Source organism: Actinoallomurus acanthiterrae (genome assembly GCF_054775715.1).
The window spans coordinates 5720606-5776673 of the sequence record NZ_BAAHCO010000001.1; the positions used below are offsets into that span (position 1 = coordinate 5720606).

At 69.2% G+C, this 56068-nt stretch carries 55 protein-coding genes (1 of these 55 only partly in view); 22 read left to right on the forward strand and 33 right to left on the reverse strand.

The genetic code is table 11. The annotated features are described in order from the left end of the window. Positions 1 to 253: 253 nt before the first annotated feature. A complete protein-coding gene (locus ACYVF7_RS27095; RefSeq protein ID WP_460346286.1) occupies positions 254 to 736 on the forward strand; it encodes a hypothetical protein in 483 nt (160 codons plus the stop codon). Positions 737 to 834: 98 nt separating this feature from the next. On the opposite strand, the gene ACYVF7_RS27100 is transcribed toward ACYVF7_RS27095, so the two are convergent. From ACYVF7_RS27100 to ACYVF7_RS27110, 3 genes are all read right to left on the reverse strand, one after another. Further along, positions 835 to 1470, reverse strand: coding sequence for a TetR/AcrR family transcriptional regulator (locus tag ACYVF7_RS27100; protein ID WP_460346288.1), 636 nt, complete (start codon positions 1468 to 1470; stop codon positions 835 to 837). Between the two features lie 4 nt (positions 1471 to 1474). Next, on the reverse strand, positions 1475 to 2032 hold the full coding sequence (locus ACYVF7_RS27105; protein WP_460346290.1) for a D-alanyl-D-alanine carboxypeptidase family protein: 558 nt from the start codon (positions 2030 to 2032) through the stop codon (positions 1475 to 1477). A gap of 216 nt (positions 2033 to 2248) precedes the next feature. Next, positions 2249 to 2506 carry a hypothetical protein gene (locus tag ACYVF7_RS27110; RefSeq protein ID WP_460346292.1) on the reverse strand — a complete coding sequence of 86 codons (258 nt, stop codon included), beginning with the start codon at positions 2504 to 2506 and terminating at the stop codon, positions 2249 to 2251. 346 nt (positions 2507 to 2852) lie between these two features. Here ACYVF7_RS27110 and ACYVF7_RS27115 point away from each other — a divergent pair, with 346 nt between their 5' ends. Next, positions 2853 to 3806, forward strand: coding sequence for an alpha/beta fold hydrolase (locus ACYVF7_RS27115; RefSeq protein WP_460346294.1), 954 nt, complete (start codon positions 2853 to 2855; stop codon positions 3804 to 3806). A 434-nt stretch (positions 3807 to 4240) separates the two neighbouring features. Here ACYVF7_RS27115 and ACYVF7_RS27120 read toward each other — a convergent pair whose 3' ends face one another. Both ACYVF7_RS27120 and ACYVF7_RS27125 read right to left on the reverse strand, forming a co-directional pair. After that, positions 4241 to 5542 carry a sensor histidine kinase gene (locus ACYVF7_RS27120; RefSeq protein ID WP_460346297.1) on the reverse strand — a complete coding sequence of 434 codons (1302 nt, stop codon included), beginning with the start codon at positions 5540 to 5542 and terminating at the stop codon, positions 4241 to 4243. Further along, positions 5539 to 6207 (reverse strand): response regulator transcription factor, encoded by a 669-nt coding sequence (locus tag ACYVF7_RS27125; protein WP_460346299.1) that lies wholly within the window; start codon positions 6205 to 6207, stop codon positions 5539 to 5541. Before ACYVF7_RS27125 ends, ACYVF7_RS27120 begins: the two co-directional genes overlap by 4 nt. Before the next feature lie 91 nt (positions 6208 to 6298). Here ACYVF7_RS27125 and ACYVF7_RS27130 point away from each other — a divergent pair, with 91 nt between their 5' ends. Together ACYVF7_RS27130 and ACYVF7_RS27135 are read left to right on the forward strand one after the other, a co-directional pair. Further along, positions 6299 to 7594 carry a COG4705 family protein gene (locus ACYVF7_RS27130; protein WP_460346301.1) on the forward strand — a complete coding sequence of 432 codons (1296 nt, stop codon included), beginning with the start codon at positions 6299 to 6301 and terminating at the stop codon, positions 7592 to 7594. A gap of 430 nt (positions 7595 to 8024) precedes the next feature. After that, positions 8025 to 8246, forward strand: a complete 222-nt coding sequence (locus ACYVF7_RS27135; protein ID WP_460346303.1) for a transposase — start codon at positions 8025 to 8027, stop codon at positions 8244 to 8246. Here the strand turns inward: ACYVF7_RS27135 and ACYVF7_RS27140 are convergent. Further along, positions 8206 to 9369 (reverse strand): epoxide hydrolase family protein, encoded by a 1164-nt coding sequence (locus tag ACYVF7_RS27140; protein WP_460346305.1) that lies wholly within the window; start codon positions 9367 to 9369, stop codon positions 8206 to 8208. The two genes, ACYVF7_RS27135 and ACYVF7_RS27140, sit on opposite strands and share 41 nt — an antisense overlap. 97 nt (positions 9370 to 9466) lie before the next feature. On the opposite strand from ACYVF7_RS27140, the gene ACYVF7_RS27145 reads away from it, so the two are divergent. Continuing rightward, positions 9467 to 10066, forward strand: coding sequence for a TetR/AcrR family transcriptional regulator (locus tag ACYVF7_RS27145; protein WP_460346307.1), 600 nt, complete (start codon positions 9467 to 9469; stop codon positions 10064 to 10066). Positions 10067 to 10421: 355 nt separating this feature from the next. Here the strand turns inward: ACYVF7_RS27145 and ACYVF7_RS27150 are convergent, their stop codons facing one another. The 3 genes from ACYVF7_RS27150 to ACYVF7_RS27160 all read right to left on the reverse strand — a co-directional run bounded on the left by ACYVF7_RS27150 (position 10422) and on the right by ACYVF7_RS27160 (position 12558). Beyond that, the gene (locus ACYVF7_RS27150) at positions 10422 to 10994 is read right to left on the reverse strand and encodes a dihydrofolate reductase family protein (protein WP_460346309.1); all 573 of its coding nucleotides are present in this window, start codon (positions 10992 to 10994) and stop codon (positions 10422 to 10424) included. Between the two features lie 158 nt (positions 10995 to 11152). Further along, a complete protein-coding gene (locus tag ACYVF7_RS27155) occupies positions 11153 to 11890 on the reverse strand; it encodes an SRPBCC family protein (protein WP_460346311.1) in 738 nt (245 codons plus the stop codon). Next, the gene (locus tag ACYVF7_RS27160; protein WP_460346313.1) at positions 11887 to 12558 is read right to left on the reverse strand and encodes a helix-turn-helix domain-containing protein; all 672 of its coding nucleotides are present in this window, start codon (positions 12556 to 12558) and stop codon (positions 11887 to 11889) included. Before ACYVF7_RS27160 ends, ACYVF7_RS27155 begins: the two co-directional genes overlap by 4 nt. 600 nt (positions 12559 to 13158) lie before the next feature. Between ACYVF7_RS27160 and ACYVF7_RS27165 the strand changes: the two genes are divergently transcribed. Beyond that, complete coding sequence (locus ACYVF7_RS27165) at positions 13159 to 13371, forward strand: UTRA domain-containing protein (RefSeq protein WP_460358136.1); 213 nt, start codon at positions 13159 to 13161, stop codon at positions 13369 to 13371. Between the two features lie 75 nt (positions 13372 to 13446). Here the strand turns inward: ACYVF7_RS27165 and ACYVF7_RS27170 are convergent, their stop codons facing one another. Genes ACYVF7_RS27170 through ACYVF7_RS27180 form a run of 3 tightly spaced genes read right to left on the reverse strand, consistent with a single transcriptional unit; the run spans position 13447 to position 15720 of the window. Next, positions 13447 to 14100, reverse strand: a complete 654-nt coding sequence (locus ACYVF7_RS27170; RefSeq protein ID WP_460346315.1) for a response regulator transcription factor — start codon at positions 14098 to 14100, stop codon at positions 13447 to 13449. Continuing rightward, positions 14100 to 15314, reverse strand: coding sequence for a sensor histidine kinase (locus ACYVF7_RS27175; RefSeq protein WP_460346317.1), 1215 nt, complete (start codon positions 15312 to 15314; stop codon positions 14100 to 14102). Before ACYVF7_RS27175 ends, ACYVF7_RS27170 begins: the two co-directional genes overlap by 1 nt. Then, the gene (locus ACYVF7_RS27180) at positions 15307 to 15720 is read right to left on the reverse strand and encodes a hypothetical protein (RefSeq protein WP_460346319.1); all 414 of its coding nucleotides are present in this window, start codon (positions 15718 to 15720) and stop codon (positions 15307 to 15309) included. Before ACYVF7_RS27180 ends, ACYVF7_RS27175 begins: the two co-directional genes overlap by 8 nt. A gap of 197 nt (positions 15721 to 15917) precedes the next feature. On the opposite strand from ACYVF7_RS27180, the gene ACYVF7_RS27185 reads away from it, so the two are divergent. Then, positions 15918 to 18290: a glycoside hydrolase family 3 C-terminal domain-containing protein gene (locus ACYVF7_RS27185; protein ID WP_460346321.1), complete on the forward strand. Its 2373-nt coding sequence runs from the start codon at positions 15918 to 15920 to the stop codon at positions 18288 to 18290. 136 nt (positions 18291 to 18426) lie between these two features. On the opposite strand, the gene ACYVF7_RS27190 is transcribed toward ACYVF7_RS27185, so the two are convergent. The 3 genes from ACYVF7_RS27190 to ACYVF7_RS27200 all read right to left on the reverse strand — a co-directional run bounded on the left by ACYVF7_RS27190 (position 18427) and on the right by ACYVF7_RS27200 (position 21006). Further along, on the reverse strand, positions 18427 to 19851 hold the full coding sequence (locus tag ACYVF7_RS27190) for a serine/threonine-protein kinase (RefSeq protein WP_460346323.1): 1425 nt from the start codon (positions 19849 to 19851) through the stop codon (positions 18427 to 18429). Between the two features lie 200 nt (positions 19852 to 20051). Beyond that, positions 20052 to 20234 (reverse strand): hypothetical protein, encoded by a 183-nt coding sequence (locus ACYVF7_RS27195; RefSeq protein WP_460346325.1) that lies wholly within the window; start codon positions 20232 to 20234, stop codon positions 20052 to 20054. 205 nt (positions 20235 to 20439) lie between these two features. Beyond that, a complete protein-coding gene (locus ACYVF7_RS27200) occupies positions 20440 to 21006 on the reverse strand; it encodes a nucleoside deaminase (protein WP_460346326.1) in 567 nt (188 codons plus the stop codon). Between the two features lie 22 nt (positions 21007 to 21028). Here ACYVF7_RS27200 and ACYVF7_RS27205 point away from each other — a divergent pair, with 22 nt between their 5' ends. The 7 genes from ACYVF7_RS27205 to ACYVF7_RS27235 all read left to right on the forward strand — a co-directional run bounded on the left by ACYVF7_RS27205 (position 21029) and on the right by ACYVF7_RS27235 (position 28945). Further along, positions 21029 to 22066 carry an antibiotic biosynthesis monooxygenase gene (locus ACYVF7_RS27205; protein ID WP_460346327.1) on the forward strand — a complete coding sequence of 346 codons (1038 nt, stop codon included), beginning with the start codon at positions 21029 to 21031 and terminating at the stop codon, positions 22064 to 22066. A gap of 26 nt (positions 22067 to 22092) precedes the next feature. Then, a complete protein-coding gene (locus ACYVF7_RS27210; protein ID WP_460346329.1) occupies positions 22093 to 23445 on the forward strand; it encodes an FAD-binding oxidoreductase in 1353 nt (450 codons plus the stop codon). A gap of 229 nt (positions 23446 to 23674) precedes the next feature. Next, a complete protein-coding gene (locus tag ACYVF7_RS27215; RefSeq protein WP_460346331.1) occupies positions 23675 to 24034 on the forward strand; it encodes a hypothetical protein in 360 nt (119 codons plus the stop codon). 192 nt (positions 24035 to 24226) lie between these two features. Continuing rightward, positions 24227 to 24652, forward strand: coding sequence for a hypothetical protein (locus ACYVF7_RS27220; RefSeq protein WP_460346333.1), 426 nt, complete (start codon positions 24227 to 24229; stop codon positions 24650 to 24652). A 163-nt stretch (positions 24653 to 24815) separates the two neighbouring features. Further along, positions 24816 to 25529 carry an isochorismatase family protein gene (locus ACYVF7_RS27225; protein WP_460346335.1) on the forward strand — a complete coding sequence of 238 codons (714 nt, stop codon included), beginning with the start codon at positions 24816 to 24818 and terminating at the stop codon, positions 25527 to 25529. A gap of 152 nt (positions 25530 to 25681) precedes the next feature. Further along, positions 25682 to 27304: an N-acyl-D-amino-acid deacylase family protein gene (locus tag ACYVF7_RS27230; protein WP_460346337.1), complete on the forward strand. Its 1623-nt coding sequence runs from the start codon at positions 25682 to 25684 to the stop codon at positions 27302 to 27304. A gap of 30 nt (positions 27305 to 27334) precedes the next feature. After that, on the forward strand, positions 27335 to 28945 hold the full coding sequence (locus ACYVF7_RS27235) for a PucR family transcriptional regulator (RefSeq protein WP_460346339.1): 1611 nt from the start codon (positions 27335 to 27337) through the stop codon (positions 28943 to 28945). Positions 28946 to 28969: 24 nt separating this feature from the next. Here the strand turns inward: ACYVF7_RS27235 and ACYVF7_RS27240 are convergent, their stop codons facing one another. From ACYVF7_RS27240 to ACYVF7_RS27250, 3 genes are read right to left on the reverse strand one after another with little or no spacing between them, the layout of a single operon-like run. After that, a complete protein-coding gene (locus ACYVF7_RS27240; RefSeq protein WP_460346341.1) occupies positions 28970 to 29890 on the reverse strand; it encodes an ABC transporter substrate-binding protein in 921 nt (306 codons plus the stop codon). A 41-nt stretch (positions 29891 to 29931) separates the two neighbouring features. Then, the gene (gene menC, locus ACYVF7_RS27245) at positions 29932 to 31056 is read right to left on the reverse strand and encodes an o-succinylbenzoate synthase (protein ID WP_460346343.1); all 1125 of its coding nucleotides are present in this window, start codon (positions 31054 to 31056) and stop codon (positions 29932 to 29934) included. Between the two features lies 1 nt (position 31057). Continuing rightward, complete coding sequence (locus ACYVF7_RS27250; RefSeq protein ID WP_460346345.1) at positions 31058 to 31849, reverse strand: GNAT family N-acetyltransferase; 792 nt, start codon at positions 31847 to 31849, stop codon at positions 31058 to 31060. A gap of 158 nt (positions 31850 to 32007) precedes the next feature. Here ACYVF7_RS27250 and ACYVF7_RS27255 point away from each other — a divergent pair, with 158 nt between their 5' ends. The 4 genes from ACYVF7_RS27255 (at position 32008) to ACYVF7_RS27270 (ending at position 35220) form a co-directional block, all read left to right on the forward strand. Next, entirely contained in the window at positions 32008 to 32976 is a 969-nt protein-coding gene (locus ACYVF7_RS27255; RefSeq protein ID WP_460346347.1) for an amino acid ABC transporter permease, read from the forward strand. After that, positions 32973 to 33779: an amino acid ABC transporter ATP-binding protein gene (locus ACYVF7_RS27260; RefSeq protein WP_460346349.1), complete on the forward strand. Its 807-nt coding sequence runs from the start codon at positions 32973 to 32975 to the stop codon at positions 33777 to 33779. Before ACYVF7_RS27255 ends, ACYVF7_RS27260 begins: the two co-directional genes overlap by 4 nt. 98 nt (positions 33780 to 33877) lie before the next feature. Then, positions 33878 to 34480 carry a hypothetical protein gene (locus tag ACYVF7_RS27265; RefSeq protein WP_460346351.1) on the forward strand — a complete coding sequence of 201 codons (603 nt, stop codon included), beginning with the start codon at positions 33878 to 33880 and terminating at the stop codon, positions 34478 to 34480. An 89-nt stretch (positions 34481 to 34569) separates the two neighbouring features. Next, a complete protein-coding gene (locus ACYVF7_RS27270) occupies positions 34570 to 35220 on the forward strand; it encodes a sulfotransferase family protein (protein WP_460346353.1) in 651 nt (216 codons plus the stop codon). Between the two features lie 19 nt (positions 35221 to 35239). Here the strand turns inward: ACYVF7_RS27270 and ACYVF7_RS27275 are convergent, their stop codons facing one another. Then, the gene (locus tag ACYVF7_RS27275; RefSeq protein WP_460346355.1) at positions 35240 to 35644 is read right to left on the reverse strand and encodes a VOC family protein; all 405 of its coding nucleotides are present in this window, start codon (positions 35642 to 35644) and stop codon (positions 35240 to 35242) included. A gap of 59 nt (positions 35645 to 35703) precedes the next feature. Here ACYVF7_RS27275 and ACYVF7_RS27280 point away from each other — a divergent pair, with 59 nt between their 5' ends. Continuing rightward, positions 35704 to 36159, forward strand: coding sequence for a MarR family winged helix-turn-helix transcriptional regulator (locus ACYVF7_RS27280; RefSeq protein WP_460346357.1), 456 nt, complete (start codon positions 35704 to 35706; stop codon positions 36157 to 36159). Here the strand turns inward: ACYVF7_RS27280 and ACYVF7_RS27285 are convergent. The 4 genes from ACYVF7_RS27285 to ACYVF7_RS27300 are packed head-to-tail and all read right to left on the reverse strand — an operon-like array spanning position 36146 to position 39497. After that, entirely contained in the window at positions 36146 to 36283 is a 138-nt protein-coding gene (locus ACYVF7_RS27285; RefSeq protein ID WP_460346359.1) for a hypothetical protein, read from the reverse strand. The two genes, ACYVF7_RS27280 and ACYVF7_RS27285, sit on opposite strands and share 14 nt — an antisense overlap. Beyond that, entirely contained in the window at positions 36280 to 37179 is a 900-nt protein-coding gene (locus ACYVF7_RS27290; RefSeq protein ID WP_460346361.1) for an alcohol dehydrogenase catalytic domain-containing protein, read from the reverse strand. Before ACYVF7_RS27290 ends, ACYVF7_RS27285 begins: the two co-directional genes overlap by 4 nt. 40 nt (positions 37180 to 37219) lie before the next feature. Then, positions 37220 to 38362, reverse strand: a complete 1143-nt coding sequence (locus ACYVF7_RS27295; protein WP_460346364.1) for an ArgE/DapE family deacylase — start codon at positions 38360 to 38362, stop codon at positions 37220 to 37222. Then, positions 38343 to 39497 carry a diaminopropionate ammonia-lyase gene (locus ACYVF7_RS27300; protein WP_460346366.1) on the reverse strand — a complete coding sequence of 385 codons (1155 nt, stop codon included), beginning with the start codon at positions 39495 to 39497 and terminating at the stop codon, positions 38343 to 38345. The genes ACYVF7_RS27295 and ACYVF7_RS27300 overlap by 20 nt, the downstream gene beginning before the upstream one ends. Before the next feature lie 101 nt (positions 39498 to 39598). On the opposite strand from ACYVF7_RS27300, the gene ACYVF7_RS27305 reads away from it, so the two are divergent. The 3 genes from ACYVF7_RS27305 (at position 39599) to ACYVF7_RS27315 (ending at position 45350) form a co-directional block, all read left to right on the forward strand. Continuing rightward, positions 39599 to 40531: a LysR substrate-binding domain-containing protein gene (locus ACYVF7_RS27305; protein WP_460346368.1), complete on the forward strand. Its 933-nt coding sequence runs from the start codon at positions 39599 to 39601 to the stop codon at positions 40529 to 40531. 887 nt (positions 40532 to 41418) lie between these two features. Next, complete coding sequence (locus ACYVF7_RS27310) at positions 41419 to 43761, forward strand: ricin-type beta-trefoil lectin domain protein (protein ID WP_460346370.1); 2343 nt, start codon at positions 41419 to 41421, stop codon at positions 43759 to 43761. A 140-nt stretch (positions 43762 to 43901) separates the two neighbouring features. Further along, positions 43902 to 45350 (forward strand): RICIN domain-containing protein, encoded by a 1449-nt coding sequence (locus tag ACYVF7_RS27315; protein WP_460346372.1) that lies wholly within the window; start codon positions 43902 to 43904, stop codon positions 45348 to 45350. A 134-nt stretch (positions 45351 to 45484) separates the two neighbouring features. Here ACYVF7_RS27315 and ACYVF7_RS27320 read toward each other — a convergent pair whose 3' ends face one another. The 10 genes from ACYVF7_RS27320 to ACYVF7_RS27365 all read right to left on the reverse strand — a co-directional run. Next, positions 45485 to 46513, reverse strand: a complete 1029-nt coding sequence (locus ACYVF7_RS27320; RefSeq protein WP_460346374.1) for a Gfo/Idh/MocA family protein — start codon at positions 46511 to 46513, stop codon at positions 45485 to 45487. Positions 46514 to 46536: 23 nt separating this feature from the next. Next, entirely contained in the window at positions 46537 to 47667 is a 1131-nt protein-coding gene (locus tag ACYVF7_RS27325) for an NAD(P)/FAD-dependent oxidoreductase (protein ID WP_460346376.1), read from the reverse strand. A gap of 73 nt (positions 47668 to 47740) precedes the next feature. Continuing rightward, complete coding sequence (locus ACYVF7_RS27330) at positions 47741 to 48841, reverse strand: LacI family DNA-binding transcriptional regulator (protein ID WP_460346378.1); 1101 nt, start codon at positions 48839 to 48841, stop codon at positions 47741 to 47743. Then, positions 48841 to 49608: an amino acid ABC transporter ATP-binding protein gene (locus ACYVF7_RS27335; protein ID WP_460346380.1), complete on the reverse strand. Its 768-nt coding sequence runs from the start codon at positions 49606 to 49608 to the stop codon at positions 48841 to 48843. The genes ACYVF7_RS27330 and ACYVF7_RS27335 overlap by 1 nt, the downstream gene beginning before the upstream one ends. Continuing rightward, complete coding sequence (locus tag ACYVF7_RS27340) at positions 49605 to 50354, reverse strand: amino acid ABC transporter permease (RefSeq protein ID WP_460346381.1); 750 nt, start codon at positions 50352 to 50354, stop codon at positions 49605 to 49607. Before ACYVF7_RS27340 ends, ACYVF7_RS27335 begins: the two co-directional genes overlap by 4 nt. Before the next feature lie 3 nt (positions 50355 to 50357). After that, the gene (locus ACYVF7_RS27345; protein ID WP_460346383.1) at positions 50358 to 51197 is read right to left on the reverse strand and encodes an ABC transporter substrate-binding protein; all 840 of its coding nucleotides are present in this window, start codon (positions 51195 to 51197) and stop codon (positions 50358 to 50360) included. A 273-nt stretch (positions 51198 to 51470) separates the two neighbouring features. Continuing rightward, a complete protein-coding gene (locus ACYVF7_RS27350; RefSeq protein ID WP_460346385.1) occupies positions 51471 to 53477 on the reverse strand; it encodes a beta-galactosidase in 2007 nt (668 codons plus the stop codon). Positions 53478 to 53694: 217 nt separating this feature from the next. Then, complete coding sequence (locus ACYVF7_RS27355) at positions 53695 to 54447, reverse strand: FadR/GntR family transcriptional regulator (RefSeq protein WP_460346387.1); 753 nt, start codon at positions 54445 to 54447, stop codon at positions 53695 to 53697. A gap of 98 nt (positions 54448 to 54545) precedes the next feature. Beyond that, positions 54546 to 55430: an NAD(P)H-binding protein gene (locus ACYVF7_RS27360; protein ID WP_460346389.1), complete on the reverse strand. Its 885-nt coding sequence runs from the start codon at positions 55428 to 55430 to the stop codon at positions 54546 to 54548. A 23-nt stretch (positions 55431 to 55453) separates the two neighbouring features. After that, positions 55454 to 56068, reverse strand: partial view of a hemerythrin domain-containing protein gene (locus tag ACYVF7_RS27365; RefSeq protein WP_460346391.1) — the 3' portion only. Its footprint extends 30 nt past the window's final position; the window shows 615 of its 645 coding nt (coding positions 31–645); its start codon lies beyond the right edge, outside the window; its stop codon occupies positions 55454 to 55456.

A 56068-nucleotide genomic window follows, 5' to 3' on the forward strand; every position in this document is an offset into this window, starting at 1 on the left:
ATCGAACGCTGAACAGCACCAATGACCGCCGTTCCGCGGCAAGAGAGGTATTCGCCGGATCTCTCAGCCGCAAGGCTCATAAGTTGTGCGGGTGAGCAGTTGGATAGAGGACATCGTGACCTGGATCGGCGACATGCGTCGGCGCAGGCCGGTATTCCATTCAGAGGCCGACTTTTAGCATGTCCTGGCGTGGACGGCCCACAAGTCCAACCCGTCCCTGCGTGTCTGCCTGGAGACCAGACCTGCCCCCGGAATGCGCTTGGACCTTCTGCTGTCCAAGCCGGACGTCGGTGAGCACCTGGCCCTCGAACTGAAGTACCTTACAGCCGCGTGGGCCGGGGAGGTGGACCACGAGACCTTCACATTGCTCAACCAGGGCGCGCAGGACATCCGGGCCTACGACGTGGTGAAGGACATCCAGCGCGCTGAGCAGTTCACCGGCAGGTCCGGGTGGAGTGGCGCCGTCCTGGTTCTGACCAACGATCCCGCCTACTGGTCCCGTCCGACGCATAGCCGACCTACAAACGCCGACGCCTTCCGTATCTACGAGCGGCAGCAGATCAATGGCAGGCGGTCCTGGGGTTCCAACACCGGTGTCGGCACCATGAAGGGGCGGGAGGCAGCCATCGAACTCCAGGGCGGCTACACGTGCAGGTGGTCGGATTACGCATCCCTTCCTGGGCCCCGAGGAAGATTCCGACTACTCATCGTCCCGATCACAGGGCAGCTGGGGTAGACGCCGCTCAGGGGCACAAGCCGGCGTCGCAGGCGATCACAGCGACTTCGCGAAATCGACCATGTCCGCGAGAGCATGACGGAGCCTGTGCCGCTGCACTACCGCTCGTTCTTCGGTGTTCTGCGTAGCTTGCCGCGTAGTGTGCGGCGTGCGACAGGCCCAAGCTCGTCCACGACCTCGATGAGCACGGCCAGCCGGTCGAGCGCGTCCAAAGCCGCTTGGGCCCCGGCGGAGTCAACGCCCTCGTACAGTTCCAGCCCGACGAATCCGGCGCTCATCGCACGTGCGAGGCCCGCCGCGTCGATCAGCTCGGCCACCGGCGAGTCGGCCAGCAATCTTGTCAGCGTGTGCTCGATCGGGGTGATCCACAGTTGCAGGGCCGCCGCGGTGGCGCCGGCGATCCTTGGGTCGGCTTGGGCTCCGGCGAGCATCTGGGCGAGCACTGTGACGTTGCCCTGGGCGTGTTCCTCGGCATGCAGGGTGCGGCCGAGCGCGAGAAGCTGCCGCAGGTCGGCGATCTGATCGAGGCGTTCGGTGAACCCGGCGACCCGGGCCTGGGTCACGGCGAGGCATGCGGTCTGCAGCAGGTCGTGGACGCTGCCGAAGTGATAGAAGACCAGGGCCTGATTGACGCCGGCAGTGGCTGCGATGCTCCGCGCTGAGGTACCGGCCAAGCCGTGCGTGCGGATCGTCTCGATCGCACCCTCGATCAGGCGTTGTCGGGTGTCGGTCACGGCATCACGGTAGAGGTTCCGGGGGTTCGGCTTTCGACGCACCTGGATGAGGTAGGCGCTTTGGTGCGCCGTCGGGGCGATATTCGAAATGCCACCACTCGTTGTCGTACACCCGGTACAGACGGTATTGGGCACCGTATCGCTCCAGCCAGTGCGCGCCCTCGGTGGGCCGCACGTCCAGGGCGGTGCCCGCGACATGCCGGGATTCTTCTGACGGCAGCGCCCGCAGCCGGGCCGCCGTTGGTGACCCGGCTCGACGGACCTCCTCTGCGAACAGGCGTTCCTGCTCCCCGGCGTCCCGGTACCCAGACGTGAGGCCGATCAGTACGCCGTCTCGCCATAACGCCTGTGTGCGCGCCGCCGTGAATGCCGCACGGGTCGCCGATGTCAGACCGCTGAGGTCCTCGGCCGGAAAACGCGCCGCCAGGGCCCACTGGCAGGCCGTATGCCGGGCTCGGCACCGCGCGGTCGCGAACGCCGGGGGGAGTAACGCCACCGCCAGCATCCGGGTGATCACCTTGTATACGCGATCGCGGCGGCGATCGGGGAGGACGCCGGTCATGACGTCCCCAGTCTGGTCATATGCCCACCCACATGTTGTTGAGCATCTGCTCAAATCCAGCGTACGCCTGATTTGAGCGATCGCTCAAGAGAGGGCATATCGACCTGGACGTCAAGTCCGTAGAGCAGGATCGGCCCACTCATCCGGTCCGCGATGGCGCGGTCGAGGGCACGCCCGACCGCTGGTGGGAGCGGCACCAGCGTGACCCGGTCCCCTTTACCGACCACGCAGAACGCGGTGGTCGTGTTCTTCGCCAAGGTCGGTGATGTCACTGCCGGTCGCTTCGAAAACGCGCAGCCCCAATAGACCGAGCATGGCGACCAGCGCAAAGTCGTAGATGTTCGGTGACTGCCTCGCGGCAGTCAGCAGCGCTTCGAACTGCAGATGCGACAGGCCCAGCGTCGGCGAGTCCGCCGGTACGTGCGGGCGGCGGACGTGGTCGGCGGGCGAGTGCTCCAGTAGCCCGTCGATCACGCACGTGTGGTAGAACCCGGCACCACGGACAGCCGACGCGAGACAGTGGACGGACGGAGCCGGCGTATCTCCTGAGACCAGCGCACGTACAACTCGACGTCGGCCCTTCGTGCCTCCAGCGGGTTCAGGTCGTGGTTGACACACCAGCTCAGGTAGATAGATCCGAAGGTCGGACTCCGTGTGCATCCGTGAGGTGTCCTTGTAGGGCCAGGTAGGCCGCAGCCGCCAACCGCAGCGGCGCGGCATACGTGACGCCGGCTACTTCCGGCGTCTGCTCCTGGAAACGAGTCATACAACGACGCTGCGCCCAGCCCGCGGCCGTGGCCAGACGTGTAGGACACGCGGCATGAGCGTGCGGGCATCAACGCCGGCCGAGCTGCCGGTCGGGTCCCTCGTGAGTGTCGTGCCCACGGACTACGTTGAAGGGGTGTTCGAGGGTTTTGACGAGTTCGACATTGCGACGTCGCAGACGACGATCCATGGTGTCCAGGGTGGGTCCGGGCCGCCGGTCCTGCTGTTGCACGGCATTCCTGAGTCGCACCTGATGTGGCACCGCATCGCGCCGGCCCTGGCCGAGCGGTTCACCGTCATCGCGACTGACCTACGCGGCTACGGCGCGAGCGGCAAGCCGCCCAGCAGACCCGATCACGGGCCCTACCGGATGCGGGTGATCGCCGCCGACCAGGTCCAGGTGATGGCGGCGCTGGGCTTCGACCGGTTCGCGGTGGTCGGCCACGACCGCGGCGCCCGGTGTGCCTACCGGATGGCACTCGATCACCCGGCTGCGGTCAGCCACTTGGCGGTGCTGGATATCGTGCCCACCGGTGAGGCATACACCCGCGCCGACGCCGACTTCAGCCTCGGCTTTTGGGTCTGGTCGTTCTTGGCGGCTCCAGAGCCAGTACCAGAGACGATGATCGCGGCGGCGCCGCATGTTCTGGTCGACCACATGCTCGACGCCTGGTCTCTGGTGCCCGGCGTGTTCCCCGAGCGGGTCCGAGCTGCCTACGCCGCGGCCTTCACTGATCCAGACACGGTTCATGCCATATGCGAGCAATACCGTGCGGCCGCCACCTTGGACCTGGCCGACGACCAGGCCGATCGGGGCCATCGGAGCATCGGGTGCCCGACGTTGGTGTTGTGGAGTGCCACCGGCCCGGTCGGACAGTGGTACGACCCGCTTAATGTCTGGAAGGTCTGGGCCACCGACGTGCGCGGCGGGCCCGTCCAGGCCGGCCACTTCCTGCCAGAAGAAGCGCCCGAGGAGACCCTTCGCCACCTGCTGGAGCTACTGACATGAGACCGCGCCGGCACCAGAGCCTGTAGATCCTCCACTCGAACGCGGACGCACTCAATTCGGCATGAGCGGACGAGTGCTGGGGACGTCCATACCCGGTCCGGTTCTGCTAAAGGTCGCATCGACGATCTCCCGCATCGCATAGCGACTCTGTGTCGGCGGTCCCGTTATTGATCCACTCGACGATCATGGAAATTGAGCCAGTCGATGCGTGCTGATGTGATCCTGATGGCACAGTAAGTGGCTGTCTGTCTTGAGCTGGAGGTCCTGGTTTGTTTCGTGTTGGTGATGGCTTGATCGTTCTGTGGTCAGAAAGGGATGGCCTGGTCCCACGCACACGAGAGCTCACCCATGGTCATCAGGTTCGAGATGCCTTCCCATGGTTTCGCCCGGTCTCCCCGAGGATCAGCGGAGAGCCCTGACCGGGATCGGGGTGATCAGCCGCGGGGCAGGGAGATGACGAACCGTCCGGCCGCGTCGATGGCGATGTCTCCGTCAGCGGTACGGGCGAGTCGTCGAGCGAGCGCGAGCCCGAGTCCGACGCCGTCGTGACCGTCGTCTGGGTTGGCGCGCCGGCCCGGTTCGAACACTGCGTTGCGGAGTTCCACCGGTACGCCGGGACCGTCATCGGTGATGATGATCTCCACGTCGGCAGTGCACTCTACGGTGATCTGGTTCCGTGCGTAGCGGCGGGCGTTGTTCAGCAGGGGCACGAGGATGCGCTCGACCAGGTTCGCGGGTACCCCAGCCGTCACGTCTTTACCGGTTACCACGATCGGCGGCCCCTCCGTGTTGCGCTCGGCCAGATCACGGGCTAGGTGGAGCAGCTGGCATCGTCCGCGGACCTGATCGGTGGGGATGGTGAGCAGGGACTCACAGATCCGCTGCATGGTGGCCGCGCTCGCCGCGATCGCTTGATGTGAGACGTCTCGTTCGGCAGCGGTGCGGTTTCGCGCGATCAGCCAGTCGATCTCCGCGGTGATCTGGGCCAGCGGGGTCCGTAGTTCGTGTGAGAGTTCAGCGGTGAGTTGTTGTTCGTGGCGCAGGACGGCGGAGAGGCGATCGAGTAGCTGATCAAGGTTTCTCGCCAGCCCGCCGAGTTCGGCAGGACGGTGTTCCGCGCCGAACCGGTGATGGGTTCCGTTCTCTCCCCATTGCGTGGCTTGCTCGCTCATCTGTGTTACCGGCCGGAGGGCACCGTGAACGATCGCGCGAGTCAGTAGGTAGACGCCGAAGAGCAACAGCAGGGCGAGGATGGCGGAACCGGCCAGCACCAGACGGGCCAGGTTACTGTAGGGGTCAAGATCAACCGCGCTGACCACCGTGCCCACCCGGCGGCCTTCGGACAGCACTGGCAGCGAGTAGACCCTCCAGGCGTACGGCGTCTTGGTGTCCATGAAGGTCTTGCGCTGCCCGGCCATGCGGTCCGCACTCGCCTGCAGCCCTTTGGGTGCTCTGGGGCGCTCGATGGCCGTGTAACCCTGGTAGATCCAGACTCCGACATCCAAAGCACGGTCGTCGGAGGGTTCCAGCACTCGGATACGGCCGTCTGGCCAGGTCTGCAGGGTCGCTGCCACGGCCGCCGCCCGAGTCCGCAGCAGGTCATCAGACTGTCTACGCAGCTGCGTGTGAAGCGCCAGGTTGAAGACCATGGTGAGCAGCGTGACCCAGATCGCCGTCGTGGCCAGCGCGAGCAGAGCGAGGCGGCCGCGCAGAGTCGCCGGCGTGAGGGCCCTCATGTGAATCGGTAGCCGACGCCGCGAATGGTGCTGATGCCCCGCTCACACCCGGCTTCACGGAGCTTACGGCGCAGGCGCCTCAGGTACTGGTCGAGGGTGTTGTCATTGACTTGGGCGCCTTCGGGCCAGGCCGAGCGCACCAGGGCATTGCGCCGGACGACCGCGCCGGGGTCTGCCATCAAGGCGGCCAGCAGCCGGAACTCGGTGGGTGTAAGGGGTATCTGTGTGCCGTCCGCGGTCTTCAGCACGTGTGCGACCGGGTCCAGCCGCAGCCCGTCGACCTCGGTGACCGCCTCGCGACCGGCTCTGCGCAGCACCGCGCGGACCCTGGCAGCGAGTTCGGCCAGATGGAACGGTTTGGCGAGATAGTCATCGCCGCCCGCGGAGAAGCCCGAAAGCCGGGAAGTGAGGCCATCACGAGCGGTCAGGAAGATGACCGGCATGTCCAGCCCGGCAGCGCGCATGGCCTGACAGACGTCCCTGCCATCGGAGTCTGGCAACCCGATGTCCAGCACGACTGCGTCGATCTGGTCATCTATCGTCCGCAGCGCGCCTGCTCCGTCCGCGGCTGTCAACACCTCGAAATGCTCCTCGCGCAGGCCCCGGGCGAGAACGTCACGAAGTCCGTGGTCGTCCTCGACGACCAGGACGCGGTGGATGGTCACATCGTCAGGTTACGGACCTCCCGTAACCCGAACCCACCTGCCTGCCGAAGCGTTCAGGTTGTGTTCAGGCACGCCGTGCCAGCCTTCCCCGATGACAACAACTCAGCGGATCCGGATGGGCGAACCGACCGGCCGGCAGATGCTCAACAAGGTGCCTGAGGTCACGGTCTGGTTCTGGATCATCAAGATCCTCTGCACGACTGTCGGCGAGAGTTTCGCCGACTACATCAACGAAACCCTCGGCTTCGGCCTGACCAACACCATGCTGTTGTTCACCGCGGTATTCGCGGTCGTGCTAACGGTCCAGTTCCGTACCAAGCGCTACAGCCCGTTCCCGTACTGGCTGACCGTGGTGGTGGTCAGTGTCACCGGCACGCTGTACACCGACATGCTCACCGATGAGCAACACGTCCCGCTGTGGTTGAGCTCGACGGTGTTTTCGATCCTGCTGGCCATCGTCTTCGGGGTCTGGTGGCTGCGCGAGCGGACCCTGTCGATCCACAGCATCACGACCTTCCCCCGTGAGGCGTTCTACTGGCTGACCGTCCTGGTGACGTTCGCGCTGGGCACCGCTACCGGTGACTGGACGCTGGAGCTGACCAACTGGACGCCCGCGCAGTCGGTGTTCCTGCCGCTGGGCCTCATCGCGTCGATCACCGCCCTGTGGAAGTTCGGCGCCAACCCGGTGCTTTCGTTCTGGCTGGCCTACATCCTCACCCGACCGCTCGGCGCCAACATCGGTGACTGGCTCGCCTCCCCGAAGGTCGCGGCCAACCCCGGCGACCCGGTCGGACTCGGCCTGGGCACCTTCATCACGAGCCTGATCTTCCTCGGCGCCATCCTGGCAACGGTCATCTACCTGTCGATCAGCCGTAGCGACGTCGCCGAGACCTACGAGGCGACGCACGCGCCGTCGGTCACCACCAACGCGCGCCGGGAGCGCATCGCTCTGGGAGCCTTCGGCGTGATCGCCGCCGGCACCGCCGCGCTGATGGTCTGGGCCCACAATCAGCCCCACGTCACCTGCGACCCGACCGGTCAGAGCGAGACGATGCCGGCCTGCCCGAAGCCGGCCCTGACCGGCGACCAGACGACCGCCGCAGTGGCGAAGTACGAGAACCTCGCCCAGACGGCGATCGCCCAGGACCGGGCCGGGAAGGCCGCAGCCTCCCACGCCACCGTGCAGAAGATGCGCGATGACTGGGACGCCGACGCCACCTCGCTGCAGGCGGTCAACAAGAAGACTTGGACCCTGCTCGACAACCAGATGGACGCGGTCCTCAAGACGTACGCCATCGACCACGGCCACATCAAGCCGGCCCCAGCCGCCAAGCAGGAGAAGCAACTCAAGGTCCTGCTGGCCGACTTCAAGAGCCACCGCTTCTGAATGGGCGCGTGAAGTAGGCGGATCACCCTTCCGTCCCGCGCGGTGGCCGGTACGGGCGGCCGACGGTAGAAGCCCATGAAGACGCCGGCCCCCAGCAGCGTGACGAGTCCACCGGCCAGGCGTCCTACTCCCGAACGTGTCCCCGGGCGTCAGGCAGCGGAGCGTGACCGGGCCGGGGCGGCCGGCTTCACATAACGTCTGCCCGACCGGGCTCGGCACCCCGGTCGCCGTAATGCCGGGTCTGACCTGCTGAGACGCTTCTCGGTTCGGCTCGGTGTCCGCGACCGCTGGCCGTTATCCGGGCGGCGCTCCGCCCTCATGTACACCGCGTGACTGATGTTGCCCCGGTTCTGTGGACATGTTGGTCTGCCCCGGGTGTGGTGGAGGCGGGTTGCTGGATTCTTGTGCTACTCGATCATGAAGGAGTGGCGTGGGACGACGTGGCTATCCGCCGGAGTTCCGGCGTAAGGTGCTGGGCCTGATCGAGGCGGGCCGCAAGGTCGCTGATGTGGCCCGGGATCTGGGGATCAGCGATCAGTCGATCTACACCTGGCGGCGGCAGGACCGCATCGACCGCGGCTTGGAGCCGGGTCTGACCAGCGGCGTTGGCGTCAGGAACGAAGGGTGCGCAGGCCGGTGCGGATTTCGCTGACCAGGATCTCGGGCTGTTCCAAGGCCGCGAAGTGCCCGCCCTTGTCGGCCTCGCCGTAGTGGATCAGATTGCTGTAGGTGTCTTCGATCCAGCTTCGTGGCAGGCGTGGGATGTCCCTCGGGAAGACGGTCACCGCGACCGGAAGCGTCAGCTTCGGGCCGGCGAAAGTGGCCGATTTGTTCTCCCAGTAGATGCGGCCGGACGACGCTGCGCTGTTGGTGAACCAGTAGAGGGATATCGCGTCGAGCATGTCGTCCATGCTGAGGGCGTCCTCGGCGAGCCCGTGGTTGTCGGTCTTGGACTGGAACTTCTCGTAGATCCAGGCTGCCTGGCCGGCGGGAGAGTCCGCCAGGGCGAATCCGACAGTCTCCGGCTTCGTGCGCTGAAGGTGGTTCGACCCACCGAGATCGCCGGTGTAGAGGGCGAGGGCTTCCACGGCGTAGCGCTGTTCGGGCGACAAGGTGTCGGGTATCTGTGCGGGAAAGGCGTACTGGGTGTTCAGATGAATTCCGAGAAGCCCCTCAGGTTGCATGGCCCCGAGGACGGTGGTGACGACGGCACCCCAATCGCCGCCTTGCGCGGCCCATCTCGTGTAGCCGAGACGCTTCATCAGCTCCACCCACGCGCTTGCGATGCGCGATACAGTCCACCCGGTCTCCGTGGGCTTCTGGGAGAACCCGAACCCGGGGAGCGACGGGACGACGACGTCGAATGAATCGGCGGCGTCTCCTCCGAACGAAACCGGATCGGTCAGCGGGCCGATCAGCTTCAGGAACTCGACGATCGAGCCCGGCCATCCGTGCGTGAGTATCAGCGGCATCGCGTTGGGATTCTTGGACCTGGCGTGGATGAAGTGGATGTCCAGCCCATCAATCTCGGTCAGGAATTGTGGGAAGCGATTGAGCTCGGACTCGAAGCGCCGCCAGTCGTAGCCGCGCTCCCAGTAGTCGACCAGAGATCTGGCGTTCTCTACGCGAACCCCTTGCGACCAGTCGTCCACCGTTTCCGGATCCGGCCATCGAGTTCTGGCCAGTCGCTGCTTCACGTCGTCGATCTCCGAATCCGGGATCGAGACGGTGAACGGGCGGACGAGGGCCGAGGTCGGCGGCGTCGGTGCGGTCATTGCCTTCTTCTCCTGGGCTTCGAAGCACGGCGCAACTCTCCGTTGCACACCGGTGTGCAATCTACTTCACTGCACACTGGTGTGCAACAATGGTGTCGTGCCCACCGAGTCCACCCGTGTGCGCTCGATGAACGAGACACGCGATCGCATCCTCGATGTCGCCCTCGACGTGCTGGGAGAGAACCCCGACGCCGGAATGGGCGACATCGCCTCCGCTGCCGGCGTCGTCCGTCGCACCGTCTATGGCCATTTCCCCTCGCGCCTCGACCTGGTTCGGACACTCACGGAACGGGCCGTCGCCGAGATGACAGCCGTGCTCACCGAAGTCAACGCCTCCGACGCAGAAGCGGACGCGACGTGGGTCGAATTCGTCGCCCGCCTCTGGCCGGTGGCGCACCGGTACCGAGTGCTGTTGGCGCTGCGCCGTGGCGAGTACGGCGAGGCGATCCACGGCCTGCTCGGGCCAGTCGACGAGCTCCTCGCCGACCTCGTGAAACGGGGCCAGGACAGCGACGTGTTCGCACAGCACCTGCCGGCGGGCATTCTGAGCCAGGTTGCCTACGGCGTCGTGTTCGCCATCGCGGACAGCGACCTGTCGAACGGGACCCTCGGCGCCCGAGCAGCGACGATCACGAGCCTGCTGATGCTGGGAGTTCCCGAGACGCGCGCAATCGCTCTCGTGGGCGACCAGCCCTGACCCGCGGCACTCGAGCGGAGCTGCGGATCGTCCTGCTCCGGATACGACATCGACACCGCACCCCGCCAAGAATCCGGTGAGAACAGTGTGATCGCGACGATGTGAGTCGCACGGCGCGGCTGGAGCGTGTGCTCACGTAGACTGCCTCCCTCTCAGGCCCGTCGCCGACTTCTCACAAATGACCGGTGGTGCGAGGCCACCGCGCCGCGGGTCCGGCTGAGGCATTCCCCCTGGTCGCCGTTCGCAGAACCTCTCTCGCAACCTCGGCGTTCTGAGAGACGGTTCTGAGACGGCTGTGACCTGGGTGAACGCTCTACTTTGCGGCTGGTGACACGGACCCGAGCGGAGGGCCTTGTCAGTGGATCACGTCGAAGATCTGCTTTTGCAGGCCGTTGGCGTAGACGTCGTGCTCGATGAGCTTCAGTTTCTGGGTGTCCTTGTCCGTGGTGCTGAACAGTCGCTTTCCGGCGCCGAGCAGCAGCGGGAAGACGAGCAGGTGGTAGCGGTCGATCAGGCCGGCGTCCGAGAGGCTGTGGTTCAAGGAGGCGCTGCCATGGACGATGATCGGGCCTCCCTCGGTCTGCTTGAGGGCGGCGACCTGGTCGAGTGAGCGCAGGATCGTGGTCTCGCCCCAGTTCGTGACCAGGTTTTCCTCGGTGAGGGTGGTGGAGACGACGTACTTCGGCATCGTGTTGTAGTGGGCGAATTCCTCCATTTTCGGCCAGACCGGGCTGAACACCTCATAGCTGACCCGGCCCATCAGGATCGCGGTGGCTTCCATCTGCTCCCGCCCCTTGATCTCGTAGGCGTCGAGGAGGAACTCGACGTCCTTGAAGGTCCATCCGGAGTTCCGGTAGCCCGGTTCGCCGCCCGGGGACTCGACGACACCGTCGAGCGAGATGAAGGCAGTGCTGATCAGAGTACGCATTGAAGATTCCTTGCTCTGTCGTGTGTGTATTTCGGCTGCTCGGTTCCACGCTTGGGCCGCGTTGGAGCGGAAAGGGGTTGTTTCGGCGGCACCGGGAGTGGTCCAGTCGCCGGTGGCCCGACGGTGCCGGCGGCGTACGGGTGTACCTGTGGGGGCTGTCAGGCGAGGAGCCCGGTCAGCCACTGCTGCCAGGCCACCTCGGCCCCGTCCGTGTTCCGTCCGAAGAGGTGATGGAACATCAGCACCACGCCGGTGAAGTGGAGGAAGGTGTAGATCCCGTCTGTGGTGCGGACCTTGATGCGTTCGTCGTCCGACCAGACCACTTCGCCGTCAAGTGGCGGCAGGTCCGCCGGTTCGGCGTGCGCCCGAGCGCCCACGGCGACCGGCGTGGGCAGTGACAGCCCGCGGGTGAGCGCCGCGTGAACCTCCTGCGCCGAGCGTCCGTCCGACGGCGCGACGGCGAAGACGGGGACACCGGCGCGTCCTGGGAAGTGCGTCAGGTACTCGGCGAGCGTGTGGAGGTGGAAGGGCCAGCCGCGGCGCAGCGCGTCGTACTCGTCCTGCCAGTCGTCGCCGAGCAAGCCGCTGTGAACGACGCGGAGCACGGTGCTGCCGCCATCCCGTCCCTCGATCAGGTACTCGAAGGCCATGAACCGGCCATCCTCGGCGGTGGCCGTGCGGGTGGCGAGGCGTTTGCCGGGTTCGTAGGCGGTGATCACCGCCTCCTCCCGGCGGCCTCCGGTGTCCATGGCGGCGACTCCGCCCTCGCGTGGCTCGACCTCGTTGCGGCCCATGAACCAGGAGTCGATCCCCGGTCCGGTGGCGATCGCCTCCCAGACCCGTTCCGGACTTGCCGACAGGGTCGTCTCCAGCTCGATCTCGAAGGGGTGGGTCATCGTCGGTTCTCCTGTCCTGCTTCGGATTCGTTCTCGTGCGCCCCCGCGCCTGCCTGCTGGGTGCCGGGCGCGCTCGCCTGGGCGCCGGGTTGCGCGGGGATCTGGTGGAGTCCGACGACTACTCGGTGGTTCCTGCCCTGCGGCGCGAACTCGTCGTGGTAGCGGCCGACAAGGGCCGTCACGGCCTGGGCCAGTTCGTCGGCGAAGGCCGACCGGTCGGCCGCAGTGGCGAACCGCACCTCCGCGTCGATGCCGAAGGTGGCGACCTGCCGCCGGGCCCGGGAGGCGCCGGTCAGCAGGGTCCCGACCTCCTGCACCAGCCGGGCCCCCAGCGCCAGCAGCCAGCGGGCGGACAGCTGGTCCGGAGACCGGGAGGGGTCCGGGCTGACGGCGGCCAGGACGCTGGGCGAGATCACATAGGAGGCGGCGGTAGCGCGGTACACCCGTTCGGTGACGCTGCCCTTGCGCCGCTCCTCGGCGAGTTCGACCAGCCCATGACGCTCCAGTTCCTTCAGGTGGTAGTTGACCTTCTGCCGGGGGAGCTCCAGCCGGGCGGCCAGCATGGCGGCCGAGCCGGGCTCGGCCAGGGCGGCGAGGATCCGGGACCTGATCGGGTCCAGGGACGCCTCGGCCGCAGCGGGTTCTTCGATCACAGCGACTTCCAGCACCGCTCCAGGATCCAGCCGACAAAAAAATTTGTCAAGACAGTTTGAGTTGTCGGTGCGCTGAGCGGCCAATGGTGTGCAACGTCATCGTGGACAGAAGCCGGGCAAGGTCATGGCGACGCCGGCTCAGCTCCAGCTCCGCCTCATCCAGCGTCCAGCACTCGATGAGGTCTTCCAGCTCCCACTCGCGCCGCATACTTGGGCCCTTCTCCCGATCTCACAACAGACCGGGAGAACCCTCATCGGCCGCACTCCCGTTACGGACCGGTGCATCCCAGCCGTGATCGCTGCGCAACGAACCCAGGACGTAACGCCGAGTTGCTTTCCCCTGGTGACACGGACCCGAGTGGAGGGCCTTCCCACTCGTCGCCGTAGTCGGGGCACCAGCGGTGGTAACTGGTGTCGAGGTTGCCGCTCGGGACGGCCCGGCCATGCTCCGGATGCCACCCACCCCAATGACCCCATCGCAAGCAAGCGCGGGCCCGCCGGAACTTTCCATATGGATGCGTTCGCGCCGCGACGAAGTCCTCGGCGGCTTGATCAACGAGTACAGGCGCGCGGCGTAGACGGACAGAAAGGCCAGGTCGGCAACCGAGATCGAGTATCCGCACCCGACAGGTCCAGACGCTGCAGGCGAGCGTCACCGATCCCGAACAGGCGGACCTGCTCGACGTGCCTCCGTTCTTCCCGATCGTGCGCATCGAACGCACCACTCAGGACGACACCGGGCGCACCATCGAGTACGTGCAGTCCGTCTACCGCGGCGACCGGTACCGCATCACCACGAAACTCCACTTCGATCACACGTCCGGATAGGTCACGCGCGGCGAAGGAGTGTCGTGGTGTGGACGGTCAGTACGACCCGGGGCGCGCCATCCTGTCGGCGGCTCTTTATTCGGCGTCGTGGATGAGCAGGGCTATCTGGACGCGGTTGTTCAGTCCGAGCTTGCCCATGATTCGGGAGACGTAGGACTTGACAGTCGCCACGGTCATATAGAGCTCGGTCGCGGCCTCGGCGTTGGACAGACCCCGGCCAATCGCGTCCGCCACGCGTCGTTCCGCGCCGGTGAGGGAGGCGAGCCGCTCGCGCGCGGCCACCCGCGGCCCATCGTCGCGGACGTGCGCGATGAGCTTGCGGGTGATCGTCGGGGACAGGATCGGCTCGCCGGATGCGACGCGCCGGATCGCGTCCACGATCAGCGCTGGTGGGGTGTCCTTCAACAAGAACCCGGCCGCTCCGGCTCGCAGCGCCCGCAGGACGAGTTCGTCGGTGTCGAACGTGGTCAGTACGATGACCTCGGGCGCGTCCGGCGCGGCGCGGAGCCGCTCGGTCGCCGCGATGCCGTCGAGTCTCGGCATGCGGATGTCCATGAGCACGACGTCCGCGCCCGTGGCGCCCACCGCCTCCAGGACGGCTGTGCCGTTGGCCGCCTCGCCGGCGATTTCGATGCCGTCCAGCCCGGAGAGCATCGTGGACAGAGCCGCGCGCACCGGCCACTCGTCGTCGGCGAGCAGGACCCTGATCGGCTCGTCCCGGTCCTCCATCACGCCTCCCACGGCAGGCGGGCACGCAGGGCGAACATATCGTCCTCCAGGCCGTGGTCCAGTGTGCCGCCCGCAAGCGTGGCGCGCTCGGCGAGCCCCGCCAGTCCGACGCCCGCCCCGGGGATCTCGGCGTCCCGGCCGGCGAGCGGCTGGCGGACCTCGATGTCCAAGCCCCTGGCTGGTGCTCCGCGGATGGTGACGGTCACGGGCATGCCGGGGGCGTGCTTGCGGGCGTTGGTCAGTCCCTCCTGGACGATCCGGTACGCCGTGCGCGCCACCACCGTGGGGACGGCCTCGGCCTCGGCCACCGTCATGTCCAGGGTCACGTCCGTCCCGGCTCGGCGTGCCTCCTCGGCCAGGTCGGGGAGCATGGTCAGCGGGGGGCGCGGGGCCGTCTCCTCGCCGGGTTCCTCCCGCAGGAGCCCGATGACCTCCCGGAGGTCCTCCAGCATCTGGTGGACGCCGCTGCGGATCACTCCGGCGGCCCGCGCGATCTCGGCCCGTGGGGCGTCCGGCCTGAACTCCAGCGCGCCCGCGTGGACGCTCAGCAGCGACATGCGGTGTGCCAGCACGTCGTGCATCTCGCGGGCGAGCCGGACCCGTTCCATCCTGCGCGCCTCGGCGATCCTCGCCTGCCGGTCCTCCTCGGCGCGGCGTGTTCGTTCGGACAGCGAGACCAGCAGGCCGCGGCGGGCCCGAACGGCACGCCCCCAGCCGACCGTCGCGATGGTCAGGAGCGCGCCGATCGTGACGCTCGCCGCGTAGGGCACGCCTGAGTTGGGGAAGAGGGCGGCATTCACCAGCTCGGTGGCGATGCCGAGGGAGCCGATCCACAAGACGACAGGCAGCGGACGGTGAACGGCGACGGACAGCGTCGCGACGAACGCCGCGCCCCCGGCCGCGGGCGACACCGCTGACAACAGGGTCATGGCGAGCGCCAGCCCCACTGGCCACCGGCGCCGCCACCACAGCGCCAGGCAGGCCGGCGCCCCGACCGCCACGTCGGCGATCACCGCCGGCTGCGTGACGCCCTGGTACCGGGGCCACCCGCTCAGCGCGCCGATCAGGACGGCGACGAGGATCCCGGACACGTCCGCCGCGATGTCACGGGCCGTGCGGGCTCCGGGCGGGTCCTCCTCCAGGTCGGCTCGCAGGGCCCCTGGCAGCAGCCGCCACGAGACGCTCCCCGGACGCCGCCGCTGCTCGTCATGCACCCGTGGACCCGAGCCACTCTCTGATAAGCGCGGTCCATCGCCGATTGTCGGTGGTCTCCATGAAGGTCCGGTGGTCGATCATCAGGTAGATCTCTCCGATCACGGTGGTTCCGAGAATCAGCGGTTTTCCCGCGTTGAGCAGCCCGCCGATGAACCGGCCGTAGAGGTTGGTGAACTCGTTCGCCACAGAGGTCACCTGGTCCGGGCGCAGGACGAGGTCGCCATCGTCGCCCCAGCCGCCGAGCACGAGCCGGTCGTCGTACAGCGTCGCCTGGCCCCTTCGCGGGAACAGCACGCTCTGGTCGACCCCAGCAGCGATCCGGTCGCCTTTCCTGCGGGCCCTCAGCTCCTCCGTTCTCGAGGCGATGTAAGGGGCCTGAGCCAGCGGCGTTTCGATCTGTGTCATGGCCTTAGCCTGCCTTCCGTCGCGCCGAGGCCGCAGCGGACGGAGGATGGAACTTGGAGTCCACTTAAGTCTTGGCGGTGGCCCCTACTTTCGGATAGACCGAAGTCGGCGCGAAGAGCTCCTTTGGCAAGCTGTGGCGCAGGCAGTGCCCTTCCTACCGTTGCGGCATGGAACCGACGGGTACTGATGAGGCCCCTGTGACTTCCGTCCAAGTGGGACGGCGCGGCTTTCTCGGGAGTGGCGCCGCGGCGCTGGCCGGGACGTTGGTCCTCTCCGGCTCGGCGGCCTGCGCGCAGGCGCCGGCGGCCCGGCCCACGCCAGGGGAGCCGACCGATCCGAGGATCGAGGCACTGCTGGCGAAGATGTCACTCGCCGACAAGATCGCCCAGCTGAACATGCCGCAGGTCCTGCCGGACGGGCTGGTCCCGAAGACGTCCCCGGTCACCACGGACGAGCACCGCAAGGCCTATGCGGCAGGCAAGTGGCGCGACCTCGGGCAGGGAGGCGGGTTCTTCGGGTTCTTCAACGAGACGATCGCCGGGGCACTCCCGGTGAAGCAGCCCCGTACGCCCCGGCAGCAGGCGGAGGCCGCCAACGAACTGCAGAAGGTCGCCGAGGGCAGCAAGCTCGGCATCCCGCTGCTGCAGATCGCCGAAGGGACGAACGGTCATTCCGCGCCGTACGCGACGATCTTCCCCGCGGGGCCGTCGATCGCCGCCACCTGGAACACCGGCCTGGTCGGCGCGGTCTACGGCGCGGTCGCGGCCGAGGCACGCGCCTGCGGCACCCACGTGCTCAACACGTTGGTCGCGGAGGTGTTCCGCGACCCCCGCTTCGGGCGCGGCTGCGAGGGGTATGGCGAGGACCCGTACCTGGTCGGTGGCGTCATCGGCGCGATCGTGCGCGCTGTCCAGGGCACCGACGTCAGCAGGTCGGACCGGACTGTCGCATCCCTGTGTCACTTCCCACTGCAGACCCCGAACGTCGGCGGGCTGGAGGGAAGCTCGGTCGAGATCGGCGAGCGCGAACTGCGGGCGATCCACCTGCCGTCATGGCGCGCCGGGTTCGCCGACGCGGGCGCGCTGATGACGCTGGCCTGCCAGTCCACGATCGACGGCGTGCCCACGCACCGGTCGGAGAAACTGCTCACGCAGGTCCTGCGAGGGGAGTTGGGGTTCCGTGGCGTCGTCATCAGTGAGGGTGGCGGCCTCACGACGCTGGTCACCGAGCGTGTCGCGGCCGACCAGAAGCAGGCCGGCGCTCAGGCGATCAAGGCGGGAGTCGACGTGGGCATCACCTGGGAGGATGCTTACCTCGACGGGCTCAAGGACGGGGTGAAGGACGGCTCCGTCCCGATGGAACTGGTGGACCGGGCCGTCCGGCGCGTGCTGATGCTCAAGTTGCGGCTCGGGCTGTTCGACAACCCCTACGTCGACCCCGCGCGAGCCGAGCAGATCGTGGGCGGTGCCGCGCACCGCGCCCTCGCGCTCCAGGCCGCGCGCGAGGGCATCACCCTGCTGAAGAACGACGGCGGCTTGCTACCGATCAAGAGCTCCATCAAGCGAATCGCCGTGATCGGGCCGAACGCCGACGTTCCGGAGAACCTCACCGGCGACTACGCGCCCTGGCCGCCGAAGAACGGGATGCCCACAGTGCTGGCATCCATCAAGGCCGCCGCGCCCGCCGGGACCAGGGTCACCTACGCCAAGGGCTGCGGCGTCAACGACGCTGACCGCACGGGCTTCGCCAAGGCCGTTGCGACCGCGCGCGGCGCCGACCTCGTGGTGCTCGTGCTCGGCGAGCGGTCCAAGGGTTTCCTCTTCGAGGGCGCCACTGGAGGCGAGGGGGTCGACGCCGCCGACCTGAACCTCACCGGCGTGCAGGACGCGCTGGTCCAGGCCGTCCACGCGACCGGAAAGCCCGTCGTGATCGTGCTGGTGGCGGGCCGTCCGCTGGCCATCACCTGGCCCGCCGAGCACGTCCCGGCGATCGTGCAGGCGTGGCTCCCCGGAGAACGCGGCGGTGAGGCGATCGCGGACGTGCTGTTCGGCAAATGTGACCCCGGTGGGCGGCTGCCGGTGACGGTACCGCGGAGCGTGGGCCAGCTCCCGATCTACAACGACGTCAAGCCCATGCGGGCGGCGGCCGACGGGTACGTCGGCCTCAAGGCGTCCCCGCTCTATGAGTTCGGCCACGGTCTGAGCTACACCACGTTCCGCTACGACAACCTCAAGATTTCTCGCCGCCGGATCAAGACGGGCGAGACCACGGAGGTTCGAGTCGATGTCACCAACACCGGGCACCGTACGGGCCAGGAGGTCGTCCAGTTGTACCTGGCCGACCAGCAGTCGAGCGTGTCGCTGCCGGTCAAGCAGTTGCGCGGCTTCGCGAAGGTGGAGCTGAAGCCGGGCCAGAAGCGGACGGTCCGGCTTACGCTCGGGCCGCGGGAGATGGAACTGGTCGACGAGTCGATGCGGCAGGTCGTCGAGCCCGGCGCCTTCGAGGTCCAGGTCGGCAGTTCCTCCGCGCGGATCCACCTGCGCGGCACCTTCGAGGTCGTCGCCAGATAGCGACCGACCCGCACAGGCGAAGGCCCGGCACCTGGGCGGATTCGAGAGGCGTCGCAAGACCGGCCGCCATGCTCCGCGCAACGGCGATGTTGCCGCCCGCGCACGACGACGCCACAAGCGCGTGTGCGGCCCACGGCTAACCGGATTTGGTCGTTGTGGGGGAGGGCGTCGTAGATGGCGTCGGTCTCGGTGATGACGGAGTCGGGGATGCCGATACGGTCGGCGGTCGCGGAGCAGACGTGCCACCTGGCCCACTCGGCGTGTTCGGTCTGTGCGACTTGCTGTGCCCGATGTGCCTGGATGGGCGGTTTGATGTCGGCGAGCCGGGCGTGGCGTGTGTGCCGCCCACGGATGCGGGATGCCGTACGCCCGGCCGGGATGACCGCGGTTCCAGCTCGGCCGGCGAACCGGTCGCTCCATGACCCGACGGTGTGGCAGGGCCGGGGTCGAGCGGCGTGTGCCGCCCGGCGTCCCGGCCGGTCGTGGCGATGACGGTGGCGAGCACGGCTATGAGCGCGGCGGGCACGGACACCATGACCAATGCCTTGGCCCGTCTCGGACGCCTGGCGCCGGCGGTGGTGGGTTCGGCGTTGGGCGTCGGGGCGGGGTCGGTGGCTGCTCTCGCCGCGGGATCGGGCACAGGCCTGGGCGTGGGGAGAATCGCGGTGCCGGGCTCTGGTGGCCGGGCTATGGTGGGGCGGCTTACCGCGTCCAGTCGGGAGGCGAGTTCGTCGGCGGTGGGGCGGTCGGCGGGATCCCTGGCGAGCGCGGCCTCGACCAGGCCGCGGATGGGCTCGTCCCAAGCGTCGAGCCGGGTCGGTTGCGGTATGGATTGTCGCCCGAGTTCGTCAGCTTCGGCGAACGGGCTGCGGCCGGTCGTGGCGTAGCCGACCAGGCAGCCCCAGCCGAAGACGTCCGAAGCGGCGCTGACGGGGCCGCCGATGGCAAGCTCGGGTGCCCTCCACCATCCCGAGCTGTCCGCCACCGTCGCGATCGGGGTGGACCTGCCGGAGGCGGGGATCTCCTGGGCGATACCGAAGTCGATGAGCCGGGGCCCGTCGGCTGCCAGCAGGACATGGGCCGGCTTGAGGTCGCAGTGGACCAGGCCTGCCTGGTGGATGGCGGCGAGTGCCCGGGCGACGGCGACGGCCAGCGCCTTCACCTGCGCGGGCTTCAGCGGTCCCACGTCCTGGATGAACTGATGTAGCGAGGGTCCCTCGACGTACTCGCTGATGAGGTAGGGCCGGGTTTGGTCGGTACCATCGACCAGTAGTTGGGCCGTGCAGAAGGAAGGAAGCCGCCGGGCGCAGGCCGCCTCTGTCCGGAGACCCGTCCGGAGACGACGCAGTTCCTGAGCTTGTTCGGTCTTCTGAGCGCGTGCGGTCTTGACGGCTAGGAGACCTCCGCGGCCGTCACGTGCCAGGTAGACGACGCCCGTCCCGCCTGATGCCAGTCTGCCGGCCAGCCTGTAGCCGCCGATCTCAGCCGGGTCAGCGGGTTCGAGTGGTTGCGCACCCGGGGGCAGGATCGCGCCCCCGAGAGCCTCCGACGTTGTCTCCACGAGTGCGCCTCTTTCAACCCCGTCGATGACGGACGTATCGGCCTAGATAGTGTCAACTCAGTGGAGTCGAGCGCAAGCTGAACGTCACTAACAAGACAAAGCGACCTCGGACGTGCGTCGGTGGTACGGCTTCCTGGTGGTGGCCGCCCGCATGACGCCAGTGGTACCGAGCAGGCGTCCCGCTCCTCAGTGACCACCCGTCACGCCTCCTCGGCCTTGGTCAACGCCTCCAGCGGGCCATTCTCGAGCGCATCCACACTCAACGCGATGGCCCGATTCCGCCGATACTCCCGCCACTCCTCGGCCGTACCGCCACACACAGCGAGCTCCCGGCCGGCCTGCGCGACCTCATGCTGCCGACGGCAGAACGCATCGCCGTTCACTGCTGCTGCCCGTCACCTGGACGTGAACGACACCCGGCGTGGGACGCGAATGCGGCATCCCATGGAACTCCCGCCGTCACCCGCAACGTGGGCCTGTCGGAGATCCAGGTCTGGCCCGTCGTCTACCTTCATGAGCGGTTCCATTCGCACCTCCACCGCATCGGACGGCACGGCACCGATCTGGGCATGACCCGCCGACGCGGCGCTAGTACGGGTGGCGGTCGGGCTTGTCCGTCCAGGCTTCGTATGCCCGGGCGCCGAGTTCGGGGTAGATCTGCTTGACCGAGAGCCTCCGCTGTTCGATGGGCCTCTCGAAGTCCTCGTACTGGAAGGCGTCGTCGAACCCGATCTCCCGGGTGGCCTTGAAGTCGCAGGCGAAGTAGACGGCGTCGATTCGCGACCAGTAGATGGCGCTCATGCACATGGGGCAGGGGGCGCCACTGCTATAGATCGAGCAGCCCTTCAGCATCCGTGCTCGTTCGGGAACGACGTCAGGGGATCCCTCGGGGCGTGGGATGAGCGTCAGCGTCGCCTCGTTGTTGTGCTCCTGCGGGATGGACGGAGCGCGGGGGTTCAGGATCTGCACGGCCTTGCGGATCGCCTCGACCTCGCCATGGGCGGTGGGGTCACCGGTGAGGAGGACGCGGTTCTGCCCGCGAGCGATGATCTCGCCGTCGCGGGTGATGACCGCGCCGAAGGGGCCGCCCCAGCCGTTTTGGACGGACTCGGTCGCCAGCCGCACGGCTTCCGCCATGAAGTCCTCGTGGTTCATCGCATAAACCCCCGATCAGCATATGCCCGTTTCGTTGTCGTTTATTTCCAATCAAGTTACTATTTGTCCCCCCTCTCCGACGCCTAGACTACCTAATGTGGACTCCAGCGCAAGCCACCGTCCCGCCGAAAACAGCGCGACCGTCATCATTTCGTTGAAGATTCACAAAGGCCGCGAAGACGATTATCGGCGCTGGCAGGAACGCGTGAACGCGGTCGCGCGCGCTTTCGAGGGATTTGAGGAGACGGAGGTACATCCGCCCGGGCCCGTAGATCGGGATGTATGGGTGGTGATCTACCGGTTCTCCGACGTCGCCCGGCTGACCACGTGGCTCGACTCCCCGGCGCGCGGAGAACTGCTCGACGAGGGCGGGCCGCTGTTCGACGGCCCGGTGAAACAGGAGGTCCTCGCCGGGGAGGCGCCGGGACGGGACGTCATCACGGCGGTCATCTCACACCAGGTGAGGCCGGGCCGCGAGCAGGACTTCGTGCGCTGGCAGGAGAAGGCGCGGAACGCCCAGGAGCGATTCCCCGGCTTCATGGGCTTCGAGCTCTTCAGGCCGGTTCCAGGTATTCAGGAGAACTGGGTCGCCATATTCAGATTCGACACGCGTGAGCACCTGAATGCCTGGCTCGAGTCGGAAATCCGGCGGAAACTTCTGGAGGAAGGTCGCCGCTATTTCGCCGAATACGAGCTCCGAAAGATCGACTCGGCCTTCAGCGGCTGGTTCCGGTTCGGCGGCGAATCCGAGACCGGGATTCCGCCCAACTGGAAGCAGGCCATGTGCGTGCTGCTCGCCCTGTATCCCACGGTGATGATCCTCACGCTGACGGCCGGCAGGGTCTTCGAGAAGGCGGGGATACCGGGATACGCCGCGATGTTCTTCAGCAACGTGCTGAGCGTCAGCATCCTCACCTGGCTGCTGATGCCACTGGTGAACAGGGTTCTGACCTTCTGGCTGGCGCCCGGAGTGACGCTCTCCCGGCACGTGGCAGGCGTCGCCGTGGTCCTTCTCTGCTACCTGCTGTCCGTCGCGATCTTCGGCGTGATCACGAGTTAGCCGGCCACGGCGCGAGGAGGTGCCCAGTGCCTGATCGGCTCGAGGGCGCGCTGACGTGGCGGGACGACGCGCGCTACCCGGACCTCTGGGCGAGCATGCTGTGGAACGACCTCAAGCCGCAGCGGTTCCCGGACGTGATCGTCCGGGCCGGCTCGGCGGAGATCGTACGGGAGGCGGTCGGCCTCGCCCGTGACCGCGGGCTCCGGATCGCCGTACGCGGGAGCGGACACAGCTGGTGCGGCTCACCGCTGCGCGACGGAGGGATGCTGATCGACCTTTCCGGCCTCCGGCGTCACGCCGTCGATCCCGCCTCCGCGACGGCGGTCGCCGAGCCCGGTGTCACCGGACGCACGCTGTCCCTGGCGCTCGCCGAACACGGTCTGGCCTTTCCCACGGGCCACTGCCCGACCGTCGCGCTGAGCGGATTCCTGCTCAGCGGCGGCCTCGGCTGGAACCCCGGAGTCTGGGGGCCCGCGTGCCACAGCGTCCAGGGGATCGAGGCCGTGACCGCCGACGGCGAACTGCTCAGGTGCGACGAGGAGCAGAACGCGGACCTGTTCTGGGCGGCGCGCGGCGCGGGGCCCGGATTCTTCGCCGCCGTCACCTCCTTCGGGCTCCGCCTGCATCCCCTCCCGAGGGCGATCATGAGGACGCGATACGTCTTTCCGCTGGTGGAGGTCGAGGACATCGCACGCTGGGCCGACGAGATCGCGGCAGAGTTGCCGGCGAGTGTCGAGTTCGGAATGGCCCTCACGCCGGGGGCGGGGCGCCCGCGGCCTCCGATCGCCGCCGTCACGGCCATCGCCTTCGCGGACTCACGCGATGAGGCCGTACGGGCGCTCGGACCACTGCGGGACTGCCCGCTCGCGGGGCGTGCCCTGGTCCGGGAGGTGGACGAGCCGGCGACCTTCGAGTCGCTGTACGCGGACTCCGCGGCGTTCTGGCCCGAACGCCACCGGGCCGCCGTCGACACCCTGTGGTCGCGTGAGGACTTCCGGGTTCTGCTGCCGCGGATCGCCGGTCACGTCGAACGGGCGCCATCGGAGAAGTCCCTCGTCCTCGCGCTTCTGTCGCCGGGCGGCCCCGAGGTGCCCGCGACACCGGACACGGCGTTCGCGGCGCTGGGCCGGACCTACCTCGTCCCGTACGCCATCTGGGCGGACCGGTCGGAGGACGAGGTGAACCTCCGCTGGCTGCGTCGGACGATGCGGGCGGTGGAGCCTCTCGGAGTCGGGCACTACGTCGCGGAGACGGACCTGCCGGCCGCCCCGTCGCGCGCCCGGCGCTCGTTCACGCCTGCCGCCTGGGAGCGGCTGGCGGCGGTACGAGCGGCGTACGACCCGGGTGGTGTGTTCCAGACCTACCTCACGACGACCTGACCCATACGCTGCCCGTACGACCGTGGCATGCTCCGGACCCTCATGTCGGACCCGGAAGGCCTTCCGGTGGTGACGAACGTGGCCTTCCCAGAAATGATCTGTGTCTGTTGAGCGGCGCTGAACGTGCTCGCCTCGCGGGGCTCCGGCGAGAGGATGTGGGCGTGCTGTCGGCGGGCCACACGGCACCATCTTCGCCAGCCCGACACCCCTGCGCAGACGGAGGCAAAGCGTGACCTTCTCTCGGACCCTGCCGGTCATCTGGGTTCTGCCGACGATGCTCCTCCTGGTCTGGCTCACGCTGTGGGCGATCCGCAGACGGGTGCCGCTGTGGTTCTTCGGCGCCGGACTGCTCCTGGCGATCCTCTGTTTCCCGGCCGGGATGCTCGCTGCCCGAGTGGAATTGAACGGCACCTACTGCTCGCCGGACAATCTGTGCTTCTCGATGAACGAGGCTCTCTGGTGGGGCAACGGAATTTTCGGGTTTCTCACCACCGCCGTGCTGGGCCTCGCGACTCCCGTCGTGACTGCGGTCGTCACACTGGTACGTACCCGGAACCGGACAGGCCTCCGCGGTCAAGACGATGGATGAGCTTTGACGGTCGGGCTTGATCGCGTGGGTGTGCCGCCCTGGACCCACGGGGATCGATGCCGGTGTTTGGTCGGTGGGCGCCCACGAGTCTCCCGGTTAAAAGCGCGTAAAAATCGGCTTTCTGTCGAACTTCTATTGACCGTTTCACATCTGACCCGGTCGGAAGATTCGACAACGATTGGAAGTAACGACATGCGTAAGACGCTCACCGTGGCGGGAGTCGCCGCCGTGTCGACCGGAGCCGTCATCCTCGCCGCCGGGGCTGCCCAGGCCAAGACCGGCCTGCACCTTTCGGTCGACCATCACACCGTCCAGCACGGACGGACCGTCACCTTCCGCGCCGACGCTTTCTCCGACAGCAGCGGCGACAAGATCCACGGGCTGAAGCTGTGCCTGCAGCGGGCACTGCCCAAGGGCCCCGGCTACGAGAGGTTGCTTTGCACCACCCACGGTCGCACCGGCAAGAGCGGTGCCGAACGGTTCACCCTGACCCTCAAGCCCGCCGTCCACAAGGGCACCTACACCTTCCGGGCCGTCGCCTACCGGCAGGACCGCAACCACCACTGGCACGCCTGGGGCGCTGGTGCCTCCAACCTGGTCAAGGTCACTGTCCGATGACCTGACCGTTTATGGCCACTGAACGTCCTGGGACGGAAACTCGCCGTCCCGGGACGTTCTCCTGATAGCAGCACCCGGATTCGAAGAGAGGCACCTTGTGAATTCTCCAGATCCGGATTCATCGTATAAACCGGATTCGCCGTACAAAGTGGGCGAAGATTGCATGAGTCCTGCCAGCGACCGTACGCGGATCGGGACGGCCTTGCCGTCGGACGCCGAGGTGCGGCAGCACGAATGGTGGATCGACCCTCGGGAGTACGCCCGGCATGAGGCGCGCCGTGGCCGCCGGTTCGCGTTCGTGAACCTCGTCCCGGCCCGTACCGCGCTCGTGGTGATCGACATGGTGCCGTTCTTCGTGTCCGAGAACCCGTACTGCCGCGGCATCGTGCCGAACATCGGCCGCATCGCCGATGCCCTTCGAGCAGCGGGCGGCACGGTCGCCTGGGTCCTTCCCGCAGCCGGCGAAAGGACGCCGGTGCTCGATGAGTTCTTCGGGCCGGAGACAGCCGAGGCCTACCGCGCGTCCGGCGGGACGGGTCCGCTGCCCGAGCGGCTGTGGCCCGAACTGGTGGTCCGTCCCGGTGATGTGCTGGTGGAGAAATTCGCTCGCAGCGCGTTCTTCCCCGGCCGTTGTGCCCTTCCGGGAGTGCTGGAAGAGCGCGGAGTCGACACCGTTCTGATCAGCGGAACCGTCACCAACGTGTGCTGCGAGTCCTCCGCGCGCGACGCCGCCACCCTCGGACTGCGGGTCATCCTGGTCGCGGACGCGAACGCGGCCCGGCGCGACCAGGACCACAACGCCACGCTGCACACCATCTACCGGTCCTTCGGCGACGTGCGCTCGACATCCGACCTGCTCGACATGATCCAGGCCTGACCGATACCGGCACCGCCGAGGCCGGCCCAACCTTGTGGATCTCGCCAAATCCTGAGCGATCGTTTGGTCCCTGGCCCGAGGGCGGGAGTGGGCACCGGCACGAGAATGGCCGTGTCGGGTTGTCGAGTCGGTCTGCGGGAAGGCGAGGTCTCATGGCCGTGGGGGATTGGGAGGTCGACGGCTCGACGCCGTTCGTGATCCGAGGCGCGACGGTCGTCGACGGTACCGGTGCGCCAGGTGCGGAGGCGGACATCGTCGTCGACGCGGGGCGCATCCGGGGCCTCGGCGCGCCCAGAAGTATCGTGCTGGACTCCGGCGCCGCCCTGGCCGCCCAGGGGCTGGTGGTCTGTCCCGGATTCATCGACGTTCACTCCCACGCCGACAATGCCCCGCTGCTGGCCGAGGACGATCTGACCAAGATCAACCAAGGCGTGACGACCGAGGTCACCGGCAACTGCGGCTTCTCGCTCGTCCCGATCCCGGCGGGGGAGCGGGCGGGTGAGGCCACGTCCGCGCTGCGGAAGCTGTTTCCCATCGACGAGGTGACGTGGGGAAGCGTTCCCGAGTTCTATGAGACGGTCGACGACCGTGGCACCGTGGTGAACGTCTGCCCGCTGGTCGGGCACGGAGCCCTGCGGATGGCCGCGATGGGGTCAGGGGCGCGTGCCGCCGAATCCGCGGACATCCGCCGGATGCGCGTGATGCTTCAGGACGCGCTGGAGGCCGGCGCGTTCGGGATGTCCACCGGGTTGATCTACGCCCCCGGCGTCTACGCCGACGCCGAGGAACTCACGCAGGTGGCACGGGTTCTCGGCCCGGACCGGGTCTACGCGACGCACATGCGCAACGAGAGCTTCGACCTGGCGGCCAGCCTGGCCGAATCGGTCCGGCTCGCCCGCGAGGCCGGTTGCCGGCTCCAGATCTCCCACCTCAAGGCGACCGGCCAGGAAAACCACGGGTTGATCCCACCGGCGATCGCGTATCTCGACGAGGCGCGGGACGGCGGCGCGGCCGTGGCCCAGGACATCTATCCCTACACCGCCGCCTCGACGATCCTGGCGGCCTGCCTGCCGCCGTGGATGCACGACGGCGGTGACACGAAGCTGCTCGCCCGGCTGGAGGATCGGCAGACGCTGGCTCGCGCCCGCCGCTCCATCGAGTCGTCGCAGGCGCAGGACTGGGAGAACCTGATCGGTGGCGCGGGCGGGTACGACGGCATCCTCATCGCCTCGACGGCGTCACACGACCACGAGGGCATGACCCTCCGCCAGGTGGCGGACGAGCTCGGGCTTGAGCCGTTCGACGCCCTGGTGCACGTGCTGGTCGCCGAGCGGCTGCGTGTCACGATGGTCGAGTTCTCGATGGCCGACCAGGACCTCGACGACGCCTTCCGCTCGCCGTTCACCTCGGTGGGGTCGGACGGGACGCCGCCGGGTTCGGGTGGCAAGCCGCACCCGCGGCTCTTCGGGACCTTCCCGACTGTGATCAGCCGGTTCGTCCGGGAGCGGCGGATCGTCGACCTGGCCGAGGCGGTTCGCCGCATGACCTCGTTGCCTGCGGCGGTCTTCGGCGTTCCCGGCCGGGGGGTCATCGCGCCCGGCGCGGTCGCGGACCTGGTGTGCTTCGACCCACTGACGATCAGCCATCCGGGCGACTACGCGACGCCTGACCGGCCTGTCGCCGGTATCGAGTGGGTCATGCAGGAGGGGCGCCTCGTCGTACGGTCCGGGCGGTGGCTCGGGGTCCGGCGCGGTCGGAGACTGCGGCCCCGATGACGAGAACGATCTCCTCGTAGACTGCTGCAAGTGGAAGACTCGCAGCTCATCGGACCCGTTGCCCCCTTGGCCGGGGTCCTCGAGTCGATCGATCGGGAGGCCGTCGTCGCGGCGCCCGGCACGGCGATCACCGACCAGACCGTCTGCGACTGCGTGGTCTGGGACCCTCTCGAAGAGCTTCCTTCCGCTGCGGGCGGAGTGCTGCTGCTCGTCGGGGCGTCCGTGATGCACCCCCAGCTCGGCTCGCTCCTGGCCGACGCGGGCAAGGCCGGTTACGCCGCGGCCGTCATAAAACGACGCGGGCAGGACCTCACCGGGATCGTTGACACGGCACGACGGGCGGGTCTCATCATGCTCGTCGCGCGTGACGCGCTTCCGTGGAGCACCGTGGAGGCGCTGCTGGCAGGCGCGATCGCCTCGTGCGCCACGACGGTGCGGAGCGCCGGTTTCGAAGCGACCGACGACCTGTTCGGCATGGCGAACGCCATCGCGTCGATCGCCGGCGCGGCGGTCACCATCGAGGACCTCGAACGCCGGGTTCTCGCGTATTCGAGCATCGAGGGACAGGCCATCGACGCCGTACGCCAAGACTCGATCCTTGACCGCAAGGTGCAGGCGATCCCGGAGTACGACGCCGAATACCTCGCGGTGGCCCGTGCCGAGGGCCACGTCCGGTTCCCGTCGCAGGCAGATCACGAACTGGCGCGTGTCGTGGTCCCCGTCCGGATCGGCGGCCGCCTTCTCGGCTCGATCTGGGCCATCGACGACGGCGAACCTGGCTCCGCGAGCCGTGCCGTCGCGGCGCTGGAGATGGCCGCTCCCGCTGTCGCGTTGGCGATCATGTCGGCGAGGTTCCACGAGGACGCGGCCCGGCGGCGCCGATCCGAGCAGCTCGCGGCGCAGCTCGGCGCCACCGGCTCGGATCAGACGAGCACGCTGCGCGACCGGCTACCCCTGGCGATCATGGGTTTCGGTCCGCTGACCGACGCTCCGGACCTCGATGAGCAGCGCCTCACCCAGATCATCCGGCTCAACGTCGAGCGTATTTCGCCCGAGGCGGCCTGTGCCCGGGTGGAGGACGCGATCTTCGCTCTGGTGCCCGGGGCGGCCGGGTGCTCATCGGCCCGGCTCAGGCGGCTCGCCGAGGACGTCGGCAGGTCGGCGACTTCGAGCAACGGCGGGAGGCTGGGTTGCGCCTTCGTCGCCGCGATCGACGACACCGATCAGGTGATCAGGGCGCGGCGGGACATCTCCACGGTCCTGAAGGCGATGCAGGGCTCACAACATGCCGTCATCGACGTCGATGAGCAGCGGCACCTGGTCATTCTCGAGGAGATCCGGCGTTCGGGTGTCGCGGATGCCGATCGTCTCGTCCAGCACGTCCGGGACCTTCTCGGGTACGACGAGCGGCACCAGACGGCGTATGCGGCGACATTGCTGGCTCACTTCGATCACTTCGGCGATGCCCGCGCCGCGGCCAAGGAACTGGGGATCCACGAGAACTCCTACCGGTACCGGCTCGCCCGTATCAAGGAGAAGTTCGGCTTTGACGCGAGTGATCCGCGATTGCGGCAGGTGATGTGGCTGCAGCTACGGTTGCTGCTGGATCGGCACCGGCCGACCGGCCAACGGCCGATCTGACCGGTGCCACTCTCCAGCGCTCGATCAGGTACCGCCGTTGATCTTGGCGCTCTTGTTGCTACAGCAGTCCTTGAGACCCCATGTATTCATGATCTGGTCATAGGTGCCGTTCTCAATGAGTTTCTGCAGCGCCGCCTGAACGGCCTTGACGAGTTCGGGGTCGGACTTCTGGACGGCGATGCCGAGCGCACCGGGCTTGGTGGGTGCGTCCGGCGGGCTGCTCGTGACGAAGAGGGAACCGGTCTGCTTGACGATCGCCGCCGTGGAACCACCGGTCGACACCCCGACGTCGGCCCGGCCGCTCTGCACGGCCAGGACCACCTGGTCCTGGGTATGGAAGTTGTTGATCTTGATGGCCCGCTTTCCGGCGGCGGCGCACTTCTTGGTGACGGCTTGGGCGTCGTCGGCCATCGATGTGCCCGTCTGTACCGCTATCGAGAAACCGCAGGTACTCGCCCAGGTCGGGAACTTGCCCTTGTTCTCCGCCTTGGCGAAGAACATCGTGCTGTTCATCGCGTAGTCGACGAAGTCGATGTGCTCCCGGCGTGACGGACGGTCAAGGATCCCGGAGACGGCGACGTCGAACTTTCCGGCGGCTATTCCCGGGACGATCGCGTCGAAGCCGGTGTTCTGCAGCCCGGCCTTCAGGCCGAGCAACGAGGCGATGCCGTTGATGAGATCGATGTCAGCCCCTTCGAGCGTCTTGTTGTCCTTGGCCACCGACTCGAAGGGCGGGTAAGTCGCGTCGGTGGCGACCCGGATCGTGCCGGCCGTCCTGATCTTGGCCGGCACCAGCGCGCTCAGCGTCTTGTCGGCCGCCTGGGCGGAGAGGCCGGGCTTGGCCTTCTCCGCGGAGCCGGTCTGGGATGCGTTGGTGCATCCCGCGCCGAAGGCGAGCGTCACCGCTGCTGCGAGAGCGGCGGTCATCTGCGATGTCCGTTTCATCGGTCTCCCTGGTGTACGTGCACGAGCCACTCGCATGTGGTTCAGAGGTCGAGTGACACGGTGCGCTTGTCGATGGTGAGCTCCTCGACGGTGCCGAGATCCACATCGACCCCCGTGCCCGGCCCGGTGGGCACGGCGAGGCATCCGTCCTCGAGCTCGAACGGGCGGGCGATGTCTTTGGCGTAGTAGCGGCTCGTCGCCGATATGTCGCCGGGAAGGGTGAAGCCGGGCAGGCCGGCCAGGGCGAGGTTGGCCGCGCGCCCCACGGCGGTCTCGAGGGTGCCACCGCAGAAGACGGGTATGCCGTTGGCCTGGCAGACGTCGTGGATCGCCCGCGAGTTCAGGTATCCACCGACCCTGCTCGGCTTGATGTTCACGACATTCACCGCGCCCAGGCGGATCGCGACCATCGTGTCGTCTACCCCGCTGATCGACTCGTCCAGGCAGATGGGCGTCGTCGAGGCGGCGGCGAGGGCCTGGTGCGCGAGGAGACGGTCGCGGTCGAACGGCTGTTCCAGGAGGAGCAGGTTGAACTCGTCGAGGCGGCGCAGGTGAGGGATGTCGCTCGGCTCGTACGCCTGGTTGGCGTCCACCTGCAGTGGCACGTCGTCCCCGAACGTCGCCCGGACGGCGCGGACCGGCTCGAGGTCCCATCCTGGCTCGATCTTGAGTTTGATCCGCGAGTAGCCGTCCTTGAGGTAGCCGCCGACCCAATCGATCAGTTCGTCGATGGAATCGGGGATGCCCACCGAGACGCCGACGGGGATGCGGCCCGCCGTCGCCCCCAGGAAGTCCACCAGCGGCATGCCGTGCCGGCGCAGTTGGGCATCGAGCAGGGCCGACTCGACGAACGCCTTGGCGATCGGGTTGCCGGGCACGTCCTTCAGGACGGATCGGAGCCAGCCGACCGTCGTTCCCGAGGGCGCCGGCGGGCTGCTCTCCATCGCCGGCACGATCACCTCCAGGAGCGCGGTACGGACGCTCGCCATGTACTCGGGGAAGTACGTCGGCTCTGGGTCGGCGGCCGATTCCGACCAGCCGTCGACGCCGTCCTCGGACCAGCGCAACACCATGACGTGCCGTGTGTCGTCCACACCCTTCGACGTCCGGAACGGCCGTACGAGCGGCAGGGCGAGCGTGCGGATCTCGAGCGTCACGCGAGGCATGTCAGTCACCTGTTCTGGTCAGTCGGTAGGCGCCGTCCGAGCCGAGGCGGGTCGGGCGGTATCCCAGCGTGAACGCGTGTTCGAACACCTGGCGGGTCGCGAGTCGCCACTGGAGGGCGAGCTCGGCGTCGGCTCGGCGCATCGCCTCGATGTCCTCGGGGATCCAGACCCGGACCGCGTCCGATGCGGGAAACGCCGGAATCGACGGGGTGCCGTGCGGGCCCTGCTCGAGAGCGGCTGGGACGGCGTCTTCCGTACCAGGAATCTCCTGGGTGGGCGGAGCCTCGTCGAGGCGCCACTCGGCGTAGAAGCGGTCCGGTCGGTCCCCTCGGTTGATCGCGTCGTGCATCGGGGGGTAGTAGTCGGGGATGTATTCGGCGACCCGTGCGCCCAGTTTGTTCAGGTTGAAGTGTGCGTTGCGGCGGATGAGCGGGTCGAACGTCCAGAGGATCCGGTTCGCGCCCCGCTCGAGCGCCCACTCACGCTGCCCGAACTTCAGAGCGCGCCCGACGCCTTTGCCCGCCTCGACGGAGCTGACCGCGGCGATGAGCGAATAGATCGAATCCCTCCCAGGGCCGCCGGCGACGCCGACGGTGACCCCGACGAGGTCGCCGCCCGCCGTGAACGCTCCGAGGACGCAACCGCCGGCATGCGCGATGGACGCCAGCAGGTCGGCCGGGATGGGGGACGACTCCAGGGTGGTCCCCCAGATGTCGGCGAGCAGCCGAGTGGCGGCGAGATGTTGCTCGTGGCCGGCGAGTTCGACGACCTCGGGGCGGACGGAAGGAGGCATGGTGCCAAGGGTTGTGAGCCGATCCCTCCAGGTCATTGAGGTGCAGACCAGAGTTTCCCGCCGAACTTTGGTCAGGCCGACAACGGTCGTACGTGCCGATGTCCACATCATTGGGTGATTGGCCGAGACGGACCGGTGAACAGAGGATGGCGAGAAGCATGGAGAAGGCGGCCGAAACACCGACGGCGGATGCGGCTCGGGACCCGGCCGCCCCGTCCACGGCCGGGACGCTCGCCGACGACGAGCTGCCCGTCGTCCCGCGCAGACATATCGGCCGCCTCATCGTCGCCGTGATTCTCCTCGCTCTGGCGGCGCTGGTGCTGAAGTCGGTCTTCACGAATCCGCGGTTCCAGTGGAACGTCGTCGGCGCCTACCTACGGGACGTGTCCATCGGCGGTGGCCTGTGGATCACGATCAAGTTGACCGTCGTGTGCATGCTGATCGGCGTCGTTCTCGGTCTCGTCCTCGCGGTGCTACGGCTCTCGAACAACCCCGTCGTCAACGGGATCGCCTTCGGCTACATCACGCTGTTCCGCGGTACGCCCCTGCTCGTCCAGCTCCTGTTCTGGTACAACCTCGCCGCGCTCTATCCGAAGATCACCTTCGGGCTGCCCGGGGTCGCGCTCAACGCCAACCAGCTCATCACACCGACCACCGCCGCGATCCTCGGACTGGGCCTCAACGAGGCGGCGTACATGTCCGAGATCGTGCGAGCGGGCATCCTGTCCGTGGAGCAGGGCCAGTCGGAGGCGTCCGCCGCGCTGGGCCTGACGAGAATGCAGACGATGCGGCGCATCATCCTGCCGCAGGCCATGCGCGTCATCGTGCCGCCGACAGGCAACGAGACCATCGGGATGCTCAAGATGACCTCGCTCGTCAGCGTCCTGGCCGTCCCGGACCTGCTCTACTCGGCGCAGCTCATCTACTCGCGGAGTTTCCAGACGATCCCCCTGCTCATCGTCGCGAGCATCTGGTACCTCGTCGTCACGACGATCCTCACGATCATTCAGTTCTACATCGAGCGGCGCTTCGCGCGAGGCAACCGCAACCTGCCGCCGACACCGCTGCAACGGGTACGGACCTTCTTCAGGACACACGCGCCGGGCACCGCGGGGAGGACCGCATGAGCAGCGACACCACCATCCAGGGCACATCGGCGGGAACGTCCGCGTCACCCATGGTCCGGGCCCAACGGGTCCGCAAGTCGTTCGGACGCCTCGAAGTCCTGCGCGATATCACCCTCGATGTGGCGGAAGGCGAAGTCGTCTGTCTCATCGGGCCGTCCGGCTCCGGCAAGAGCACCTTCCTGCGCTGCATCAATCACCTCGAGCGCGTCGACGGCGGACGCATCTGGGTCGACGGCAAGGTCGTCGGGTACGCCCAGCGCGGCGGCAGGCTCCATGAGCTGAGCGACAAGGAGATATGCAAGCGACGGACCGAGATCGGCATGGTCTTTCAGCATTTCAACCTCTTCCCGCACATGACCGCCTTGCAGAACATCATCGAGGCGCCACGCCGGGCGCTGGGAGAGAAGAAGGAGTCGGCCACCGACCGCGCGCTGGAACTGCTCGACCGCGTCGGCCTCGCGGACAAGGCGGGCGCCTATCCGCGCCAGCTGTCCGGCGGCCAGCAGCAGCGCGTCGCGATCGCTCGTGCGCTGTGCATGCGGCCGAAACTGCTCCTGTTCGACGAGCCCACGTCGGCTCTCGACCCGGAACTCGTCGGCGAGGTGCTCACGGTCATGCGCGACCTCGCCGCGTCGGGCATGACGATGATCGTCGTCACCCACGAGATGGGGTTCGCCCGTGAGGTCGCCGACCGCGTCCTGTTCTTCGACAACGGTCAGGTCGTCGAAGAGGGGTCGGCCGACCAGGTCATCAACAACCCGCGACACAGCCGGACGCGAGCGTTCCTCTCCGCCGTTCGTTGAGGCGCCCCGGACGCGACCGGAGACCGAGCTCGCCGCCGGCCGTAGGATGCCCACGGCCGGCGGCGACCCACGACACCGGCCTCCCGGGAAGGACGCCCGTGCCAGGAAGCACCGACAGAGGACCTGATCCCGCCGTCGTCGAGATCGGCTATGCCTGGCCGGGGCTGCGCGAGGTGGTCGCCTTCCCCCTGATCGGGCTCTTCCTGACGGCCTTCCTGGGGCTCAGGGTGGCGAATGCGGGGAGCGTCAACCTCGTCGCTGCGGTCGCGTGCGTCCTCTGCGGGGCGTGGACCGCGTGGCTGGGCGGGGGCGTCGCGCGAGCGATGTGGCGCGCCGCTCGGCGGCGTCCTCTCCTCACTCTGGACTCCGAGCGGGTCGTGTTGCACTCGGCGAGGGTGGTGCTGCAGTGGTCAAACGTCGCCGAGCTCCGGATCGTGAACCGATCGCCGGACGGCCGCACCGCGAAGCTGATGGTCTTCGTGCCCATCGACGCCGACCAGGTCATCGCGGGGCTGAGCGGCATGCCACGCCGCTTCGCGCGGAGCGGGATGAAGCACCTCGGCGGTCCGATCTTCGTTCGCCCGCAGGACATGGCGTTGCCGTTCGACGAGGTCCTGGCCACCGTCCGCACACTGACCACCGTTCCCGTCCGCCCCGCCATCGATCCACGGACGGCCCGTGGGATCCTCGGGCGGCGCTGACCGGCCTCAGCACGAGCTCGTCGCCGGAGAACGCCGAGAGATGATCGGGATCGCCGGGATCGTCGGGATCGAGACGCGGGAGGGCCGGAATGGGGTTGCGAGTCGTGGGGGCGGGATTTCCGCGTACCGGAACGACGTCGCTGAAGGCCGCGCTGGAGCGGCTGCTCGGAGCGCCCTGCTACCACATGACGGAGTTGTTGTTCGGCCGGCTCGAGGACGCCGTGGTCTGGCGGGACGCCTACGCGGGCGTCATGCCGGACTGGCGCAGGTTCCTCGCGGGGTACGCCGCCGGGGTCGACTGGCCGATGTCGCAGTTCTGGCGTGAGCTGTCCGCCGCATTCCCGGACGCGCTGGTGCTGCTGTCCCGGCGGGAGAACGCCGAGCGCTGGTATCAGAGCATGGACCGCACCGTGCTGGCAGGAGCACGCGGCCTGGCGCGGGGGGACTCCGGTGGCGGACAACCGCCCGGCCTGGCCACCGCCACCCCGGAACAGGACCGTGCCCGGACCGAGATGGCCCAGGCGATGTTCGCCGGCGCGTTCGGCGACCCCGATGACCGAGACAGCGTCATCGCGGCCTACGAGCGCCATCTCGCCGAGGTCCGCGCCACGGTACCGGCGCACCGGTTGGTGGAGTGGCAGCCGGCCGACGGCTGGGAGCCCCTGTGCGCCGCACTCGGCCTCCCGATCCCGGACGTGCCCTTCCCCCACGAGAAAGGCGCGAAGCGGTTGAGCAAATGACCACGCCGACCGGCGGGCCTCAGTAGGACTGCAGCTCCAGCAGGGTGCCGTCCGGGTCGCGGACCAGTGCGTTGCGGAGCGTCGGGCCCCACTCCGGCCGGTCGGCCGGTACGGCCACCGTCTCGGCGCCGTGGCGCAGGCAGAGGGCGAACGCGGCGTCGACGTCGGCGACCCGGCTGACGAACATGGCCCGGTCCTGGGCCGGTGCCTCGGCGGGCAGCCCCGCCGTGCCCGCGACGGTCGCCATCGCGGCGCGGTCGAACAGCGCGAGCACGCCCTCCTCTCCGACGTCCCAGCTCGCGTACGGCCCGGTCGCGCCGCCGCGCGCGAGTCGCGCGCCCGCCAGCTCGGGCAGGACCGCGTCATAGAAGGAGAAACACTCGGCGAACCGGCTCACGAGCAGGCGCGGGTGCAGGACGTCCATGTCCACTCCAATTCATAGGTGCAAACCCATTATTGGTGCAGACCCTACACTGTGGTGGCATGCACGAGACCCCGCCCAGCCTGCTGGCGCTCACCACCTACCTGCTGTCCAGGGTGGGCAAGACCGCACGCACGCGCATCACCGAGCGACTCGCGGCGCGCGATGTCCGCCTGTGGCACATGGCCGTCCTCGCGGCGCTGGCCGACTTCGGCCCGCACGCCCAGCGTGACCTCGCCGCCCGGCTGAGCATCGACCCGAGCGACGTGGTGAAGATCCTCGATGAACTGACCGCCGCGGGCCACGTCGAGCGCGCTCGCGACTCGGCTGACCGGCGGCGTGTCGTGGTCACGATCACTTCGGCGGGCCGTACGGCCCTGGCCGACCTGACCGCCGAGGCGTCGGCCGTGCAGGAGGATGTCCTCGCGCCGCTCGACGAGGACGAACGTGCCCGGCTGCACGACCTGCTGCTGCGGCTGTTCGCCCACCTGCACGAAGGAACGGTCAGGGAACGATGACCGTGGCCCCCGCCGACGGTGCGGTGCCCATCGCCGCCAGGGCGGCCGGGGCCTCGGCGAGGTCGATCGTGCGCGTGATGAGCAGGTCGGGCCGCAGGGTCCCGGCCGCGACCATCGCCATCATCGGTCCGTAGGCGTGCGCGGCCATCCCGTGGCTGCCCACGACCTCCAGCTCCAGGGCGATGACCCGGTGCATCGGCACCGCTGCCGGGCCGGCCGCGGCGGCAGCAGGCCCACCTGGACGTGCCGTCCCCGGCGGCGCAGGCTCTCCACGGACGCCGCGCAGGTCGCCGGGCTGCCGAGCGCGTCCAGGGACACGTCAGCACCGCCACCGGTGATCTCGCGCACGGCCTCCGCCACGGCGTCCGGGCCCTCGACGCAGGCGGTGGCGCCGAAGCGCCGGGCCAGCTCCAGCGCGGCGGGGGAGACGTCGACGGCGACGACCCGCGCCCCGCACGCGGCGGCGATCATCACCGCGGACAGGCCGACCCCGCCGCATCCGTGCACCGCCACCCACGCGCCCGGGCCGACGCGCCCCTGCGCGGTCACGGCCCGGAACGCCGTCGCGAACCGGCAGCCCAGCGCCGCCGCGGTGGGAGCCGCCAGATCGTCGGGGAGGGCCACCAGGTTGACGTCGGCGTCGTCGATGACGACGTACTCCGCGAACGACCCCCAGTGGGTGAAGCCGGGCTGGGTCTGCCGCTCGCACACCTGCTGGTCACCGGCCGCGCACGCCGCGCACCGGCCGCACGCGCACACGAACGGCACCGTCACCCGGTCGCCGGGCCGCCACCCGGACACCTCCGGCCCGGCGGCCGCGACGACACCGGCCAGCTCGTGACCCGGCACGTGCGGGAACCGCGTGATGTCGGGGTCGTGGCCCATCCAGCCGTGCCAGTCGCTGCGGCACAGCCCGGTCGCCTCGACCCGGATCACCACGCCGGCGCGCGGCGGCTCCGGATCGGGCACCGCCCGTACCTCCGGCATCAGCCCGAACCCGTCGTACACCACCGCCCGCATGGCCCGCCCCTTCCGTCGGCTCGGCCAACCGTATCGGCGCTCAGGAACAGAAGTCGGCCACGGTGTCGGTGAGGATTCGCGTGAGGTGGTGTAGCGAGGCGACGTCGGCCCATTCGGTGGCCGCGTGGGCGCCCTCGCCGGCGACGCCGAAGAGCAGGCAGGGGATGCCCGCGCGGGCGAAGAGGGCGCAGTCGGTCCAGAACGCTTCGGCGCGGATCACGGGCCCCTGCCCGAGCACCGATTCCGCGTGGCGGGTGAGGGCGCGCACGATGGGAGCGTCCGGGTCGGCCTGGAAGGGCTCCCGGTGCAGGCCGGGGATGAGACGGTAGCGGAAGTCCGCGACGGTGGCGGCGAGGTCCTCGAGGACCGCGGTCAGCTCCGCGCGGACGGTGCCCGCGTCCTCGCCGGGGACCGTGCGGCGCTCCAGCGTGATCCGGCAGCGCGCCGGATAGGTGGAGGGCTCCTCGCCGCCGTGGATGACGCCGGCGTGCACGGTCCCGGTGCCCAGGAGCGGATGCGCCGGGCCTCCGGCCAGACGCCGGCCCAGGTCCTCCAAGGCGACCAGGAAGTGACCGGCCTTGGTGATGGCGTCGACGCCCAGGTCGGGGCGCGAGCCGTGGGCCGCCCGCCCCTCGATCTCCACGTCGAACCAGGCGAACCCCTTGTGGGCGAGAGTCGGCTGCAGGTGGCTCGGCTCGGTGACGATCGCGGCGTCGGCGCCGAAGGACTCCAGGACCTCCTCGGTGCCGAGGCTGCCGTGCTCCTCGTCGGCGACGCAGGCCACGAGCACGTCTCCGCGCAGCGGCCCCCGCCGTACGGCCTGGGCCGCCGCGACCATCATCGCCGCGACGCCGCCCTTCATGTCGAAGGCCCCGCGCCCGAACATCCTGCCGTCGCTGATCCGCGGAGCGAGCGGATCACCGTCGTAGCCGGCGAGGCCGACGGTATCGAGGTGACCGTTGAGCATCAGTGAACGGCCGCCCCCCGTGCCGCGGGCGATCGCGACCAGCGAGGGACGGCCCGGGCGCTTCTCCAGCCGGTGCACCTCGAAGCCACGGGCGGCCAGCCACCGACCGCAGAAGTCGGCGATCGCGGTCTCGCCCGCGCCGCCCGGGATGAGGCCCGGGTTGACGGAGTCGATGCCGATGAGCCGGCCCAGGAGTTCAACCGTTTCGTCGGGCATGGCGACCTTTCTCTGGAGATGTGCTGTCGAGGTCATCAGCGATCGGAGCCGGGTTGGCGTCGGCGCCTTCGGTGCTGAGTAGGACGAGGGTCGACGCGGGGCCGAGTCCCAGGGCGGTGCGCCGCCGGGTGGCGTCGTCGCCGGTGAGGGCGGCGCGGGCCCCCGCCAGCGCCGCGGCGCCGCACGGTCCGCAGGACACGCCCAGGGCGGCGAGGTCACCGGCGGCGCGGGCGCTCTCGGCGTCGGTGATGACGATGGCGGCGTCGAGCCCGTCGCGCAGGAACGGCCACGCGAGGTCGGACGGGGTACCGCAGTTCAGGCCCGCCATGATGGTCTCGCCCGTGGTGACACTGACCGGCTCTCCGCCGAGGAGGCTCTGCAGGACACAGGGCGCGGCCTCCGGCTCGACCGACAGCAGCGCCGGCGCCCGCTCGGTGACGCGGCTCCGGTAGTGGGTGACCGCGGCCTGGGCCAGCGAGCCCACGCCGACCGGCACGGCGACGAGGCCGGGCGGGCCGGTCCCCGCAGCGGTCAGCTGGGCGTCGATCTCGGTGAAGAGGGTGGAGTAGCCCTCGACGATCCAGCCGGGGATCCGTTCGTAGCCGGGCCAGGCGGTGTCCTGGACGAGGACCGCGCCGGGCGCGGCGGCCGCCTCGGCCGCCCGGCGGACGGCGCCGTCGTACGGGCCGGCGACCTCGGTGACCTCGGCCCCTTCGCCCGCGATGGCGGCCACGGCCATGGGGTGAACGCCCTCGGGCACGAAGACGTGGGCGCGTCCGCCGGCCAGGCGTGCCGCGCGGGCCAGGGCGCGGCCGTGGTTGCCGTCGGTGGCGGTCACGAACGTGAGCGGACCGGACGGCGCCCGGCCGTTCGCCGCCCGCTCGGCCAGAACGCGACGCACCGCCCAGAACGCGCCCAGCGCCTTGAACGCCGGCAGTCCCAGACGCGACGACTCGTCCTTGACGAAGACCCGGCCCACGCCCAGCTCGGCGGCGACGGCGGGGACCTCGGTCAGCGGGGTGGGCGCGTAGCCGGGCAGCGCGGTGTGGAAGTCCCGCACGCCGGCGGGCGCGGGCGCGCACGTCCACGACCGGGCCGCGGGCCGGGAGAACCACGAGGAGGCGTGTTCAGGCATGGGAACCAGCGTGCGGCACCGTCATCCCATCGGTCCAGCAAATGTTTTCAACGTATATTCATCGGAAAACCCGACCATTCGCCACTCGAAACGGTCCGCCGATGTTCGACCTTCACCGGCTGCGCCTGCTGCGCGAGCTCAAGCACCGGGGCACACTGGCGGCCGTCGCCGCGGCCCTCTCCTACAGCCCCTCGTCCGTCTCACAACAGCTCTCGCAGCTGGAGACGGAAGCCGGCGTCCCGTTGCTGGAGCCGGTGGGGCGCCGGGTACGGCTCACCCCGCAGGCCGAGATCCTCGTCGCCCACACCGAGGCGGTACTGGAACGCCTGGAACGCGCCGAGGCGGACATCGCCGCCTCACTGACCGACCTGACCGGAACCCTCCGCGTCGCGTCGTTCCAGACCGCGGCTCTCGCCCTGATGCCGACGGCGCTGAACCTGCTGCGCGACACCCACCCCGGCCTGCGCGTCCACCTCACCCAGATGGAGCCGGAAGAGGCGCTTCCGGCCCTGCAGGCGCGTGACTTCGACCTGGTCATCGCCGAGGAGTACCCCGGCAACCCGAACCCTCGAGCCGCCGAACTGGAGCAAGAGGACCTGCTCGAGGACCCACTGCGCCTCGCGCTGCCCGAGCCGGCCGACGGCACGTTGGGACCGACGGCGGCGCTGCGCACGGCGGCGGACCACCCGTGGGCGATGGAACCCGAGGGCACGGCCGCCCGGCGCTGGGCCACGACGTTGTGCCGTGACGTCGGCTTCGAGCCCGACGTACGGTTCGAGTCCGCCGATCTCCTGCTCCACCTGCGCCTCGTCGAACAGGGCCACGCGGTCGCCCTGCTGCCGGACCTCATCTGGAGCGGGCGCGAACCGACCGTCCCCTTGCGGCTCCTTCCCCGGGGCCGGCGGGCGCGCCGGGTCTTCACCGCCGTGCGCCGGGGCCGCGGCCCGCATCCCGCGATCCAGGCCTGCCGCCAGGCGCTCCGCCTGGCGGCAGGCGAGCGGCACCCGGCCGACGACGTGACCCCGATCCGCTGACGGAAATCGGCACGCCCAGGTCACCGAAAGGAGAACGCGCTGGGGGAGCGGCCGTCCGACGTCGCCGCGCGGCTCGGAAACGCCGTTTCATGTCCGTGCGTCGTATCCGTTCACGGTGGTCGGTCCGGTGTGGCGTCACGTCACTGGCCGAACCTGGCCAACAGGCCTGCCCGCGGCGAGCCTGCGAGTGGGTCGGCGTGCCGAGATGTGATGTCGCCGAGGCGTTTTTGACCAGGCCTTTCGTGGGGCGGATGACCTCAGGCCGGCGTCGGCGCGGACGTGTGGAGCCGGACGGACATTCCAACCGGGGCTTCGCACTGGTGATGTCCGTATATCCGCAGAGGGCAGCCAAAACGCGGTCGCCGGGCGGCGATGTCGGATCTTGTTTGATTCGCCGCACCAAAAGATGTTCAAACAAAGGTATTGACGCGTCATCGAACGCTAACCAACATCTGTGAGCTAAGTCACTGCTCCCGAACGAAGGGAGGTAGAGCAGATGCGTGATGACTGCTTCAGGCCTGATGACCTGCGGATATCGCTGAGGCGAGCCAGCGCGGCGCGTCGCAGCGGGACTGCCCGGCCGCGGTACTGGTAGCGCACCCGGACCGCGTGCACTGGCTGCGGCTACAAGACCGCCGCCCTGTTCTCGGTGCTGAACCGGCCCTGCGACACAGGGCTGAACCAGCGCTGGTCCCGCGAATAACCGCCAAACGCCTGCCGCTGGCAGGAAATCCCCAGGACACGATCCTGCTGGCGGCCGGACCAGAACGCTCAGGTGAGCGTTGCGCCATCCCGAGAGCCCCCCTGGAGACGACATGATCTGGGCATCCCGGTGGAGAGCCCCACTCCTGACGGTCCTGACCCTGCTATCGGGCGTATTGGTCGGTGTGTCCACGCCCCATGCCGCGTATGCGGCGACCTCAACGTCGATCACTCTCGACGGCACCAAGTCGGGCCGGGTGTTCGACGGCGTCGGCGCGATCAGCGGCGGCGGCGGAAACTCCCGGCTCCTGGCCGACTACCCCGAACCGCAGCGCAGTCGGCTGCTGGACTACCTGTTCAAACCCGGCTACGGCGCGAATCTGCAGTCCCTGAAGATCGAGATCGGCGGCGACACCAACTCGACCGACGGCGCCGAGGCCAGCCACGAACACACCCGGGGTGCCGTCGACTGTGACCAGGGCTATGAGTGGTGGCTGGCCGAGCAGGCCAAGGCCCGCAATCCGAACCTCAAGCTGTACGGGCTGTCCTGGGGTGCTCCCGGGTGGATCGGCGGCGGCGACTTCTGGTCGCAGGACATGATCGACTACCTGGTGGACTGGCTCGGCTGCGCCAAGAAGCACAATCTGAGCATCGACTACCTCGGTGGCTGGAACGAACGTAACTGGAACGCCGGCTGGTACGAGAAGCTCAAGTCCACGCTGGTCGCGAAGGGCTATGGCTCGATCAAGGTCGTCGCGGCCGACAGCGGCTGGGACGTGGCCAACGCCATGGCCTCCGATGCGGCGTTCAAGAACGCGGTCGACATTGTCGGTGTCCACTACCCGTGCGGCTACAACGGCTCGTTCACTTCCTGCTCGAGCCCCGGCACCGCGCAGAGCCTGGGCAAACCGCTATGGGCGAGTGAGAACGGTTCGGAGGATCTGGACGGCTCCCCGGGGGTCGATAACGGCAGAGGCGCTCCGGCGGTCGCGCGCGCGATCAACCGCGACTACATCGATGGACAGATGACCTCGTACATCAACTGGCCGGTCATCGCGGCGCTGTATCCGAACCTGTACTTCCAGACCGACGGGCTGTCGCTGGCGAACCAGCCGTGGTCCGGTAACTACCGCATCGGCAAGACGACCTGGGCCACCGCGCACACCACCCAGTTCACCCAGCCGGGCTGGCACTACGTCGATTCCGCGAAGGGATACCTCGGCGGGGACCGCGCCAACGGCAGCTACGTGACCTTGAAGCCGGCCAACAACTCCGACTACACCACCGTCATCGAGACGATGGACGCCACCGCCGACCAGACCGCCACGTTCACGGTCACCGGCGGCCTGCCCACCGGCCAGGTCCACGTCTGGGCGACGAACCTGACGTCGAACAACTCCGCCGACTGGTTCGCCCACACCCAGGACGTGACACCGTCCGGCGGCAAGTACACCCTGACGCTCCACCCGGGCTACGTCTACACGGTCACGACCATGGAAGGTGGAGGCAAGGGCACCGCCACACCCCCGTCCTCCAAGTCTCTTGCCCTGCCGTACTCGGATGACTTCGACGGCTCTGCTACGACCACGTCGCCGAAGTACTTCGCCGACATGAACGGCGCCTTCCAGACCGTGCCGTGTGGCGGCGGCCGTACCGGAAAGTGCCTGCGCCAGATGGCACCCACCCGGCCGATCCACTGGACCGATGAGAAGTCACCCAACCCGTACACCATCATGGGCGACCTGACCTGGAGCAACTACACCGTCAGCGTCGACGCGCTGCTGCAGCCCTCCAGCACCGTCGACGTCCTCGGCCGGGTCGGTCAGCAGGGCAGGAACAACAACGGCCTGAACGCCTATCACCTGATCGTCGGCGACACCGGTGCGTGGGCCATCCAGAAGACCGACACCAGCTGGAACTGGACGACGCTGAAGAGCGGGACGGCGAAGGCGCTCGGCACGAGCTCCTGGCACCGGATCGCGCTGACGATGCAGGGCTCGACTCTCTCGGCGAGCATCGACGGCACGAAGGTCGGCGAGACGACCGACTCCTCCCTCACCAACGGCCAGGCGGGCCTGGGCGTGACCGACTACAAGACCCCCCAGTTCGACAACTTCAGAGTCGACCCGGGCACGGCCCCGCAACCGGCCTCCGGCCCGGTCACCTCGGGAATCGCCGGCAAGTGCCTCGACGATCCCAAGAACTCCGGCACCAACGGCACTCACGTGGACCTGTGGGACTGCAACGGCACAGCCGCCCAGGCCTGGACGTGGACGGGCAGCACGCTCACCCACGGCGGCAAGTGCCTGGACGTCTACAACCAGGACACCGCCAACACCACGCCGGTCGAGCTGTGGGACTGCAACGGCGGAGTCAATCAGCAGTGGTTGCCGCAGCCGGACGGAAGCCTCATGAGCGTCCAGTCCGGGCGCTGCCTTGACGACCCGGGGAACAGCACTACGAACGGCACGGAGCTGACGCTCTGGGACTGCAACGGCGGAAACAACCAGAAGTGGAGACTGCCCTAGCCGCCATCCTCCGGGCTGCGGGCCGGGAGGCACTCCCGTCCCGCAGCCGGACCCCGCACGCGCGCCCGGTCCCGCAGAACCGGTTGTCACACCGGCGGCGCGCACCAGGTCGTCCCCGTATTTCTCCGAGGAGTGGATCCATGTTTCGTCGAGCATCCCTGTTCCTGGCGACCGTTGTGATCAGCGGGTCCGCGATCGCCGTCGCCGCGCCCGCCCAGGCGGCCTCCGTGACCGTGACCAACGCGACGCAGTTCACCGACACCTCCGGCCAGGGCGTGCAGGCCCACGGCGGCGGAGTGATCAAGGTCGGGTCTTACTACTACTGGTTCGGCGAGAATCGTGACGCCGCCAACAACTTCAAGTACGTCTCCGCGTACCGGTCGACCGACCTGAAGGCGTGGGAGTTCCGCCGCAACGTCCTCACCCAGTCCAGCGCTCCCGAACTGGCGTCCGCGAACATCGAACGGCCCAAGGTCATCTACAACGACAGCACCCACAAGTTCGTCATGTGGATGCACAAGGAGCTGCCCAACGGCGACTACAGCCAGGCGCGCGTCGCCGTCGCCACCGCCGGCAGCGTCGACGGCGACTACGCCTATCAGGGCAGCTTCCGGCCGGCGAACAACGAGTCACGCGACATGACCCTGTTCAAGGACGATGACGGCACGGCGTACCTGATCTCGGCCGGCAACGGCAACGCCGACCTGGACATCTACCGGCTCAACGCCACCTACACCGGTGTCGACAAGCTGGTCGCCAACCCCTGGCCCGGCAAGTACCGGGAGGCTCCGGCGCTGTTCAAGCGAGGCGGCGTCTACTTCATGCTGACCTCCGGCCAAAGCGGATGGCGGCCCAACCAGCAGCAGTACGCCACCGCCACCAGCATCGCCGGTGACTGGACCGGCATGACCGACGTCGGCAACGACTCCGCCTACGGCTCCCAGACCGCGTGGGTGCTTCCCGTTCAGGGGTCCGCGGGCACCTCGTACCTGTACATGGGCGACCGGTGGGGCAACTCCGGCTGGGTCTCCGGCGGCAAATCGGTCAACGACTCTCAGTACGTCTGGCTCCCGCTGACCTTCCCCACCGGCACCACGATGGACATGCCCTGGTATCCGCAGGTCGCGATCGACACGGGCGCCGGCGCGGTAAGCGGCGTGGGAGGCGGCCCGTACTACAACCTCGTGGCCCGGAACAGCAGCAAGTGCGCCGACGTCTCCGACAACTCCGCCGCCGACAACGCGATCACCGTTCAGTACACCTGTAACGGCGGCCTCAATCAGCAGTGGCGACTGGAGAACGCCGGCGGGGGGTACTACCGCGTCCTCGCCGAACACAGCGGCAAGTGCCTGGACGTCGAGAACGCCTCCACCGCGGACAAGGCCTACGTCAACCAGTACTACTGCGGATCCGGCACCAACCAGCAGTGGCAGTTCCGGGACCTGGGCAACGGCTACTACCAGCTCGTCGCCCGCCACAGCGGCAAGTGCCTGGACGTCGAGAACGCCTCCACCGCCAACGACGCCCGCCTGATCCAGTACACCTGCGGATCCGGCACCAACCAGCAGTTCCAGCGCCGCACGGCCTGACACAGCGAGATCGCCGTCGCGATCGGCGGGGTGATCGCGACGGGACCTCGTACACGCTGGTTCGGCAGATCAGCGGAATCGGGGCGCGGTACCGCGCCCCGATTCCGCGGTCACGTGGCCTGCGAAGCAGGCTGTCACGTCGCTAGGGGGACGACCTCGCCGGTGGTCGCGCTGGTGCGCGCGGCGTCCAGGACCGTCGCCGTCGTGACCGCGTCCCAGGGGTCGACGGGCAGCGGTCCGGTCCCGCGCACCGCCGCGGCGAACGCCGGGTAGAACACGTCCCACCGGCCGCGTTCGGTCGGGGCGGGCTCGGCGTGGTCCCCGCACAGCACTTGGCCCCAGCGCTCCTGCGGCTCCGCGCCCCAGCGCTCGCCCGCCGAGGCGGGGGTGGCGCCGGCGAGCAGCGCAGCCTCCTGCCCATCCACGCCGTCGACGACGTACGCGCCCGCGGTGCCGCTCGCGCGGAACCGCGGGCCCGGCGCTCCCTGCCGCCAACTGCCCGACAGGTGGGACCGCGCGCCGTCGCGGTGGGTCAGCGCGACGAACACGTCGTCGTCGAACCCGCCGTCGCCGACGTGCCACTCGGCGTACACCCGCTCGACCGGGCCGCACAGCACGAGCGCCTGGTCGACGAGGTGGCTGCCGAAGTCCAGCAGCGTGCCGCCGCCCGCCGCCGGCGGACCCGGGTCGGGCGCGAAGCGCTCGAACCGCGACTCGAACCGCGTCAGCGCGCCGAGCGTCCCCGCGTCGACCAGCCGCCGCAGCGTACGGAAGTCGGAGTCCCAGCGGCGGTTCTGGTAGACGGTCAGGGCCACACTGAGGCGTTCGGCCAGCTCGACGGTCTCCCGCGCGGCGTCCGCGTCCAGCGCGAACGGCTTGTCGCAGACCACCGCGAGGCCGAGCTCGAGCGCTTGGCGCGTCAGCGGGATGTGCGTGTCCGCCGGCGTCGAGATCGCCACCGCCTCGGCGCCGGCGGCGGCCAGCTCCTCCAGCGAGGCGTACGCCGGGCGGTCCAGCTCGGCGGCGACCTGTTTCCGGCGTTCCGGGGACGTCGTGACGACGCCCAGGAACGCGCACTCCGGGGCCGAGGCGAGCAGCGGCGCGTGGAAGTACCGGCCGCCGAAGCCGTAGCCGACGAGGCCGATGCGCAGCGGTTCGGTCATCGGGGGTCCGTCCTTTCTCGAGGTCACTGGAAACGGCCGGGGCGGAACGCGTCGAGCAGCGGGTGGGCCTCCCCGGTCACGATCTCGTCGGCGAGGAGCTCACCGGCGATCAGTCCCAGCGTCGCACCACTGTGCGTGAACGCCACGTGCAGGCCCGGCACCTGGTCGAGTTCGCCGAACACCGGCTCGCCGTCGCCGGGGATCGGCTTGCGGCCCACCCCGTAGGAGTCGAGGACGAGTTCGGGGTTGCCGGCCAGTACCGCGGACGCCTCCCGCAGCAGCCCCTCGACGGTGGCCTCCTTGACCTCGTACGTGCCGTCGGCCTGCTCGATCACCTCGCGCGCGGCGGCGTCGGAGTCCATCACCAGCGCACCGCCGGGGGCCGGGCGCACGGCCACCCGCGGGGTGTTCAGCGTGGCGCGCAGCGCGGTGCCGGCCGGCTTGGCGCGTACGAGCAGGGCCAGTGGCGTCGCGTCGCCGATGGTCGCGCCGAACTCCCGGGCCATGCGCGGAACGTCCGCTCCGGTCGCGACCAGGACGGCGTCCACCTCTACCCGCTCGCCCGACGCCGTCCGCACCGCGGCGACCCGATCGCCCTCGACGACGACGGAGGCGGCGCCGGCGCCCTCGACGACCCGGCCGCCGGCCGCCGTGAGGTCGTCCACGAGCCACGAGACGAGCGGCACGAGGTCGACCCAGCCCTCACCCGGGTTGAAGATCGCGCCCTCCTCGGAGATCGCGGCCGGGTCGACGCCGGGCGTCCAGCCGGCCACCTCGTCGCGGGTGAGCCACTGCGCGTCGTACCCGTTGCGCCGCATGTGCTCGAACGCCGCCCGGTGCCGGTCCGCCTCTCCGGGTGCCGCCCAGGTCAGGCCGCCGTCGAACGTCAGCCAGCCGGCGGAGGACGGCACGCGGGCCGCGAACGTGCGGTACCGGTCGATGCCCAGCACCCGCAGCCGGTGGTACGCCTCGGAGCGATCGCCGCCGAAGGAGTTCAGCCACGACAGCGAGCGGCCGCTCGCACCATCGGCCACCCGGCCCGCCGTGACCAGCACGACGTCCGCTCCGCGCTGGGCCGACCGCGCCGCGGTCGACACCCCGATGACGCCGCCGCCCAGGACGGCGACACGGGGCCGGGACAGGGAAGTACGCATGACAGAGCCTTTCAATGATCGGGTGGCGATCCCGTACGGAGACGGGCGCACAGATAGGTGACGCGGTGGCGCGTCAGAGCGGGGCGGTGCTGGACCGGACCTCGAGGCGGGTCGGGAGGACGATCCGCTCGCCCGGGCGGTCCTCTCCCTTGATGCGGCGGAACAGGCGCTCGGCGGCGGTGCGGCCCATGTCCATGGGGGACTGGGCCACCACGGTCACGGGCGGGTCGACGAGGGCGGTCCAGTCCAGGTCGTCGAAGCCGACCAGCGACACCTCGGTGGGGATCTTCATGCCTCGCCTGCGCGCGGCCGTGAACACCCCCTGGGTGGTGACGTTGTCGGCGGCGAACACGGCCGTGGGCGGCTCGGCCAGCGCGAACAGCGCGTCGGCCTCCGCCTCGGCCTGCCGGATCTCGTCTCCGAGCGTGAAACGGACCAGCTCGGGCGCGGATACGGCGTCGTAGGCATCGAGCGCGGCGAGGTATCCGCGGATGCGGTCGATCGACGGACGCGCCGCACCCTGTACGCCCAGCCGCCCGGTGCCCTCCCGCACGACCAGCTCCGGCCCTTCGTCCGGAACCACGGACGCGACCAGGCCCACCCGCCGGTGCCCGAGTTCCAGCAGGTGCGCCACCGCGCCGTGGGCGGCGGCCTCGTTGTCGATGACGACGCTGTCGGCGTCCATCCCGGCCGTGGACCGGTCGAGCAGCACCACCGGGACGCCGCGCTCCTGGGCATGCCGCAGGTGGCCGACGTCGGTCACCGAGATCGGCGAGACGACGATGCCGTCGATCTGCTTCTCCAGTAGCACCTTGATGGCGTTGCGCTCGACGTCGAGCCGGTCGTCGACGTTGAACAGGATCGCCTCGTAGCCCTCCTCGTGGGCGACGTCGCACACGCCGCGCATCGCGGCGGCGAAGTAGGGGTTGGCGATGTCGGCCGCGACGAACCCGATGCTCTGGGTGCCGCCGGAGCGCATGCTGCGCGCGACGACGTTGGGCTCATACCCCAGGCGCGCGGCGGCGGCCTGGACGCGTTCGCGCAGGTCGTCGCGGACGCGGCCGTAGTTGCCGAGCGCGCGCCCGGCCGTGGCCACCGAGACGCCGGCCTCGCGGGCGACGTCGGCCACGGTCGGGCGTCGCCGGCCGCTCTTGGGGCCTGTGCCGTCTGCCATCACAGGACCTGCGCCAGGAACTTCTTCAGCCGGGGCGACTCGGGCGCGTCGAAGATCTGCTCGGGCGAACCGGCCTCGACGACCACACCGGCGTCCATGAACACCACCGTATCGGCGACCTGACGGGCGAAGCCCATCTCGTGCGTGACGACCACCATCGTCATCCCGCCGCCGGCGAGCTCGGCCATCAGCTGGAGCACGCCCTTGACCAGCTCCGGGTCGAGCGCGCTGGTCACCTCGTCGAACAGCATGACCTCGGGCTCCATCGCCAGCGCCCGGGCGATCGCGACGCGCTGCTGCTGGCCGCCGGACAGCTGCGTGGGCCGGTGGCCGCTGCGGTCGGCCAGGCCGACGTCCTCGAGGCGCTGCATGGCGATCGCGCTGGCCTGGTCCTTCGACATCTTCTTGACGGTGGTCAAGGCGAGCGTAACGTTCTGCAGCGCGGTCTTGTGCGGGAAAAGGTTGAAATGCTGGAAGACCATGCCGATGCGCTGCCGCAGCACGTTGACGTCCAGGGTCGAGGTGTCCTCGCCGTCGAGCAGCACCTGCCCGGCGGTCCGCGTCTCCAGGCCGTTGAGGCACCGCAGCAGCGTGGACTTGCCCGAGCCGGAGGGGCCGATGACGCACACGACCTTCCCGGCGGGCGCCAGCAGGTCGGCGCCGCGCAGCACCTCCAGCGGACCGAACGTGATCCGGATGCCGCGGGCCTCCAGAGACGAGCCCTTGTAACGCCGCCCGGCCATGACGGACGGCTCTGAGGAGGTCACGCGAGCGCTCCTTCCGCGTTGACGGCCGGCGCCTCATCGGCGACCAGGGCTCGGCGGGAGCCCTCGCGCAGCCGGCGGTCGATGTGGTTCACCAGGTGGGTCAGGGGGACGGTCAGCAGCAGGTAGCACAGGCCGGTCGCCAGCAGCGGAGACAGGTTCCCGGTGGTCACCGAGCTGTCCTGGCCGATGCGGAACAGCTCGCGCTGGCTGGTGACCAGGCCCAGGAAGTAGACGAGGCTGGAGTCCTTGATGATGGCGATGAACTGGTTGACCATCGCCGGCAGCACCCGCCGTACGCCCTGGGGCACGACCACCAGGCGCAGCGACTGCGTGTGGGTCATCCCCAGGGCCCGGCACGCCTCCCCCTGGCCCTTCTCCACGCTCTGGATCCCGGACCGGAAGATCTCCCCGATGTAGGCGGCGGACATCAGGCTCAGCGCCAGGATCGCCACCGGGTACGGCGACGCCAGCCAGCTGACCTGCGCCGAGAACACGCCCTCGCCGACCATCAGGATGGTCAGCGCCGCGGGCAGGCCACGGAACAGGTCGGTGTAGATCCGGGCCGGCAGCCGCAGCCACCACCGCTGCGACAGGCCCATGACGGCCAGCACCATCCCGAGCACGCTGCCCAGCAGCGAGGACGCGATCGCGAGCACCAGCGTGTTGCGCAGCCCGTAGGTCAGCAGGTCCGGCAGCACCTGGCGGATCAGCTGCCAGTCGAAGAAGTTCCGGAGAAGATCGTTCACGACTTATCCCTTGGCGGTGTACGGCGGCAGCTGGCTGCTCGTAGGCACCGGGTCCTGCGGGAAGTACTGCTTGTACAGCTTCAGCCAGGTGCCCTCGGAGACGACCTGCTTGAGCGCGCCGTTGAGCGCCGTGACCAGCTTGGTGTTGCCCTTGCGCACCGCCCATCCGGCGGGGAAGGCCGTCGCCGGGATGGTGATCGGCTGGACGAGGTGCAGGTCGGGGTACTTCTTGATGATGGCCAGGTTCGGGTCGAAGTCGTTGAAGAACGCGTCGACCCTCTTGTTCTTCAGGGCCAGGTCGGCGGAGTTGTCGTCGGGGAACCGCACGACGTTCGCGCCGGGGATGAAGGTGTTCGCGTTGGCGTCCTCGATCGAGCCTTGCAGGACCGCGATCTTCTTGCCCTTCACCGTGCCGACGTCGGAGGTGATGCCGCTGTCCGGGCGGGTCAGCACGCCGAAGTCGCCGGCGAGGTAGCCGTCGGAGAAGTCGACCATCTTCTTGCGCGGCGCGGTGATGCCGACGGCGGCGGCGGCCGTGTCGAACTGCCGGTTGTTGACGGCGGGCAGCAGCGCGGAGAAGTCGAGGGAGACGAAATTCGTCTTGAGGTTCAGTTTCTGCGCGACGGCGTTGATCAGGTCGATCTCGAAGCCGGCGAGCTTGCCGTTCTCCTCGTAGGCGTACGGCTTCATGTTGTTGGTGGTGCCGACCTTGAGGACGCCCGCCTTGGCGACGCCGGCCTGCGCGGCCTGCGTCTTCGAGCCGGAGCCGCAGCCGGTCACCGCGAGCAGGGAAACCGCGATCGCGGCGATCGCCGCTCGCGCGGTGGAAGGCTTTCTCATCATTCTCCAATGCGTCGGGGAAACGGCGTTACGGCCGGGAGGACTGGGGAGGGGAGAGGGCACCGGACGCGGTGCTGAAGTGGCGTGCGTATCGAAGGCCGAACGACGCTGGCCGGCGACCGAGAGAACGTTCTCTCGCTTCAATGCAGAGAACGTTCTCACGCAGGCGTAACGTCGTCAAGACCTCGCCGAGCCCGACTTTTCGCCGGCCGATGGCCGCGAATGCCACCGGCCCTCTCCCAGGTCAGGGAGAGGGCCGGTACGGGGCCTGTGTCGTCAGCCGGCCGGGCGGAGGACCGCGACGCCGCGGGGCGCGAGCCGTACGGTGTCGGCGGCGTCCGTGCCGCTCAAGAGGTCGCTCATCGGGCCGGGAAGGTCGACCGTCACGGGGGTGGTCCGATGGTTCAGGACGATGTAGCACGGCCCGTCATCGGTGACCCGGGCCCGCGCCTGGACGCCCTCCGGCAGCCCCGGCAGGACGGGGCGAGCGCCCGCCTCCTCGCGGATCCGGTCGACGAGGCGGCGCATCGTCACCGGGTCGGGCCGGGTGGCCAGGTACCACGCGGTGCCCCGGCCGTACCGATGGCGGGTGACCGCCGGCCGCCCGGCCGGCTCGCCCGTCGTGAAGTGCTCGACGGCCTCGGCGCCCTCCAGGTGTACGTACTCCGACCAGACGCTGCCGGTGCCCTGGGACAGCTCGATCGTCCCGGACTCCGGCAGCGGCCCGAACTCCTCGACGCGCAGCCCCAGCACCCGCCGGAACGGCCCGGGGTAGCCGCCGAGATGCACCCGGTCGTGCCGGTCGACGATGCCGGAGAAGAACGACATCACCAGCGTGCCGCCGTCCTCGACGTATCGCTCGAGGCCGCGGGCGGCCTCCTCGTCGACCAGGTAGAGGTTGGGGACGACGACGAGCCGGTAGGCGGACAGGTCGGCGTCCGGGCGGACGACGTCGCAGGCGACGCTCGCGTCGTACAGCGGGCCGTGCAGTGCCCAGGCGGCGTCCAGGAACCGCACGTCCGCGCTCGGGTGGGCGTCCTGCTCGAGCGCCCACCAGTTCGGCCAGTCCAGCACGAGCGCGACGTCCGCGCGTGGGGCCCGCGCGCCCGGCAGCGCCGTCGTGGCGGCGAGCTCCTGCCCGAGCTCACGGACCTCCTCGAAGACCCGGCCGGTGGGTCCGCCGTGCGGGACCATCGCCGAGTGGAACTTCTCGGCGCCGCCCCGGGACTGCCGCCACTGGAAGAACATCACCGCGTCCGCCCCGTGCGCGACGGCCTGCCAGCTCCACAGCCGCATGGCGCCCGCGGGCTTGGGGGCGTTGCGGGCGCGCCAGTTGACCGCGCTCGGCGCCTGCTCCATCAGCAGCCAGGGCTGCCCTTCGCGCAGCGAGCGCATGACGTCGTAGGAGAAGGCGACCTTGGCGTCGGCTGCGGCGTCGTACGGGTCGGGGTAGGCGTCGTAGGCGACGACGTCCAGGTGCGGCGCCCACGTCCACAGGTCGGCGGGCCGCAGCGACGGCGGGAAGTTCGTCATCACGGGCACGTCCGGGCTCACCCGCCGCAGGACCTCCTTCTCGATGAGGTAGCAGGCGAGCAGCTCGTCGGAGGAGAACCGCGCGTAGTCGACGGCGTGGGCGGGGTTGGCGAACGGCGCGGGGCTGCGCGGCGGCAGCACCTCGTCGAACGAGGCGTACCGCTGCGACCAGAACGTCGTCGACCAGGCGTCGTTGAGGGCGTCCACCGAGCCGTACCGCTCCCGCAGCCAGCGCCGGAACGCGTCGGCGGAGACGTCGCAGTAGCAGGGGGCGACGTTGCCGTACTCGTTGCCGACGTGCCACAGCGCCAGAGCGGGGTGGCCGGTGTAGCGGGTCGCGACCCGCTCGGCCAGACCCGCGGCGTGCTCGCGGTAGACCGGGCTCGACGGGCAGTAGTGCTGCCGCCCGCCCGGCCACATCCGCGTGCCGTCGGCGCCGATCGGCAGGATCTCGGGGTGCCGCGCGGTGAGCCAGGGCGGCGGGGAGGCCGTCATCGTGGCCAGGCACGCGGCGACGCCGCCGTCGGCGAGCAGGTCCATCACGCGGTCCAGCCAGCCGAAGTCGTACGCCCCCGGCTCGGGCTCCACGGTGGCCCAGGAGAAGATCCCGACGCTGATCAGCGAGACGCCGGCCTCCTTCATCAGCCGGAGGTCCTCGTCCCAGACGTGCTCGGGCCACTGCTCGGGGTTGTAGTCACCGCCGTACGCGATGCGCCCCAGGCGGTCCCGGAGGCCGTCGATCCTGTTCACGTTCCCGCTGCTTCCTTGTCGTGGTTCCGATCCAGGCGTCCGGCCGCCCTCTGGCTGCGTGACATGGGACGTCCTAGCCGGACATAGGACGTCCCACGTCCGTCGTAACATAACCGCAAGCCGAAAAAGGGGTCAAGAGGCCCGGCCGTTACCTCGGGCCGCTACCGATGCGCGGGAGGCCTGACCGGTCGTCAGGCCGCGATCGGCGCCGACCAGGTCAGCCGCGGTCGGACTCGTCGGCGGGCCGGTCGCGGCGGGCGGCCTTCTCCACTCGGGTGTCGATGTTGCGGAAGTGCTTGCTCAGCGCCTGCTCGGCCGCTTCGACGTCGCGCCGCCGCAGCGCGGTGACGATCGCGCGGTGCCGCCGGACGGTGCCGATGGGGGAAGGGTCGTGGTTCCAGCCGCGGATGCCCGACACGCGGTCGAAGACCTTCCAGAACACCTCGAGGAACTGCGGGACGAGGGCGTTGCCGAGCGAGCGGTACAGCAGCTCGTGGAACTGCCGGTCCTCTTCCGCGAAGGTCTCACCGGCCTTTGCCCGCGTCTCCATCCGGCGGACGACGGCGTCCAGCGCGGCGAGGTCCTCTTCGGGGATGGTGGTGGCGACGCGCCTGATCAGTCCGGCCTCAAGGATCTCCCGGACCTGGAGGATCTCGCTCAGCGCGCGGACGTCGCTGCCCAGCTCGTGCAGCGTGCGGAAGGTCAGGCCGTCGGCGAGAGGAGTGAGCGACAGCTGCCCGACGTACGTGCCGTAGCCGTGGCGGACCTCGACGATGTCGAGCGCCTGCAGGCCCTTCAGCGCCTCGCGGACGGAGTTGCGGCTGACGCCGAGGTCCTCCATCAGCTCCGTCTCGGTCGGCAGAGGGTCGCCGGACCGCAGGTGCCGGTCGAGGATCAGCTGCATGATCTCATGCTGGACCTGTCCACCGACCCGCCGCGCAAGGCCGCGCGGGGCCTGCCTGTCCGTCACTCGCACCTCCCGGCAACGCGCGGGATCATAAGCTCCCACCCTACGTCCGGATGTGCCCGTCGCCGCGCCTTCCGAGCATCGTACGCGTCCTGTCGTCGTTACATCCCACGTCCGACGTTTCCGGCCGCAGAGCCGCGGAAGGCGGCGGCATGGCCGGCGACCCACTCGGCGTAGGTCCGGGCGGGACGGCCGAGGATCTTCTCCACCTCGTCGGTGACGACCTCGGCCGGTCCGGAGCCCCGGGCGTACCGGGCCATCAGCGCCTCGACGAAGGGCTTCGGGAGGCCGCGCTCGGACAGGCTCCGCGCGAACGCCTCCGCCGGGACCTCTTCGTAGCGCAGTGGCCTGCCGATCACCTCGCCGATGATGGTCACGAGCTGCTCATGGGACAGCGACCGCGGGCCGGTGAGCCGTAGCCTCCGGCCCGCCAGGCCACCGTCCAGCAGCGCTCGGGCGCCGACCTCCGCGACGTCCCGTTCGTGGATGAGCGGCTCGGCGAAGCCCGCGTACGGGCCTCGTACGACGTCACCCGCGCGGATCTGAGGGGCCCAGGTGCGGAGCGTGTTGACGGCGAAGGAGGCAGGCCGCAGGCTGACCCACTCCAGTCCGCTCGCGACAGCGGCGTCCTCGGCCTCCTTGTTCCGGTCCCCCTGGAAGCGCGACGGCTGCTCGGCCGGGGCGTCGTCGACGTTGATGGCCGAGAGCGCCACCACCCGTTCGACGCCGCGCTCCCGGGCGAGCGCCAGCAGGTCGCCGGCGGCCTGTCCGGCGGCGCGCGGGTGCAGGAAGACGGCGGTGACGCCGTCCAGGAACGCGGCGATCGTGTCGGGCCGCGACGGGTCGCCGGTGACGACCTCGACGCCGGCGGGGAGGCCGGTGGTCTCCGGATCGCGGGTGACGGCGCGCACCCTGGCGCCCTCGCCGGCGAGCAGCTCGAGCAGGGGACGTCCGATGGTGCCGGTCGCTCCGGTTACCAGAATCATGATCAAGGCCTTTCTGCGAGAGGTCAGGCCGTCGCCGCGTTCCACCGTGGTGTGCGGGCGTAGGCCGGCCGCCACCTCGCCCGGTAGAGCAGCCGGGCGGGCATGGGCAGTTCGCCGAGCACCCGCCGGGTGAGGTCGGCCGGCGCGTCGTCGAGCAACCAGGGGAGGAACTCGGCCGCGCCTTTCAGACCCTGCCGCTTCCTGATCGCGGCGCCGAACGCCTGCCAGCCCTCGGCCCCCAGGTACGTCTCGACGAGCGGCAGGGCCTCGGTCTCCTCATGCTCCATGTGCGCGGCCAGCGTCGAGGCGAGTTCGTCGGCGGCCACCGGGTCGCCGGCGGCGAGCGCGGCGTCGACCTGGGAGAGCAGCGGATCGATGAGGGCGTGCTCGGCCTCCATCGCGTCCAGCAGCTCCACCTCGGTGAGCCGGCGCACCCGCGCGCGCAGCGGCGGCCAGAGCGCCTCGTCCTCGACGGTGTGGTGGATGTGCAGCTGGTGCTTGAAGGTCTCCCACCCGGTGCGCACCGCCGGGTCACCGGCTCGGCCGGTCCGGATCGCCGTGGACAGACGGCGCAGGTCGCGGTTGAACGCGTCGTGGCCGGCGTACATGAAGGTGAAGTCGACCTCGCCTTGCCGCGG

Excerpts from the sequence above, each read along its gene's own strand:
- ACYVF7_RS27095 (WP_460346286.1), top strand. The coding sequence starts at position 254 with ATGCGCTTGGACCTTCTGCTGTCCAAGCCGGACGTCGGTGAGCACCTG.
- ACYVF7_RS27105 (WP_460346290.1), bottom strand. The coding sequence starts at position 2,032 with ATGACCGGCGTCCTCCCCGATCGCCGCCGCGATCGCGTATACAAGGTG.
- ACYVF7_RS27115 (WP_460346294.1), top strand. The coding sequence starts at position 2,853 with ATGAGCGTGCGGGCATCAACGCCGGCCGAGCTGCCGGTCGGGTCCCTC.
- ACYVF7_RS27120 (WP_460346297.1), bottom strand. The coding sequence starts at position 5,542 with ATGAGGGCCCTCACGCCGGCGACTCTGCGCGGCCGCCTCGCTCTGCTC.
- ACYVF7_RS27130 (WP_460346301.1), top strand. The coding sequence starts at position 6,299 with ATGACAACAACTCAGCGGATCCGGATGGGCGAACCGACCGGCCGGCAG.
- ACYVF7_RS27140 (WP_460346305.1), bottom strand. The coding sequence starts at position 9,369 with ATGACCGCACCGACGCCGCCGACCTCGGCCCTCGTCCGCCCGTTCACC.
- ACYVF7_RS27150 (WP_460346309.1), bottom strand. The coding sequence starts at position 10,994 with ATGCGTACTCTGATCAGCACTGCCTTCATCTCGCTCGACGGTGTCGTC.
- ACYVF7_RS27155 (WP_460346311.1), bottom strand. The coding sequence starts at position 11,890 with ATGACCCACCCCTTCGAGATCGAGCTGGAGACGACCCTGTCGGCAAGT.
- ACYVF7_RS27170 (WP_460346315.1), bottom strand. The coding sequence starts at position 14,100 with ATGGAGGACCGGGACGAGCCGATCAGGGTCCTGCTCGCCGACGACGAG.
- ACYVF7_RS27180 (WP_460346319.1), bottom strand. The coding sequence starts at position 15,720 with ATGACACAGATCGAAACGCCGCTGGCTCAGGCCCCTTACATCGCCTCG.
- ACYVF7_RS27200 (WP_460346326.1), bottom strand. The coding sequence starts at position 21,006 with ATGAACCACGAGGACTTCATGGCGGAAGCCGTGCGGCTGGCGACCGAG.
- ACYVF7_RS27205 (WP_460346327.1), top strand. The coding sequence starts at position 21,029 with ATGCCCGTTTCGTTGTCGTTTATTTCCAATCAAGTTACTATTTGTCCC.
- ACYVF7_RS27220 (WP_460346333.1), top strand. The coding sequence starts at position 24,227 with ATGCGTAAGACGCTCACCGTGGCGGGAGTCGCCGCCGTGTCGACCGGA.
- ACYVF7_RS27225 (WP_460346335.1), top strand. The coding sequence starts at position 24,816 with ATGAGTCCTGCCAGCGACCGTACGCGGATCGGGACGGCCTTGCCGTCG.
- ACYVF7_RS27230 (WP_460346337.1), top strand. The coding sequence starts at position 25,682 with ATGGCCGTGGGGGATTGGGAGGTCGACGGCTCGACGCCGTTCGTGATC.
- ACYVF7_RS27240 (WP_460346341.1), bottom strand. The coding sequence starts at position 29,890 with ATGAAACGGACATCGCAGATGACCGCCGCTCTCGCAGCAGCGGTGACG.
- menC (WP_460346343.1), bottom strand. The coding sequence starts at position 31,056 with ATGCCTCGCGTGACGCTCGAGATCCGCACGCTCGCCCTGCCGCTCGTA.
- ACYVF7_RS27250 (WP_460346345.1), bottom strand. The coding sequence starts at position 31,849 with ATGCCTCCTTCCGTCCGCCCCGAGGTCGTCGAACTCGCCGGCCACGAG.
- ACYVF7_RS27255 (WP_460346347.1), top strand. The coding sequence starts at position 32,008 with ATGGAGAAGGCGGCCGAAACACCGACGGCGGATGCGGCTCGGGACCCG.
- ACYVF7_RS27260 (WP_460346349.1), top strand. The coding sequence starts at position 32,973 with ATGAGCAGCGACACCACCATCCAGGGCACATCGGCGGGAACGTCCGCG.
- ACYVF7_RS27270 (WP_460346353.1), top strand. The coding sequence starts at position 34,570 with ATGGGGTTGCGAGTCGTGGGGGCGGGATTTCCGCGTACCGGAACGACG.
- ACYVF7_RS27275 (WP_460346355.1), bottom strand. The coding sequence starts at position 35,644 with ATGGACGTCCTGCACCCGCGCCTGCTCGTGAGCCGGTTCGCCGAGTGT.
- ACYVF7_RS27280 (WP_460346357.1), top strand. The coding sequence starts at position 35,704 with ATGCACGAGACCCCGCCCAGCCTGCTGGCGCTCACCACCTACCTGCTG.
- ACYVF7_RS27285 (WP_460346359.1), bottom strand. The coding sequence starts at position 36,283 with ATGATGGCGATGGTCGCGGCCGGGACCCTGCGGCCCGACCTGCTCATC.
- ACYVF7_RS27290 (WP_460346361.1), bottom strand. The coding sequence starts at position 37,179 with ATGCGGGCGGTGGTGTACGACGGGTTCGGGCTGATGCCGGAGGTACGG.
- ACYVF7_RS27295 (WP_460346364.1), bottom strand. The coding sequence starts at position 38,362 with ATGCCCGACGAAACGGTTGAACTCCTGGGCCGGCTCATCGGCATCGAC.
- ACYVF7_RS27300 (WP_460346366.1), bottom strand. The coding sequence starts at position 39,497 with ATGCCTGAACACGCCTCCTCGTGGTTCTCCCGGCCCGCGGCCCGGTCG.
- ACYVF7_RS27305 (WP_460346368.1), top strand. The coding sequence starts at position 39,599 with ATGTTCGACCTTCACCGGCTGCGCCTGCTGCGCGAGCTCAAGCACCGG.
- ACYVF7_RS27315 (WP_460346372.1), top strand. The coding sequence starts at position 43,902 with ATGTTTCGTCGAGCATCCCTGTTCCTGGCGACCGTTGTGATCAGCGGG.
- ACYVF7_RS27320 (WP_460346374.1), bottom strand. The coding sequence starts at position 46,513 with ATGACCGAACCGCTGCGCATCGGCCTCGTCGGCTACGGCTTCGGCGGC.
- ACYVF7_RS27325 (WP_460346376.1), bottom strand. The coding sequence starts at position 47,667 with ATGCGTACTTCCCTGTCCCGGCCCCGTGTCGCCGTCCTGGGCGGCGGC.
- ACYVF7_RS27330 (WP_460346378.1), bottom strand. The coding sequence starts at position 48,841 with ATGGCAGACGGCACAGGCCCCAAGAGCGGCCGGCGACGCCCGACCGTG.
- ACYVF7_RS27345 (WP_460346383.1), bottom strand. The coding sequence starts at position 51,197 with ATGATGAGAAAGCCTTCCACCGCGCGAGCGGCGATCGCCGCGATCGCG.
- ACYVF7_RS27360 (WP_460346389.1), bottom strand. The coding sequence starts at position 55,430 with ATGATTCTGGTAACCGGAGCGACCGGCACCATCGGACGTCCCCTGCTC.